The organism is Pseudoclavibacter terrae, from assembly GCF_008831075.1.
GTDB classification, from domain to species: Bacteria; Actinomycetota; Actinomycetes; order Actinomycetales; family Microbacteriaceae; genus Pseudoclavibacter; species Pseudoclavibacter terrae.
The window spans coordinates 1-54,705 of the sequence record NZ_WBJX01000007.1 but is presented as its reverse complement, the minus strand read 5'-3'; the positions used below and the strand labels follow the sequence as shown (position 1 = coordinate 54,705).

At 68.2% G+C, this 54,705-nt stretch carries 60 protein-coding genes (1 of these 60 only partly in view); 30 read left to right on the top strand and 30 right to left on the bottom strand.

The features are described from left to right. Both F8O03_RS16960 and F8O03_RS16955 read left to right on the top strand, forming a co-directional pair. On the top strand, positions 1-292 hold the 3' end of the coding sequence (locus F8O03_RS16960; RefSeq protein WP_151424921.1) for a rhamnulokinase. It extends 1,190 nt beyond the left edge of the window; only the last 292 of its 1,482 coding nucleotides appear in the window; its start codon lies off the left edge, out of view; its stop codon occupies positions 290-292. Between the two features lie 19 nt (positions 293-311). After that, positions 312-1,571, top strand: a complete 1,260-nt coding sequence (locus tag F8O03_RS16955; RefSeq protein ID WP_151424920.1) for an alpha-hydroxy acid oxidase — start codon at positions 312-314, stop codon at positions 1,569-1,571. A 413-nt stretch (positions 1,572-1,984) separates the two neighbouring features. On the opposite strand, the gene F8O03_RS16950 is transcribed toward F8O03_RS16955, so the two are convergent. From F8O03_RS16950 to F8O03_RS16920, 7 genes are all read right to left on the bottom strand, one after another. Beyond that, entirely contained in the window at positions 1,985-2,845 is an 861-nt protein-coding gene (locus F8O03_RS16950) for a Cof-type HAD-IIB family hydrolase (protein ID WP_151424919.1), read from the bottom strand. A gap of 10 nt (positions 2,846-2,855) precedes the next feature. Continuing rightward, positions 2,856-3,068, bottom strand: a complete 213-nt coding sequence (locus F8O03_RS16945) for a hypervirulence associated TUDOR domain-containing protein (RefSeq protein WP_151424918.1) — start codon at positions 3,066-3,068, stop codon at positions 2,856-2,858. Further along, positions 3,065-3,286 (bottom strand): hypothetical protein, encoded by a 222-nt coding sequence (locus F8O03_RS16940; protein ID WP_151424917.1) that lies wholly within the window; start codon positions 3,284-3,286, stop codon positions 3,065-3,067. Before F8O03_RS16940 ends, F8O03_RS16945 begins: the two co-directional genes overlap by 4 nt. A gap of 66 nt (positions 3,287-3,352) precedes the next feature. Further along, positions 3,353-3,550 carry a DUF2795 domain-containing protein gene (locus F8O03_RS16935; protein ID WP_151424916.1) on the bottom strand — a complete coding sequence of 66 codons (198 nt, stop codon included), beginning with the start codon at positions 3,548-3,550 and terminating at the stop codon, positions 3,353-3,355. Continuing rightward, on the bottom strand, positions 3,547-4,479 hold the full coding sequence (locus tag F8O03_RS16930) for a glycosyltransferase family 2 protein (protein ID WP_208851899.1): 933 nt from the start codon (positions 4,477-4,479) through the stop codon (positions 3,547-3,549). The genes F8O03_RS16935 and F8O03_RS16930 overlap by 4 nt, the downstream gene beginning before the upstream one ends. Beyond that, positions 4,476-5,969: a D-glycero-beta-D-manno-heptose 1-phosphate adenylyltransferase gene (rfaE2, locus tag F8O03_RS16925; RefSeq protein WP_151424915.1), complete on the bottom strand. Its 1,494-nt coding sequence runs from the start codon at positions 5,967-5,969 to the stop codon at positions 4,476-4,478. The genes F8O03_RS16930 and rfaE2 overlap by 4 nt, the downstream gene beginning before the upstream one ends. After that, entirely contained in the window at positions 5,966-7,369 is a 1,404-nt protein-coding gene (locus F8O03_RS16920; RefSeq protein ID WP_244296351.1) for an aldehyde dehydrogenase family protein, read from the bottom strand. The genes rfaE2 and F8O03_RS16920 overlap by 4 nt, the downstream gene beginning before the upstream one ends. A 115-nt stretch (positions 7,370-7,484) precedes the next feature. Between F8O03_RS16920 and F8O03_RS16915 the strand changes: the two genes are divergently transcribed. From F8O03_RS16915 to F8O03_RS16905, 3 genes are read left to right on the top strand one after another with little or no spacing between them, the layout of a single operon-like run. Continuing rightward, complete coding sequence (locus tag F8O03_RS16915; RefSeq protein WP_151424913.1) at positions 7,485-8,618, top strand: glycosyltransferase family 9 protein; 1,134 nt, start codon at positions 7,485-7,487, stop codon at positions 8,616-8,618. A gap of 11 nt (positions 8,619-8,629) precedes the next feature. Next, positions 8,630-8,830 carry a hypothetical protein gene (locus F8O03_RS16910; protein ID WP_151424912.1) on the top strand — a complete coding sequence of 67 codons (201 nt, stop codon included), beginning with the start codon at positions 8,630-8,632 and terminating at the stop codon, positions 8,828-8,830. A gap of 18 nt (positions 8,831-8,848) precedes the next feature. Next, positions 8,849-9,097, top strand: a complete 249-nt coding sequence (locus F8O03_RS16905) for a hypothetical protein (RefSeq protein WP_151424911.1) — start codon at positions 8,849-8,851, stop codon at positions 9,095-9,097. A gap of 33 nt (positions 9,098-9,130) precedes the next feature. On the opposite strand, the gene F8O03_RS16900 is transcribed toward F8O03_RS16905, so the two are convergent. The 6 genes from F8O03_RS16900 to F8O03_RS16875 all read right to left on the bottom strand — a co-directional run bounded on the left by F8O03_RS16900 (position 9,131) and on the right by F8O03_RS16875 (position 12,521). Next, complete coding sequence (locus F8O03_RS16900) at positions 9,131-9,406, bottom strand: hypothetical protein (RefSeq protein ID WP_151424910.1); 276 nt, start codon at positions 9,404-9,406, stop codon at positions 9,131-9,133. Between the two features lie 127 nt (positions 9,407-9,533). After that, positions 9,534-10,286: an ABC transporter gene (locus F8O03_RS16895; protein ID WP_151424909.1), complete on the bottom strand. Its 753-nt coding sequence runs from the start codon at positions 10,284-10,286 to the stop codon at positions 9,534-9,536. Next, a complete protein-coding gene (locus F8O03_RS16890) occupies positions 10,283-11,203 on the bottom strand; it encodes an ABC transporter ATP-binding protein (RefSeq protein ID WP_151424908.1) in 921 nt (306 codons plus the stop codon). The genes F8O03_RS16895 and F8O03_RS16890 overlap by 4 nt, the downstream gene beginning before the upstream one ends. Next, the gene (locus F8O03_RS16885) at positions 11,200-11,427 is read right to left on the bottom strand and encodes a PLDc N-terminal domain-containing protein (RefSeq protein ID WP_151424907.1); all 228 of its coding nucleotides are present in this window, start codon (positions 11,425-11,427) and stop codon (positions 11,200-11,202) included. Before F8O03_RS16885 ends, F8O03_RS16890 begins: the two co-directional genes overlap by 4 nt. 113 nt (positions 11,428-11,540) lie before the next feature. After that, positions 11,541-12,080 (bottom strand): helix-turn-helix domain-containing protein, encoded by a 540-nt coding sequence (locus tag F8O03_RS16880; RefSeq protein WP_151424906.1) that lies wholly within the window; start codon positions 12,078-12,080, stop codon positions 11,541-11,543. Between the two features lie 69 nt (positions 12,081-12,149). Continuing rightward, positions 12,150-12,521 carry a MerR family transcriptional regulator gene (locus F8O03_RS16875; RefSeq protein WP_151424905.1) on the bottom strand — a complete coding sequence of 124 codons (372 nt, stop codon included), beginning with the start codon at positions 12,519-12,521 and terminating at the stop codon, positions 12,150-12,152. 159 nt (positions 12,522-12,680) lie between these two features. On the opposite strand from F8O03_RS16875, the gene F8O03_RS16870 reads away from it, so the two are divergent. Continuing rightward, the gene (locus F8O03_RS16870; protein WP_151424904.1) at positions 12,681-14,192 is read left to right on the top strand and encodes a SulP family inorganic anion transporter; all 1,512 of its coding nucleotides are present in this window, start codon (positions 12,681-12,683) and stop codon (positions 14,190-14,192) included. Positions 14,193-14,208: 16 nt separating this feature from the next. Here the strand turns inward: F8O03_RS16870 and F8O03_RS16865 are convergent, their stop codons facing one another. Next, complete coding sequence (locus F8O03_RS16865; RefSeq protein WP_151424903.1) at positions 14,209-15,609, bottom strand: TrkH family potassium uptake protein; 1,401 nt, start codon at positions 15,607-15,609, stop codon at positions 14,209-14,211. Between the two features lie 138 nt (positions 15,610-15,747). On the opposite strand from F8O03_RS16865, the gene nhaA reads away from it, so the two are divergent. Beyond that, the gene (gene nhaA, locus F8O03_RS16860) at positions 15,748-17,109 is read left to right on the top strand and encodes a Na+/H+ antiporter NhaA (protein WP_416375812.1); all 1,362 of its coding nucleotides are present in this window, start codon (positions 15,748-15,750) and stop codon (positions 17,107-17,109) included. Here the strand turns inward: nhaA and F8O03_RS16855 are convergent. From F8O03_RS16855 to F8O03_RS16840, 4 genes are all read right to left on the bottom strand, one after another. Continuing rightward, positions 17,100-17,618, bottom strand: a complete 519-nt coding sequence (locus F8O03_RS16855) for a hypothetical protein (RefSeq protein ID WP_151424901.1) — start codon at positions 17,616-17,618, stop codon at positions 17,100-17,102. The genes nhaA and F8O03_RS16855 overlap by 10 nt on opposite strands. A 169-nt stretch (positions 17,619-17,787) precedes the next feature. Further along, positions 17,788-18,615 (bottom strand): PRD domain-containing protein, encoded by an 828-nt coding sequence (locus F8O03_RS16850; protein ID WP_151424900.1) that lies wholly within the window; start codon positions 18,613-18,615, stop codon positions 17,788-17,790. 94 nt (positions 18,616-18,709) lie between these two features. Further along, on the bottom strand, positions 18,710-20,164 hold the full coding sequence (locus F8O03_RS16845; protein ID WP_151424899.1) for a glycoside hydrolase family 1 protein: 1,455 nt from the start codon (positions 20,162-20,164) through the stop codon (positions 18,710-18,712). Then, on the bottom strand, positions 20,151-22,052 hold the full coding sequence (locus F8O03_RS16840) for a beta-glucoside-specific PTS transporter subunit IIABC (protein WP_151424898.1): 1,902 nt from the start codon (positions 22,050-22,052) through the stop codon (positions 20,151-20,153). Before F8O03_RS16840 ends, F8O03_RS16845 begins: the two co-directional genes overlap by 14 nt. A 264-nt stretch (positions 22,053-22,316) precedes the next feature. Between F8O03_RS16840 and F8O03_RS16835 the strand changes: the two genes are divergently transcribed. Beyond that, positions 22,317-23,495: an MFS transporter gene (locus F8O03_RS16835; RefSeq protein WP_151424897.1), complete on the top strand. Its 1,179-nt coding sequence runs from the start codon at positions 22,317-22,319 to the stop codon at positions 23,493-23,495. 104 nt (positions 23,496-23,599) lie between these two features. On the opposite strand, the gene F8O03_RS16830 is transcribed toward F8O03_RS16835, so the two are convergent. Then, complete coding sequence (locus F8O03_RS16830; RefSeq protein ID WP_167516622.1) at positions 23,600-24,094, bottom strand: GAF domain-containing protein; 495 nt, start codon at positions 24,092-24,094, stop codon at positions 23,600-23,602. A gap of 205 nt (positions 24,095-24,299) precedes the next feature. Beyond that, the gene (locus F8O03_RS16825; protein WP_208851898.1) at positions 24,300-25,217 is read right to left on the bottom strand and encodes an AEC family transporter; all 918 of its coding nucleotides are present in this window, start codon (positions 25,215-25,217) and stop codon (positions 24,300-24,302) included. A 38-nt stretch (positions 25,218-25,255) separates the two neighbouring features. Between F8O03_RS16825 and F8O03_RS16820 the strand changes: the two genes are divergently transcribed. After that, positions 25,256-25,777, top strand: a complete 522-nt coding sequence (locus F8O03_RS16820) for a CGNR zinc finger domain-containing protein (RefSeq protein WP_151424894.1) — start codon at positions 25,256-25,258, stop codon at positions 25,775-25,777. A gap of 45 nt (positions 25,778-25,822) precedes the next feature. Here F8O03_RS16820 and F8O03_RS16815 read toward each other — a convergent pair whose 3' ends face one another. Then, on the bottom strand, positions 25,823-26,155 hold the full coding sequence (locus F8O03_RS16815; RefSeq protein ID WP_151424893.1) for a winged helix-turn-helix transcriptional regulator: 333 nt from the start codon (positions 26,153-26,155) through the stop codon (positions 25,823-25,825). A gap of 64 nt (positions 26,156-26,219) precedes the next feature. Here F8O03_RS16815 and F8O03_RS16810 point away from each other — a divergent pair, with 64 nt between their 5' ends. The 3 genes from F8O03_RS16810 (at position 26,220) to F8O03_RS16800 (ending at position 30,451) form a co-directional block, all read left to right on the top strand. Continuing rightward, entirely contained in the window at positions 26,220-27,056 is an 837-nt protein-coding gene (locus F8O03_RS16810) for an NmrA family NAD(P)-binding protein (RefSeq protein WP_151424892.1), read from the top strand. A 139-nt stretch (positions 27,057-27,195) separates the two neighbouring features. Next, a complete protein-coding gene (locus F8O03_RS16805; RefSeq protein ID WP_151424891.1) occupies positions 27,196-29,724 on the top strand; it encodes an excinuclease ABC subunit UvrA in 2,529 nt (842 codons plus the stop codon). 10 nt (positions 29,725-29,734) lie between these two features. Continuing rightward, positions 29,735-30,451 carry a GNAT family N-acetyltransferase gene (locus F8O03_RS16800; RefSeq protein ID WP_244296350.1) on the top strand — a complete coding sequence of 239 codons (717 nt, stop codon included), beginning with the start codon at positions 29,735-29,737 and terminating at the stop codon, positions 30,449-30,451. Positions 30,452-30,483: 32 nt separating this feature from the next. On the opposite strand, the gene F8O03_RS16795 is transcribed toward F8O03_RS16800, so the two are convergent. Continuing rightward, entirely contained in the window at positions 30,484-30,627 is a 144-nt protein-coding gene (locus F8O03_RS16795; protein WP_151424889.1) for a LuxR C-terminal-related transcriptional regulator, read from the bottom strand. A 221-nt stretch (positions 30,628-30,848) separates the two neighbouring features. On the opposite strand from F8O03_RS16795, the gene F8O03_RS16790 reads away from it, so the two are divergent. From F8O03_RS16790 to F8O03_RS16780, 3 genes are all read left to right on the top strand, one after another. Then, complete coding sequence (locus tag F8O03_RS16790) at positions 30,849-31,955, top strand: tyrosine-type recombinase/integrase (RefSeq protein WP_244296349.1); 1,107 nt, start codon at positions 30,849-30,851, stop codon at positions 31,953-31,955. Next, the gene (locus F8O03_RS16785; protein WP_151424888.1) at positions 31,952-32,290 is read left to right on the top strand and encodes a helix-turn-helix domain-containing protein; all 339 of its coding nucleotides are present in this window, start codon (positions 31,952-31,954) and stop codon (positions 32,288-32,290) included. Before F8O03_RS16790 ends, F8O03_RS16785 begins: the two co-directional genes overlap by 4 nt. A gap of 148 nt (positions 32,291-32,438) precedes the next feature. Then, complete coding sequence (locus F8O03_RS16780; protein WP_151424887.1) at positions 32,439-33,362, top strand: hypothetical protein; 924 nt, start codon at positions 32,439-32,441, stop codon at positions 33,360-33,362. Between the two features lie 382 nt (positions 33,363-33,744). On the opposite strand, the gene F8O03_RS16775 is transcribed toward F8O03_RS16780, so the two are convergent. Together F8O03_RS16775 and F8O03_RS16770 are read right to left on the bottom strand one after the other, a co-directional pair. Beyond that, positions 33,745-34,152, bottom strand: a complete 408-nt coding sequence (locus F8O03_RS16775; RefSeq protein WP_151424886.1) for an arsenate-mycothiol transferase ArsC — start codon at positions 34,150-34,152, stop codon at positions 33,745-33,747. Then, positions 34,149-34,520 (bottom strand): ArsR/SmtB family transcription factor, encoded by a 372-nt coding sequence (locus F8O03_RS16770; RefSeq protein ID WP_151424885.1) that lies wholly within the window; start codon positions 34,518-34,520, stop codon positions 34,149-34,151. Before F8O03_RS16770 ends, F8O03_RS16775 begins: the two co-directional genes overlap by 4 nt. A gap of 100 nt (positions 34,521-34,620) precedes the next feature. Between F8O03_RS16770 and arsB the strand changes: the two genes are divergently transcribed. Genes arsB through F8O03_RS16745 form a run of 5 tightly spaced genes read left to right on the top strand, consistent with a single transcriptional unit; the run spans position 34,621 to position 39,251 of the window. Next, complete coding sequence (gene arsB, locus F8O03_RS16765) at positions 34,621-35,715, top strand: ACR3 family arsenite efflux transporter (protein WP_151424884.1); 1,095 nt, start codon at positions 34,621-34,623, stop codon at positions 35,713-35,715. A gap of 57 nt (positions 35,716-35,772) precedes the next feature. Beyond that, entirely contained in the window at positions 35,773-36,183 is a 411-nt protein-coding gene (locus F8O03_RS16760) for an arsenate reductase ArsC (RefSeq protein ID WP_151424883.1), read from the top strand. A 6-nt stretch (positions 36,184-36,189) separates the two neighbouring features. Then, positions 36,190-36,870: an arsenate reductase ArsC gene (locus tag F8O03_RS16755; protein ID WP_151424882.1), complete on the top strand. Its 681-nt coding sequence runs from the start codon at positions 36,190-36,192 to the stop codon at positions 36,868-36,870. Continuing rightward, on the top strand, positions 36,867-37,856 hold the full coding sequence (gene trxB, locus F8O03_RS16750) for a thioredoxin-disulfide reductase (protein ID WP_208851897.1): 990 nt from the start codon (positions 36,867-36,869) through the stop codon (positions 37,854-37,856). Before F8O03_RS16755 ends, trxB begins: the two co-directional genes overlap by 4 nt. Before the next feature lie 15 nt (positions 37,857-37,871). Beyond that, on the top strand, positions 37,872-39,251 hold the full coding sequence (locus F8O03_RS16745) for an FAD-dependent oxidoreductase (protein WP_208851896.1): 1,380 nt from the start codon (positions 37,872-37,874) through the stop codon (positions 39,249-39,251). Positions 39,252-39,321: 70 nt separating this feature from the next. On the opposite strand, the gene F8O03_RS16740 is transcribed toward F8O03_RS16745, so the two are convergent. Both F8O03_RS16740 and F8O03_RS16735 read right to left on the bottom strand, forming a co-directional pair. Beyond that, positions 39,322-39,834: a response regulator gene (locus F8O03_RS16740; protein WP_151424881.1), complete on the bottom strand. Its 513-nt coding sequence runs from the start codon at positions 39,832-39,834 to the stop codon at positions 39,322-39,324. Continuing rightward, positions 39,831-40,586, bottom strand: a complete 756-nt coding sequence (locus F8O03_RS16735) for a sensor histidine kinase (RefSeq protein WP_208851895.1) — start codon at positions 40,584-40,586, stop codon at positions 39,831-39,833. Before F8O03_RS16735 ends, F8O03_RS16740 begins: the two co-directional genes overlap by 4 nt. A 450-nt stretch (positions 40,587-41,036) precedes the next feature. Between F8O03_RS16735 and F8O03_RS16730 the strand changes: the two genes are divergently transcribed. Both F8O03_RS16730 and F8O03_RS16725 read left to right on the top strand, forming a co-directional pair. Next, a complete protein-coding gene (locus tag F8O03_RS16730) occupies positions 41,037-41,699 on the top strand; it encodes a stage II sporulation protein M (RefSeq protein ID WP_151424880.1) in 663 nt (220 codons plus the stop codon). A gap of 159 nt (positions 41,700-41,858) precedes the next feature. Next, positions 41,859-42,350 (top strand): hypothetical protein, encoded by a 492-nt coding sequence (locus F8O03_RS16725; RefSeq protein ID WP_151424879.1) that lies wholly within the window; start codon positions 41,859-41,861, stop codon positions 42,348-42,350. 100 nt (positions 42,351-42,450) lie between these two features. Here the strand turns inward: F8O03_RS16725 and F8O03_RS16720 are convergent, their stop codons facing one another. After that, entirely contained in the window at positions 42,451-43,200 is a 750-nt protein-coding gene (locus F8O03_RS16720; protein WP_244296348.1) for a GntR family transcriptional regulator, read from the bottom strand. A 205-nt stretch (positions 43,201-43,405) separates the two neighbouring features. On the opposite strand from F8O03_RS16720, the gene F8O03_RS16715 reads away from it, so the two are divergent. The 8 genes from F8O03_RS16715 (at position 43,406) to F8O03_RS16680 (ending at position 52,234) form a co-directional block, all read left to right on the top strand. After that, a complete protein-coding gene (locus F8O03_RS16715; RefSeq protein ID WP_151424878.1) occupies positions 43,406-44,326 on the top strand; it encodes a phosphate/phosphite/phosphonate ABC transporter substrate-binding protein in 921 nt (306 codons plus the stop codon). 49 nt (positions 44,327-44,375) lie between these two features. After that, positions 44,376-45,203 carry a phosphonate ABC transporter ATP-binding protein gene (gene phnC, locus F8O03_RS16710; RefSeq protein ID WP_151424877.1) on the top strand — a complete coding sequence of 276 codons (828 nt, stop codon included), beginning with the start codon at positions 44,376-44,378 and terminating at the stop codon, positions 45,201-45,203. After that, positions 45,200-46,945: a PhnE/PtxC family ABC transporter permease gene (locus tag F8O03_RS16705; protein WP_151424876.1), complete on the top strand. Its 1,746-nt coding sequence runs from the start codon at positions 45,200-45,202 to the stop codon at positions 46,943-46,945. The genes phnC and F8O03_RS16705 overlap by 4 nt, the downstream gene beginning before the upstream one ends. Next, on the top strand, positions 46,942-48,111 hold the full coding sequence (locus F8O03_RS16700) for a TIGR03364 family FAD-dependent oxidoreductase (protein WP_151424875.1): 1,170 nt from the start codon (positions 46,942-46,944) through the stop codon (positions 48,109-48,111). Before F8O03_RS16705 ends, F8O03_RS16700 begins: the two co-directional genes overlap by 4 nt. After that, positions 48,108-48,845 (top strand): phosphonatase-like hydrolase, encoded by a 738-nt coding sequence (locus F8O03_RS16695; protein WP_151424874.1) that lies wholly within the window; start codon positions 48,108-48,110, stop codon positions 48,843-48,845. Before F8O03_RS16700 ends, F8O03_RS16695 begins: the two co-directional genes overlap by 4 nt. Next, positions 48,842-50,062 carry a zinc-binding dehydrogenase gene (locus F8O03_RS16690; protein WP_244296347.1) on the top strand — a complete coding sequence of 407 codons (1,221 nt, stop codon included), beginning with the start codon at positions 48,842-48,844 and terminating at the stop codon, positions 50,060-50,062. Before F8O03_RS16695 ends, F8O03_RS16690 begins: the two co-directional genes overlap by 4 nt. Beyond that, a complete protein-coding gene (locus tag F8O03_RS16685) occupies positions 50,059-51,312 on the top strand; it encodes an MFS transporter (protein WP_151424873.1) in 1,254 nt (417 codons plus the stop codon). The genes F8O03_RS16690 and F8O03_RS16685 overlap by 4 nt, the downstream gene beginning before the upstream one ends. Before the next feature lie 130 nt (positions 51,313-51,442). Continuing rightward, entirely contained in the window at positions 51,443-52,234 is a 792-nt protein-coding gene (locus tag F8O03_RS16680) for a CPBP family intramembrane glutamic endopeptidase (RefSeq protein ID WP_151424872.1), read from the top strand. A 354-nt stretch (positions 52,235-52,588) separates the two neighbouring features. On the opposite strand, the gene F8O03_RS16675 is transcribed toward F8O03_RS16680, so the two are convergent. The 3 genes from F8O03_RS16675 to F8O03_RS16665 all read right to left on the bottom strand — a co-directional run. Further along, entirely contained in the window at positions 52,589-53,611 is a 1,023-nt protein-coding gene (locus F8O03_RS16675; protein ID WP_151424871.1) for an NAD(P)H-dependent flavin oxidoreductase, read from the bottom strand. A gap of 18 nt (positions 53,612-53,629) precedes the next feature. Continuing rightward, complete coding sequence (locus tag F8O03_RS16670) at positions 53,630-54,265, bottom strand: Type 1 glutamine amidotransferase-like domain-containing protein (RefSeq protein ID WP_151424870.1); 636 nt, start codon at positions 54,263-54,265, stop codon at positions 53,630-53,632. Between the two features lie 32 nt (positions 54,266-54,297). Continuing rightward, a partial coding sequence (locus F8O03_RS16665; protein WP_151424869.1) for a CPBP family intramembrane glutamic endopeptidase occupies positions 54,298-54,705 on the bottom strand: 408 nt, incomplete at its 5' end.

Genomic DNA, 54,705 nt, shown 5'->3' with positions numbered 1-54,705 from the left:
CCTCGCGCAGGCCTTCGCCGAAGCCGTCGCGACGGCATCGGCGCTGGCCGAGCACCCCGTCAGCGTCATCCACATCGTCGGCGGCGGCTCGCAGAACACGCTCCTCTGCCAGGCGACCGCCGACCGCTCGGGCCTGCCCGTGCTCGCCGGCCCCGTCGAGGCGACCGCGATGGGTAACCTGCTTGTGCAGGCACGCGCACACGGCTGGGTTCCCGACAGCCTCGCCGAGATCCGTTCCATCGTCGCGAGATCGACGCAGATCATCCGCTACGACCCGAAGCACACCCGATAGAAGCGAAGGCAGCTGCCCCATGGTGAAACGTCAAGCCCCCAAGCCCCTCGAGCTGCTCGAGCTCATGCAGTTCAAGAAGCCCGACCTCAACGGCCGTCGCCGCCGACTCAACTCGGCGCTGACGATCGAGGACCTGCGACGCATCGCGAAGCGACGCACCCCGAAGGCGGCCTTCGACTACACCGACGGCGCCGCCGAGGGTGAGCTGTCGCTGCGCCGCGCGCGCACCGCGTTCCGCGACGTCGAGTTCAACCCGTCGGTGCTGCGCGACGTCGCGAACGTCGACACGTCGAGCACCGTCCTCGGCGGGCCGATGGCGATGCCGTTCGCGATCGCCCCGACCGGCTTCACGCGCCTCATGCAGACCGAGGGCGAGACCGCCGGGGCCGGCGCCGCCGCCGCCGCGGGCATCCCCTTCACGCTGTCCACGCTCGGCACGACGACCATCGAAGAGGTTGCGAAGGTCAACCCCAACGGCCGCAACTGGTTCCAGCTGTACGTCATGAAGGACCGCTCGATCTCCTACGGGCTCGTGGAACGTGCCGCGAAGGCCGGCTTCGACACGCTGCACTTCACGGTCGACACCCCAGTCGCGGGTGCCCGCCTGCGCGACAAGCGCAACGGCTTCTCCATCCCGCCGCAGCTCACCGTCGGCACCATCATCAACGCCATCCCGCGCCCCTGGTGGTGGATCGACTTCCTCACCACCCCGAAGCTCGAGTTCGCGTCCCTCGCGACGACCGGCGGCACCGTCGGCGAGCTGCTCGACTCGGCCATGGACCCGACGATCAACTTCGAGGACCTCAAGGTCATCCGCGAGATGTGGCCGGGCAAGATCGTCATCAAGGGCGTGCAGAACCTCGAGGACTCGAAGACGTTCGCCGACCTCGGCGTCGACGGCATCGTCCTCTCCAACCACGGCGGGCGGCAGCTGGACCGGGCTCCGATCCCCTTCCACCTGCTCCCCGCCGTCGCACGCGAAGTCGGCAAGGACCTCGAGATCGGCGTCGACACCGGCATCATGAACGGCGCCGACATCGTCGCGTCGGTCGCGCTCGGCGCGAACTTCACGATGATCGGCCGCGCCTACCTGTACGGCCTCATGGCCGGCGGGCGCGAGGGCGTCGACCGCACCATCGCGATCCTCTCCGACGAGATCATCCGAACCATGAAGCTCCTCGGCGCGCATTCGCTGGAAGAGCTCACCCCGTCGCACGTCACGCAGCTCAAGCGCTACGTGCCGACGTCGTTCATCGAAGCGGCACCCGACCGCCTCTAGGACGTGCGTGCGGAGCGGCCTCCGCCCGCACGCACCCGCGAGGGTTCTGGCTGCTGAGGCCTCGCGCTGACCGGCGGATGCGCCCGCCGATCGCAAAATTGTGGCACTGTGCTGCTCCCGCTCCGGGGAACAGCACAGTGCCACAACTGCTTTGGGCTGTGCTGGCCGCTGCGCTGGCTCGGTTCCAGCCGGTCAGATTGATGGGTTTTCGCGACTGGTGATGGGAAAATTCCCACCACCAGTCGGCGAAACCCATCACGCTGGTCCGGCGGAATCCATCACCGGGTGGCGGAACCCATCACGGGGTGGCGAAACCCATCACGCTGGTCCGGCGGAATCCATCACCGGTTGGCAAAACCCATCAGAGCCAAAACTGCGTTGCGCGACGCTAGGTGGAGGTTCCTTCGACACCTCTACCGCGCGTCGAGGAGGGCGGTCACGACGGTGAGGACGCCCTGCTCCTGGTTGGAGGGCGCGAGGTACCGCGCGAGCTCCTTGACCTCCGGATGCGCGCCCGCCATCGCGTAGGAGCGGTCGGCCTCGCGGAACATCTCCACGTCGTTGAAGAAGTCGCCGAACACCGCAGTCTGCGCGGCGGTCACGCCGAGTCGCTCCTGCAGCTGCCGAACCGCGCGGCCCTTGTTGGCCTCGGGCGGCATGATGTCCATCCAGTGGTGGCCGGAGACGACGACTCGGTGGGATTCGCGGAGCTCGTCGACCTCGGTGGCGGCGCCCGTCTCGACCTCCGCGAAGTCGTACACGGCGATTTTCACGTACTCGTCGTCCGTGTCGAGCACGTCGTCGACGACGGTGAGCGCCTCGTAGTAGTTGCGGGCTTCGGCGATGAACTCGTCGTCGCCGCGTTCGATGTACGCGGACTTCTTGCCGCACAGCACGAACCCGAGGTCGTGGCCACCGGCGGCGAGGCCCCGCAGCAGCGCGATGGCGCGCGTGATGAATGCGGTCTCGAGGGTCAGCGAGCTGACCTCCGCTCCATCCCGCACCACGAAGGTGCCGTTCTCGGCGATGAACGACATGCCCTCCGAGTCGCGCTCGAAGAGCTTCGCGAGGGTGGCGTACTGGCGGCCGCTCGCCGGCGTGAACTCGACTCCGGCCTCGCGCATCCGGGTGAGCAGCGCCCAGAACTCGTCGGGAACGGTGTGGTCGTCGAGGAGCAGCGTGCCGTCCATGTCGGCGACCACCAGCCGCACGTCGTTGCCGTCGAGCGACGTCTCGTAGTGGCGGTCGTCGGTCTCGAGAACGGTGTCTGCCATGCGGGCAAGCCTACGAGAGCTTGCGGAGCGCTGATCCCTTGTGCGCGGCCTTCGCCCCAGTCTTCTCCGACTCGATGAGGTATGCGGGCTCGTCGGTCGAGGCGGTGAACTTCTGCCCGTCGAAGTGGAAGTCCTTCGTTTTCTTCTCGACGATCTTGCCCCGCGTGAGCCCCTGCGACGTGTTCCAGCTCACGCGGTCGCCCGTGCTGAAGTCTGTGGTCATGGAGTCTCCTCGCGGTCGTCGTTGCTGTCGTTCGAACCGTCGACGTGAGCGTCGGCCTGCCCGCTCGGTTTCGGCTTCCGGTAGGCGATGACGGTGAACACCATGCCGAGCGCGAACCAGACGATCCAGATGCCGCCGTCGCGCCCGAGGTCGATGAGGGCGACGACGTAGAAGGCGAGCGCCACCCACGCGTAGGTGTTCAGCATCAGCTTCTTCATGCGCGAATTCTGCCGCCCCGCGCTGGATGCGCGATGGATGCGCATCCGGCGCGGGAGGGCATGGCGTCAGTTCGCGTCGGAGATGGCCGAGCTGACGGCGGTGGGGGCGTCGTAGTCGCCGTCGGGGATGGCTTCGAGCGCCTGCAGCACGTTGTCGTCCGCGCCGGAGTCTCGCGCCGACTCGAGGATGGTCTCCTTGCTGGCCGGGTAGTCGATGCCGCCGAGGTACTTCTGCACCTGGATGGGGTTGGGGGTGTCGCTCATGATGCGTTCCTTTCTTGGTGGGGCGCCGGGCGGCGCCGTTCGGGTGCGAAGAGGATGTCCGTCGCCTCGACGCGCCGGTCGACGATGGTCGTGGGTGCCTCGAGGTGCACTGCACCGCTCGGGAGGAGGCCGGCGCCGCCGGCGAGTTCCATGACCCGCCACTGGGCGGCGACGTCCTCGCCCGCGTGGGTGGTGGGGAGCGATGGCCAGAAGGTGAATGCGCCGGCCTCGTCGAGTGTCGCGCGGTCGAAGAGGACGCACCCGCCGACCCAGGCCACGCGGTAGGTGAGCTGCTCGTCGTCGGTGAGTCCGAGCTCGGCGGCGTGATGCAGGAGGTTGGCGGCGTTGTGCAGCGTCCAGCGTTCGAACTCGGGGGTATCGGGACGTACCCGTTCCGGCTGCACGCCCTCGTCGCCCCAGGCCGCGAACGGGGCTCGTTCCGATGGTCGGTGGTCGTCCAGGTAGGAGAGCCCTTGGACGGCGCATCCGATGAAGCCGCAGCGTTGCCGGATGAGGGCGGCGCTCATGCGCGCGAGTGTCCCCGGTTCGAGCCAGACGTCGTCGTCGAGGTAGAGCACCTGGGGCGACGAGGCGCGTTCGAACAGGAACTGGCGCTGCTCGGCCATGCCGCGCCTCGGCAGGTGGCGGTGCACGACCACGTCGCGTCCTTGTGCTTCGAGCACGCGCAGCATCGCGGAGACGGCAGGGGCTGCGGTGGCGGGGAGGGCTTCCGACTGGTCGCTGATGATGACGCGGAACGGCGGGTCGTCCTGCGCGGCGAGCCCCGCGAGCGTCGTGGCGAGCTCCGCGGTGCGGCCGGCGGTGGGGATGAGCACGTCCACGGTCGGGCTGGTCGGGTCCGGCGCGCGCTGCGCGGCCCAGCGCGCGGAGCCGCGCCTGCTGCCGTGCGCTGACGTGGTCGTGGTCACGCGGTCCTGCCCTTCGTCGGGGACGGATGCTGCTCGCTGGCCCGAATGCGTCCGAAGAGCTGCGTGGTGGAGTGCGTCTCGATGTAGTCGAGGATCTCGATCTCGCCGCCGACGGCCGTGATGGCCGCGGTCTCGGTGAGCATCTCGGGCGTGTAGTCGCCGCCTTTGACGTACACGTCGGGGCGGAGCCGCGTGATGAGGGTGTCGGCGGTGTCGTCGTCGAAGACGAGCACGTAGTCGACGCAGGAGAGCTCGGCGAGGAGCGTGGCGCGGTCGGCGGCCGAGTTGATGGGTCGGTCTGCGCCTTTGAGGCGCCGCACGGAGTCGTCGCTGTTGACGGCGACGACGAGCACGTCACCGAGGCGTCGAGCCTGTCGCAGGTGGGTGGTGTGTCCGCGGTGCAGCACGTCGAAGCATCCGTTGGTGAAGACGATGCGCTCGCCCGCCGCGCGGTGGCCCTCGAGGAGGGTTGCGAGGTCGTCGAGCGCGGTGGTCGCGTCACTGGCCTCGTTCACCGAGCTGTGGAGCTCGTCGAGGGTGCACACGCAGGTGCCGGACTTGCGGACGGCGATGTCCGCGGCCTGCTGTCCGAGTTCGGCGGCGATCTCGAGGGGGAGGCCTGCGGCGCTGGCGATCGTGACGGCTGCGACGAAGACGTCACCGGCCCCTGACGCCTGCTTCTCGGAGACGGGGTGCGCGTGGGTCCGGTGCGGTTCGGTCCCTTGCCGGAGCAGGAGGGTGCCGCTGCGGTCGAGCGTGACGATGATGCCGGATGCGCCGGTTCGTTGGAAGAGGGTCGTGGCGTTGGCGAGGACCTGGGCGACGCGGGCCTCCCCATCGCCGAAGGTGGCGTCGACGACGGCGGCCGCTTCGGCCGCGTTCGGGGTGACGATGTCCGGGGTCAGCGCTCGCCACCGGGTGGGGTCGTGGGCGTCGACGACTCGGAGTGTCGGTCGAGGGTGGCGGGCGAGCTGCTCGAGCGTGCCGGTGGTGAAGATGGCGGAGCCGTAGTCGCAGAAGAGCTGAGCGTCGGCGAGGGCGGTCGCGTCGAGTGCCTCGTCGAGGAGGGCGTCGAGCTCGCGTTGTGGCCACGCGTCGATCTGGCCGTCGTCGAGGCGCACGAGGAGCTGGTCATCGACCGAGACGCGGACCTTCGTGGTGGTGCGGGCCGCGTCGACGGGGCGCAGGCGGGACACGTCGACGCCGGCTTCCGCGAGGCGCTCCCGCAGCAGGCTCCCAGCGTCGTCGTCGCCGACGAGTCCCACGGCGAGGACCTTCGCGCCGAGGGACGCGAGGTTGAGGGCCGTGTTCGCGGCGCCACCGGGGGTGTGCGTGCGGGTGTCGACGTCCACGACGGGCGCTGGCGCTTCGCGTGCGATGCGCTGCGTGTGCCCGCTCCACCATCCGTCGAGCAGGTAGTCGCCGATGACGGCGACCGTTGGTCTGCGGTTCGAGATGTCCCGCACGGCCGATGCGAGCCTCACGGTCATCGACGGACCGCCGATTCGACGTGCACGACCTTCACGGTCGTCATCTCGTCGAGCAGCTCCGGCCCGTAGCCGAAGCCCGAGCCGCTGCGCCCCCGTGGTTCGGCGGAACCGCCCGGTGCTCCGCCGAAGACCGCGTTCACCTTGACGGTGCCGACGGGGAGGGCGTCGACGGCGAGTGCGGCGTGCGCCATGCTGTCCGTGAGCACGGTCGCCTGCAGTCCGTAGCTGTCGTCGGCGGCTCGCCGCAGCCCCTCCTCGAAGCTATCGACGACCATGACCGGGGCGACCGGCCCGAAGGTCTCCTCGCTGAACAGCGGCATGGAGGGGTGGAGGTCGGTGAGCACCGTCGCCGGGTAGTGCGCGCCGGGGCTGTCGGGGATGTCACCGCCTTCGAGGATCCGTGCGCCCTCGTTCGCGGATGCGAGCACCTGCTCGTGCACGTCCGCTCGCATCCGCTCGTCGACGAGAGGGGCGAGCGCGCCCTCCTCGTTGCGCTTGCGGGCTTCCGCGGTGAGGGCTGTGAGGAACTCGTCGGCGAGGTCCCGGTGCACGAAGATGCGCTCGACGGCCGTGCAGATCTGGCCGCTGTTGGTGAACGCGCCGATGGCGGCCTGGGATGCGGCCCAGCGGGGGTCGACGTCGGCGTCGACGACGAGGGCGTCGTTGCCGCCGTTCTCGCGGATGAGGTGCGCCCCGGTGAGCGCCGTGACCCTCGCGATGCGCTCACCGGCGGCGGTCGAGCCGACGTGCGCGACGATCTCGACTCCCGGGGCGGCGATGAGTGTCTCGCCGACCTCCGCCGCGCCCGTCAGCACCTGCAGCACATGCAGTGGGAAGCAGTCGCTCAGGATCTCCCCGAGGCGCAGCCCGAGATGGGGGCAGCGCTCGCTCGGCTTGGAGATGACGACGTTCCCGGTGACGAGGGCGGCGCCGATGAGGCCCGCGGTGACCGCGACGGGGTCGTTCCAGGGGGTGATGACGGCTGCGATCCCGCGAGGCTCGGCACGGGTCAGGTCGATCGAGCCGAGGGCTCCCCGCAGGCTCCTGCCTCGGTGGAGGGGGCCGAGCTCCGCGTACTGGCGCAGCGTGTCGACTGCTGCGCGGATGCCGCCCAGGGACGCTTCGCGGTGGCGGCCGTTCTCGCGCTGCTCCAGTTCGGCGAGCTCGTCGGCGTGCTCATCGAGGGTCGAGGCCGCAGCACGGAGCGCGGCTCCGCGTTCCTCGGCGGGGGTCGCTCGCCAGCGGGGGAAGGCGGTCGCGGCGCGGGTGACGACGGCGCGCACCTGGTCGGCGCCGTCGGCGTCGAGACTCCCGACGGTGCTGCCGTCCCGTGGGTCGGTGATCGTGAGCTGCGCCTGGTCCGTGCGGAATCGGCGGGGTGCTGCTGTTGAGGGGTTCACTGCGTTCTCCGTGGCTCGTGGTCTCGTGCTGGTGAGGTCGCGTCCATTCCCTTCTACGTCAGTCACCTTGGGAAAATTGCCCCCTTGACACGATCGGCCGGGGGAGCATTGAGGCATGTCTGCGATCGCCCCTCCAGCCCCCAGGTTCGATGACGTCCGGAAGATCGCCGTGCTGCGTGCCGGCGGTCTCGGGGATGTGCTGTTCGCTCTGCCCGCCATGCAGGCGCTGGCCTCTGCATATCCGGACGCGGAGGTCACGCTGCTGGGCACACGGCTCGCGAAGGAGCTCCTCGAGGATCGTCCGGGTGCCCCGCATCGTGTGGTGGTGCTCCCACCGGTTCCGGGCGTCGGCGTCGACCCGGACACGGCTGTCGACGTGGGGGAGGTGGAGCGCTTCCTGGAGGCGCAGCGCGCCGAGCGGTATGACCTGGCGGTGCAGGTGCATGGCGGCGGCCGCTACTCGAACCCGTTCCTGCTCGCGCTGGGAGCGAGGCACACGATCGGCACCCGCACGTCGGATGCCGCGCCGTTGGAGCGTGACCTCGAGTACGTCTACTACCAGCACGAGATGCTGCGGGCCCTCGAGGTGGTGGGTCTCGCCGGTGCGCCGGCTGTCGCCCTGGAGCCCGAGCTGGGGGTCTCCGAGGATGAGCTGGCGCGGGGTCGGGCGGTCTGCGGCGCCGACGCGCCGACCGTCGTCGTGCATCCCGGGGCCACGGATCCGCGCCGGCGGTGGCCGACGGAGCACTTCGGGGAGGTGGCTGCTCTCCTCGCGGGCCGCGGCGTCAGGGTCGTGCTCGTCGGCGAGGGAGAGGATGCGGCGCTCGCCGCGGACATCATCCGCCTGACGGGTCAGGATCTCGATGACGCCGCCCGTCGTCTGCTGGTGGACTGCTCCGCGCAGCTCACCCTTTCGGAGCTGGCTGGGGTCTTCGCCTCCTGCGATGTGGTGCTCGGCAACGACAGTGGGCCGCGGCATCTCGCGCTCGCGGTCGGCGCGCGGACCGTCGGCATCTTCTGGTTCGGGAATCTCATAAACGCCGGACCGCTGGGTCGGGGCAGGCACCGGGCGCTGCTGTCCTGGGTGACCGCCTGCCCGGTGTGCGGGCGGGACGCGACGCAGGTCGGCTGGACGGCGCCGCGCTGCGAGCACGACGTGTCGTTCGTCGCCGACGTGGCGGTCGAGGAGGTGCTCGCCGAGGTGCTGTCGCTGCTGGGGGCCGCTCGCTCCGGACGACGCTCCGACTAGAGGAGCGAGAGATGAGCAGTGGACGATTGGACGACTACGGCGATCAACTGACCGACGAGTTGGAACTCCGTGATGTGCCGATCGACGCCATCGAGCGCATCGGGTCGCGCCGTCGCTCCGCGATGTGGCGGGTGCAGGAGACCGCCGGACGTCCCTTCGGCGAGCGACTCCGCTGGCAGTTCCGGGTGCAGGCTCACATTCGGTTCGGGTGAGGGTGGGAGACTGCCGCCATGACTGAGCAGACTCCCCACCTCGTGACCCTCGATCTGACGGATGAGGACCGCCACGCGGTCCTCGTCAGCGCGCTCCAGGACTACGCCGATGCAGCCCTCGACACCGTCGAGCGCGACGAGAGCACCACCGCCGAACGCGACCACTTCCAGATCGTCGCGACCACCGCGCAGGGGCTGGTCGACGAGATCATGGCCGCCGGAGGGCATGCCGCCCCGGTCGCGGCCCCTGACCTGTCCTCGAGCTGACGCCCCGGTCGCCCTGTCGGCACCGGCATCCGATCACAGCTCAGTGGCACCTGAGCCGTAGCCGGCCTCGCGCTCACGGTCCTCGCGGGCGTCGTTGTCCAATTCCTGCTGGCGCCTCTCCTTCCGGCCGCTGGAGTAGCTGGAGAACCCGACGGCCGTGAGGCCGACGCCGGTGACGATATTCAGCCAGCTGGCGTTGCCTGTCACCAGGAGCAGGGCCGAGACGATCGTGAACGCCACGCCCGTTATGAACAGGACCAGCCCGAAGGTTCCGGCGTTCCGCTTGCTCTCGTTGCGCATGGACTGCATGGGTGGCACTGTAGCGCCCTTCTGGTCCGTGGCCGTGGGCGATGGCAGTCTCGAGCAGAGCTGACCCGCCGCATCCTCCGCGAGTTCGGGCAGAGCCGCCTCGTGCCAGCGTCGTGACGCTGTCCCGTCACGCGTCTCGACGAAGCGCCTGGTGTCTCGCGATGCTCCCCGCTGCCAGGACGCAGCCGACAGTCAGGGCGCCTGCCGCGAGGAGCGGCGGTGCTGTGAGGTCTGTCTGCGCGAGGAGTGAGGTCGGAGACCAAGCCGCCACAGCATCCACCTGGCTCAGGAGAGGAAGAGCCAGCAGGAGGACTGCGGAGATCGCGAGGGCTGCGGCGGTGCGGCGGATCACCGTCATGACGAGGTAGCCGATGCTCGTCGACATCAGGAGGTAGGCGGTGGATGCGGCCCAGGTCGTGGCGATGAACGTCGCGGTCAGCGGCCCGATCGCGGCCACACTGATGGCGCCCGCGCACGCCAGGCCGAGGGTGTAGCTCGTGACTGCTGCCAGCCAGTCCACGCCCAGTCGGGGCGCGGTGAGGGCCGCGATCGTTCGCACCCGGGTGCGGTAGAAGATCGACGAGCCGGGTCTCGTGTCCCAGGTCAGCGACGTGACCGCGGTGGCGACGGACAGGATGAGGCCGAGCTGCATCGCGCTCTGGTTGTAGAGGGCGATCCCGTCGGCGGGCGTCGGAGCGGCGGCGGTCATGCTGATCTGCTCGGCGCTCGCCGCTGCGTCGAAGATCTCCTGCATGTGGGTTGCGAGAACGGGCGCCGAGAGGCCGAAGAACGTGAAGGCCACGATCATGCCGAGCAGGAGACCTGTCCGAAGGAGTCGGAGGCTCTCCACGCGAGCGGATGAGCGGATGACGTGTCTCATGGGTGGGGGTCTCCGATGAGTCGCGCGAATGCGGCGTCGAGGTCTCGACCTTCGAGGGTGACTTCGATGAGCGGGGCGGGCAGCGCGGCGATCAGCCGAGGAAGCTCTGTGTGGGCCTGCTCGAAGCTCGAGAAGCGCGCCTGGCAGATCGCGTCAGTGGGGAAGCGGATGCGCGTCTCCGGGAAGCGCGCGCGGAGCATGTGCTCGGACATGCGTGCCCCTTCCGGGGTGAGCGGGGTGCTGAGGCGGATGTTCCAGGTGGGGTCCGCGGCGCGTGTGAGGAGCTGCGACGTCGTTCCGGACGAGATCAGGCGCCCTTCGTTCATGACCACGACGTGGTCGGCGAGCTGTTCCACCTCGCTGAGGAGGTGGCTGGAGAGGAGGATGCACCTGTGCTGTCGTTGCTCCTCGAGCACAGCTCGGATGTCTGCTCGACCGATCGGGTCGAGCGCGCTGTTGGGTTCGTCGAGGATGAGCACGTCGGGATCCAGGACCAGCGCGGCTGCCAGCCCGAGGCGTTGCAGCATGCCTCTCGAGAAGTTCGCGACACCGCGGTTCTCGACCTTGCTCAGCCCGCAGAGGGCGAGCGCTTCTCGTGGTGCGGTGCGGCTGGGGGTGCCGCCGCACATCGCGGCGGAGTTCTCGACCACCTCGCGCGCCGTGAGCCAGGACTCGAACTCGGGAACGTCGGGGCAGTACGCCGTCCGTGCGCCGGGCTGGGCCACGACGTGTCCGGAGTCGGCTGATGCCAGCCCCGCGATGATGGTGAAGAGGACGGTCTTGCCTGCTCCGTTCGGTCCGATGACGGCGGTGATGCCCCGATTCGCGGCCTCGAACGTGATGTCGCGGATGCCGGTGTCGTTGGCGAAGGTGCGCGTGACTCGGTCGACCCGGAGCGCGGTGTCGCTGGCGCTCACCGCAGGTCGCTGTCGTGCAAGGGGGCTGCCGGGGCTCGGCCGAGGATGAGGTAGGCGATGGCGCCGAACGGGATCGTGGCGATCGTGATCACGGCCCAGGCCATCTTGGGCAGGTATCGCACCTCGGGGCGTCGGGCGAGATCGACGAGGCACCAAGCGACGAGCACGAGGACGAGGACGAGGACAGGGAGGAGCGGGGCCAGCAGGTCGAAGTTGCCATTCATGGGGTGTCCATCCGGTGGAGTGGGGTCAGGTGCCGAGGAAGCGAGTGCTTCGGAAGTCGTGCGGTGTCAGCTGGGCCGCGAGGCGACTGGCCGCCCAAGCGCCGCGGAGGGCGTCAGGCGCCGTCCATCTCGGGGCGGGGGAGCGCGATCGTCGTCAGCGCGCGGCGGCGGCGGCCTTCGCCGGAAGGGTTCGCCATGACCGTGCCCAGCGCTTCCATGACGGAGGTGAAGAAGGCATCGAGTTCCTCATCGGTCGCCCAGAAGTCCGCCTGTGCGAAGCTCACGCGGTCGCGGACAAGATCGCGCCCCTCTGAGTCCACGTAGGTCTCGAAGTCGCGGATCAACCCGGAGACGAAGACCGTGAACACGGTCATCAGCTCCTCGGATGACAGCGACAGCAGTTCCTTCGAGCTCGGGTTCGCCAGACTCGCCCCGACGCGGTAGGAGCGCTCACTTGCGCCGCGCACGCGCCGTTCGCCCGCGACCTCGATGAGCTCGTGCTCGAGCAGGTGCTTGATGTGGCGGTACAGGGTCGCGATCGGCACGTCGCCGAGTCGCTCGTGCAGTTCGTGCGAAGTCAGTTCGTCCTTCGCGAGCAACGACTGGACGATGCGAAGCCGGATCGGGTGCAGGAGCGAGGACGAGGAGACCATGCTCGAACCATATCGGTATTGATACTGATGCAGGTTCGAACGGCTTTGTGGCGACTCCAGGGGGCGGGGTCAGTTGAGGGTGGCGAGGCGCGCGACGAACTCGTCGGCAGCGGCTACCTGCTTGCGGAGCTTCGCCTGGCGTTCAAGCGCTTCAGCGCGAATCTCATCCAGTCGGGTCCGGTTTTCGGTGTTCTCCGGATGCGCCTCGAGCTCGTCGACGACGTCGAGCAGCTCTCGCATCTGCTCCAGGCTGTAGCCGAGCGGCTTCATGCGCCGGATGAGCAGCAGGCGCTCCTCGTCCTCTGCGGTGTACAGGCGGAACCCGCCGTCGGTGCGAGCAGACGGCACGAGGAGCCCGATCTCGTCGTAATGGCGCAGCGATCGAATGGACATGCCCGTGCGGTCGGCGAGCTTGCCGATCTGCATCGTCTCCTCGGTCATGCGGGCACTCCTCTTGGCTTAACTCTCACGTTACGGTAGGTTTGCGTGAGGTTGCGGTTCTCCGCGATCCTCTCACTCTTTACGAGACGCCTCAGGCACTCGTGGTGCGCAACGGCGCGTGCTCCCTCGTCCTATTCCTGCACCCACCGAGGAGCTCCCGTGACCACAGTCACCCCTACTTCCGACTCATCAGCCCGCTACCGCATCGAGCCGACCGTGCTGCAGGCGCTGCGCAGCCCCCGCATCCTGACTCGCGAGGTGCTCGCTGGTCTGGTCGTGGCGATCGCGCTCATCCCCGAAGCCATCGCGTTCTCGATCATCGCCGGCGTCGACCCACGGGTCGGCCTCTTCTCTTCGTTCGTGATGGCCGTCGCCATCTCGTTCCTCGGCGGTCGACCCGCGATGATCACGGCTGCAACAGGCGCCATCGCGCTTGTCATCGCGCCCGTCGCCCGCGACTACGGCATGGACTACTTCATCGCCACCGTCATCCTCGGCGGCCTCATCCAGATCGTCCTCGCCCTGCTCGGGGTCGCGAAGCTCATGCGCTTCATCCCGCGCAGCGTCATGGTCGGGTTCGTGAACGCCCTCGCCATCCTCATCTTCATCTCGCAGGTGCCGCAGCTGCTCGGCGTGCCCTGGCTCGTCTACCCGCTCGTGGTCGCAGGCCTCCTCATCATGTACCTGCTGCCGCGGCTCACGAAGGTCGTGCCGGCGCCGCTCATCGCGATCGTGCTCCTGACCGGCGCCGCTGTGGCCTTCGGCCTGAACGTGCCCACCGTCGGCGATCAGGGAGAGCTGCCGCGCAGCCTGCCCGAGCTCCTCATCCCGAACGTGCCACTCAGCCTGGAAACGCTGCAGATCATCGCCCCGTTCGCCATCGCGATGGCCGTGGTGGGCATCCTCGAGTCGCTCATGACCGCGAAGCTCGTGGACGAGATCACCGACACCCACTCCCGCAAGACCCGCGAGACCTGGGCGCAGGGCGTCGCCAACATGCTCTCCGGCATCTTCGGCGGCATGGGCGGCTGCGCGATGATCGGCCAGACCATGATCAACGTGAAAGCATCCGGCGCTCGCACCCGCATCTCGACGTTCCTCGCCGGCGTCTTCCTGCTGGTTCTCGTCCTCGCGCTCGGAGACGTGGTCGCGGTCATCCCCATGGCAGCCCTCGTCGCCGTGATGATCGTCGTCTCCATCGCGACCTTCGACTGGCACAGCATCACCCCCGCCACGCTGAAGCGCATGCCCAAGAGCGAACTCGCAGTCATGCTCGTCACCGTCATCGCGACCGTCTGGACCCACAACCTCGCCATCGGCGTCGTCCTCGGCGTCCTCGTCGCCATGGTCCTCTTCGCCCGCCGCGTCGCGCACTTCACCAACGTCACCCGTCGCATCGACGGCGACACTGCCCACTACGACGTGGAGGGAGAGCTGTTCTTCGCCTCCAGCAACGACCTCACCACGCAGTTCGAGTACACGTCAGACCCGGACCGCATCGTCATCGACATGGCCCGCTCACACATCTGGGACGCCTCCACCGTCGCCGCGCTGGACGCCATCGTCACGAAGTATGAGGCCCAGGGCAAGCGCGTGCACATCAAGGGTATGAACGACGCGACCGCCGCCTTCCACCAACGGCTCAGCGGCGGAGTGGCATCGAGCCACTGACCCCGTGGCCGCGCGGCTACCCGATGACCGGGCGCTCCTCCGGCAGGGTGAAGAGCACGTTGCGCTGACGCACGGCGAGCGCCGTCGCGAGCGCGATCGGGCCGACTCGACCCATGAGCATGAGCACGGAGAGCACGTACTTGCCAAAGGGATTGAGCTCTTCGGAGAGGCCGATGGAGAGCCCGCAGGTCGCGAATGCCGAGATGACCTCGAAGAGCGCTCGGTCGAGCCCGACCGGATTCGTCAGCATGATCATGGACGTGGAGACGAGCACGAGCGTGGCCCCGAGGAAGGTGACGCTGATCGCGAGGCGCTGCGTGCTGACCGGGATGCGGCGGCCCGCCACGTTCACGTGCTTGGTGCCTCGGGCTTCGGCGACGATCGCGAGGAACAGGACGGCGAGCGTGGTGACCTTGATGCCGCCGGCGGTCGAGGCGGACCCGCCGCCCACGAACATGAGCGCATCCGTGAACAGCCAGGCTGTCGGCGACGACATGGCGGGGTCGACGATCGAGAAGCCGCCGGAGCGCATCATGACCGACGCGAAGAGCCCGTGGAAGATGCTGTCCGGTACCGAGCGCTCGCCGATGGTGGCGGGGTTGTTCCACTCTGCGACGCACCAGCCGGCGGCGCCGAGAGCGAAGAGGATGAGTGTCGTCGCCAACGTGAGCTTCGTGTGCAGCGTCCACTGCTTCCGCACCCAACGCGCTCGAATCAGGTTGAGGAAGACGGGGAAGCCGAGGCTGCCGACGAACACGCCGACCATGATCGGGATGAGGATCGCGAAGTTCCCGTCGAAGGTGGCGAGCCCCTCCGCGTGCAGGGTGAAGCCGGCGTTGCCAAACGCGGACACTGCGTAGAACAGACCGTGCCAGAGGCCGAGGCCGAACGACCCCTCGGTTGCGGTGAACGCCGGAACGAGCACCACCATGAGGGCGGCCTCGATCGTGAACGTGGTCAGCAGCACCACGCGGAGCAGTCGCCACACATCCCCGAGTCCGGACGCGCCGATGACCTCCTGCGCGAACACCTTCCCTCCGACCCCGAGCCGCCGTGTCACGATCCGCGCCAGCAGCAGCGCCAGCGTCACCACTCCGAGACCACCGGTTTGCACGGCGAAGAGGATGACGATCTCACCGAAGAGCGACCAGTGCTCCGCCGTGTTCACGGTCGTCAGCCCGGTCACGGTGACCGCGGAGACGGCAGTGAAGAGCGCGTCGTGGAAGGCGGTCGGGGTTCCGTCTGCCGTCGCGATCGGTAGGGAAAGAAGGCCCGCGAAGACGAGCGCGGCGATGACGAACACCAGCACTGCCGCTCGGGCGGGCCAGCGGGTGACGAATCGGTTGAGCGCTCGGGAGAACCGCGATCCGGTCGTCGGTGCTGCCCCAGCAACGGGGGCGGGCTCACTGCCGAACATCGTTCTCCTCCGTCGCCTGCTCGTTGCCACGAGCTGCTGATTCTGGTCGATGCATCAGGTTCACGACGGTAAACTGTGCCGCGGTGTGTCGGGAAGCCTGGTCGACGATGTCCTGTCGTCGAACCCGTCTGGAGCACCATCGTGTCCGAAACGCCGTCCCCGACCACCGAGCAGACCCCGGTCGCCGTTCCCGCTCGAGGAAGCTACCGCGAATCCCGCCGCATCGGCGACATCCTCCGCAAGGAGACCGTCGGGGGAGTGCTCCTCGCCGTCATGGCCGTCGTCGCCGTCGTGTGGGCCAACTCGCCCGCCGCTGACAGCTACTTCGCGCTGCGCGACTTCCGCATCGGATACGAGCCCTGGCACCTGGAGCTGAGCCTGGGCGCCTGGGCCGCCGACGGCCTGCTGGCGATCTTCTTCTTCATGGTCGGTCTCGAGCTCAAGCGCGAGTTCGTCTCCGGGGACCTGCGCAGCTTCCGGACGGCCGCAGTGCCGATCGCGGCAGCCGTCGGAGGCGTCGCGGTGCCGGCCGGCATCTACGCGCTCGTCGTCGCGCGCTCGCCTGAGCTGCTCGGCGGCTGGGCCATCCCCACCGCCACCGACATCGCCTTCGCGGTCGCCGTCCTCGCGCTCATCGGCTCGCATCTGCCGAGCCCGCTCCGGATCTTCCTCCTCACACTGGCCGTCGTGGACGACCTGCTCGCGATCAGCATCATCGCGATCTTCTACACGGACACCATCGACCTGGTGCCGCTGCTGGTCGCCTTGGGGGTCATCGCCGTGTACGGCGTCATCGCGCAGCGCTACCGGAGCCTCTTCGACCGTCACGCGTTCGCCGCGTGGCTCGTGCTGCTGCCCATCGGCGTCGTCGCCTGGGCGTTCCTGCACGCCTCCGGCATCCACGCCACCATCGCAGGAGTCCTGCTGGCCTTCACGATCCCCGTCTTGCAGGGGAAGGGGTCGGAGACGCCCGACCGTGCTGGTCTCGCGGAGGAGTTCGAGCACCGCTTCCGTCCGATCTCGGCGGGCATCGCCGTCCCGATCTTCGCGTTCTTCTCGGCAGGGGTCGCCGTGGGAGGCGCCGACGGCTTCCTGTCCGCGCTCACGGACCCGGTCACGATCGGCGTCGTCGCGGCGCTCGTGCTCGGCAAGCCCATCGGGATCGTCAGCACGACGTGGCTCGTCACCCGGTCGAAGCGATTCACGCTCGACCCGCAGCTGCGGTGGGTCGACATCACGGGGGTGGCGCTGCTGGCGGGAATCGGCTTCACCGTCTCCCTCCTGATCGCCGAGCTGAGCTTCCCGGCAGGGTCCCCGGAACAGGATCACGCGAAGGTCGCGATCCTGCTTGCCTCCGTCATCGCGGCGGCCGCGGCAGCGGTCATCCTGGGTGCGCGGAACCGCAAGTACCGGCGGCTGAGCGAAGCGGAGCGCGTCGACGCGGATGGCGACGGCATCCCGGACGTGTTCCAGACGGCCACGGATCAGACTCAGAAGTAGTCGCTCATCGCGGCTGCTGCGATGCTGCGCTCTTCCACGTCCCGCCATCGCAGCGCACTGTCGGACGCTGTTCCGGCGGGGCGCTGGATGTGCGCGGCGAGCCGGCGGCTCAGCCCCTCGGGCGACTCGCAGCCGGTGACGTCGAGCAGGACCACGTCGACGGATTCGCCGAGCTCGCGCTCAAGTGACGCGTGCACGCGCATCGCCAGGCCGGCGGCCGCCGAGTCGAGCCGACGGTCCGTCGCATCCGCCGCGTACACCACGATGAAGTGCGCGAACTGCCCGTAGCGTCGCGCTTCGACGACCGCATCCTTCAGGACGGCCTTCAGCTGCCGACGCGCGGTCTGCGGTGTCGATGACGTTCGGAGGTCGATGGCCACCACGAACGCTCGCGCGCTCATGGTGAGGGATGCGGGCCGTTCGGCTCGGCAGTCGACCACCCCTGACGAGGCGGCGAACGCCTGCAGATGGGGGAGCTGGTCGCCGAAGAGGAGCGAGGGGCGGGGCATAGGTGGGGTCCGTTCTTCTGCGAAACGATCGTTCGATCGCTGCCGACCAGACTTCCCGGCACACCAAGCCCGCAAGGGCAGGAGGCCAACACTAGTCCGAGTCCGGCGAGAACGGGGGAGCATCGGCGGAGGGCCCGCGGGGCGCTCGCCCTGCCCGCCCCCGGAGGCATCACTCAGGGGACGCGCGGGCGATGTGCACCGCGAGGAAGGCCACTTCCTCGTTGGGCAGCTCGACCCCGTGCGCTTCGCGGATGAACGTCCGAACCCGCTCCGCGGTGGCGATGGCGCGCGGGGCGCGCTCGCTGAGGTTCCTGAACAGGAAGTCGTCGCCGGCGAGCAGCTGGCCGGCGAAGAACCGTTCGGCGAAGAACTGCAGGTGCGTCAGGAAGCGGGATGCGTGGAGGTCTTTGCGTGAGACGCGCACCGCCGACGTCATGGTCACGATGCTGGTGACCTTCGCGACGAGATCGACGACCCGCATGGAGTCGACCCCGGGCTTCCCTGTGTCGGCGTTGACGAGGTGGAAGGCCACATTGGCCGCTTCCTCCTCGCCGAGTCGCACTCCGAGCCGCCGCTCGACATGTTCGAGGGCGCTCACGCCGACCGCGTGATGGTCTGGGTAGACCGTTCGCACTTCCCACGCGAGCCTGTTGGTGAGCGTCAATCCCTGTCGGTGTCGCTCCACGGCGAAGTGCAGGTGGTCGGTGAGGGTGAGGTACACGTGTGGATCGAGGGTCAGTCCCGCCCGAGCCGCATCTGCGGCGATCTCCCTCGTCAGCTCCACGTACTCGGCCGGTATCTGCGCGAGCAGCTCGACGAGGTTCCGGTGGTCCGCATCCGGGAGCGAGATGAACTCCTGGTCGGTGATGGCCGGTGAGACCTCGTCGCCCGGCTTCTGCCCGTACCCGATCCCCTTGCCCAGGAGGACACGCTCGACGCCGCGGTCGTCGACGACGAGGACCACACTGGAGTTGAGGACTTTCTTGATGGCGGGCACGGGGGTCTCCTTTGACGCCGCTAGTTGTTTCTGCTCTCGAGCTGAGAGGGCTGAGCTGAGCTGAGCCGTGCTGCGCTCAGCTCAGCCGATCGACTCAGTTGAGATTCGAGCCGTTGGACTCGATGACCTGTCGGTACCAGTGGAACGAGTCCTTGCGTCGGCGCTCCAAGGTGCCGTTGCCGAGGTCGTCCAGGTCCACGTGAATGAAGCCGTACCGCTTGCTCATCTGCGACGTCGACGAGCTTACGAGGTCGATCGGGCCCCAACTCGTGTACCCCATCAGGTCCACGCCCTCGTCGACGGCCTGGATCATCTGCTCGAAGTGCGCTCGGAAGTACTCGACGCGGTAGTCGTCGCGGATGCGGCCATCCGCATCGACCGTGTCGCGCATCCCGAGCCCGTTCTCGACGATGAAGAGCGGCTTGCGGTAGCGGTCGTAGAGGTCGAGCAGTGAGATGCGCAGCCCGATGGGGTCGATCTGCCACCCCCACTCAGAAGAACCCAGGTAGGGGTTCTTCACGCCGAGCACCGTGTTGCCCGGAGTGCGCTCTGCATCGGGATCGACGGATTCGGTCATCGACATGTAGTAGCTGAACGAGACGAAGTCCGCGGTGTTCTCGCGGAGGAGCTCGGCATCGCCCTCCTCGAACGGAACCGTGACGCCCATCTCTGCGAGCTGGCGCAGCACGATCGGCGAGTACGAACCGCCGGCCTGCACGTCCGAGCACATGTAGAGGAGGCGCTCCTTGGCGCGCGTCGCTGCGACATCGTCGGGGTGGCAGGTGCGGGGATAGGTGGTGAGCATCGTGATCATGCACCCCATCTGGGCGTCCGGGTGCAGCTCCCGCAGCAGGCGGGTGACCGAGGCCCCGGCGACGAACTGGTGGTGCAGCGCCGTGTAGCAGGCCTGCGAGATCGAGGTCTCCGTCACTGTCTCCTCGATGATCCCACCGGAGGTGAAGGGGTGGCGCTCCATGCCGTCGATCTCGTTGAAGGAGATCCACATCTTCACGAGGTGCCCGAACTTCTCGAAGCAGGTGCGGGCGAAGCGCTCGAACAGGCCGATGGTGGCTCGATCGAGCCAGCCGTTGCGCGTCACGGCCAGTTCGAGGGGGGCATCGAAGTGCGAGAGGGTGACGAGCGGCTGGATGCCGAGGCGCTGCATCTCCTCGAACAGGTCCAGGTAGTAGGCGACGCCGGCTTCGTTGGGTTCCAGCTCCTCGCCGGTCGGGTAGAGGCGCGACCAGAGGATCGAGACACGGAGGACGGAGAAGCCCATCTCGGCGAACAGTGCGAGGTCTTCCCGGTAGCGGTGCACGAAGTCGATGCCTCGCCGCTTTGGGAAGTACGTGGGGTCGGGGTCGGCTTTGGCTTCGGCGATGCTCTCCAGCGTGACCGCGTGGAGTGCCGCGAAGTCGTCGTTGTCGGCGTTCGGGTGCCGGCGGAGCACGTCGGTGACGACCCAGCCTCGCCCGTCTTCTCCCCAGCCGCCTTCGGCTTGGTTCGCGGCGAGTGCGCCGCCCCAGAGGAAGGTGTCAGACAGTGCCATTTGCGGTCTCCTTGATGGTGGTGAGTTCGATGAGCTGTGCTGCACGCTCGGTGTGCTGACCCGTCGTGAATCGCACGTCTCTTCCTGCCGAGTTCACGACGACGACGGGTGTGATGGTGTCGAGTCCGGCTGCTCTGATCGCGTCGAGGTCGGCGTCGATGACGGGCTGTCCCGCTTCGACGCGGTCGCCCTGCGCGACGTGCGTCGTGAAGGGTGCACCGTCGAGCGCGACGGTGTCCATGCCCACGTGGACGAGGACTTCGACGCCGTCGTCGGTGCGGATGCCGATGGCGTGCCGTGAGTCCAGCATGGAGGTGACGGTTCCCGTGACGGGTGCCACGACGCGTCCGTCGGCGGGGCGTATCGCGACGCCTTCTCCGAGGACGCCGGATGAGAAGACCCCGTCCTCGAGGGATGAGAGCTCGACGACCTCGCCCTTCATGGGGGCCACGATGGCGAGCGACACCGTGTCGTCCGCTGCGTTCAGCGGCTGGCTCTCGGCTTGGCCGAGCACTCGCAGGGTGCCGGAGTCCGAGTCCTTCCAGAGGACCACCCCGACCACGAAGGAGACGACGAGCCCGATGACGAGACCGATCAGCGCGTGGATGAGGTTCCACGGGTCGAGCGAGTCGATGAACATGGAGATGCTGGCCAGGCCGGGGCTGACGATCGCGAACGTGTCGACGAAGGTGATACCGAGGTAGGCGCCGGAGGTGATGGCGCCGGCGAGGACGGCGATGAGGGCTCGACGGTTCTGCAGCGTCACGCCGTAGAGGGCGGGCTCGGTGACGCCGAACAGCGCTGAGAAGCCAGCTGAGACGGCGATCGCCCGGAGTCCCTGGTTGCGGGTGCGGAGAGCCACGGCGAAGCTCGCCCCCGCCTCGGAGATGTTGTGGGCGAGCGACGCGGTCAGGTAGAAGCTCTCCTTGCCGTAGGTCGCCATCGTCGTGATCGTCGGGGGCAGCAGCGGCTTGTGCATGCCGACCGAGATGAGGAACGGCAGGATGGCGGCGAGGAGCGCGACGGCGATCCACCCGAAGGTGTTGTGGAAGTTGAAGAGGAGGCCGGCGAAGAGGTCGCCGATCTCGAAGCCGAGCGGGCCGATGAGGAAGACGGTCGCGGGGGCCACGACGAGGTAGCACATCAGGGGCACGAAGAACGTTCGGATGGGCGGCCAGGAGAACTTCGTGAAGAAGCGCTCGGTGCCCCAGAGCAGCAGCACGGCGAGGATTGCGGGGAACACCTGCGAGTTGTAGTTGACGACGGGGACGGGGATCCCGAACAGCGCTGTGCCGCCTTCCTGGGTCACGAGGGCCGTGAAGGCGGGGAAGAGCAGGAGCGCCACCGTGCCGAGCGCCACCGGGCGATTGACGTCGAGCTTCTTGGCCGTGGTGTAGGCGACGAGGAGCGGCAGGAAGGCGAACACCGCGTCGGGGACGGCGGAGATGAGCGCGTACGAGTCCGTCTCGCGGTCGATCCAGCCAAGGGCCGCTGCCAGGACGAGCAGCGACTTGAAGATGCCGGCGCCCGCGATCGCGGGGATGATGGGCACGAAGACGCTGACGACGAAGTCCAGCACCTTCGAGCCGACCCGCTTGACGGTCCACGGGGTTCGGGTCTTCTCGGCTGCGGCGGCGGTCGGTGACCCGGAGCGGAGCTTCTCGACCGCTCGGTAGTACTCGAGAACTCGTCCTCCCACGATGACCTGCGTCTGCGGGCCTCGGACGACGCCGAGTACGCCCGGGATGGACTTGAGTGCCGACTCGTCGACGGTTCTGTCGTCGGCGAGGGTAAACCTCAGACGGGTCGAGCAGTGCTGCAGGGCAGACACGTTGCTGCTCCCGCCGACGTGCTCGAGGATCTCGGCTGCCTCTGAGCTGATGTTCATGTTGTGCTCCTCCATTGGAACTCCGGGGGACCGCATCCGGGCAACAAAAAAGGACCCGACCGTTAGCTCTGAAGAGCAACAATCGGATCCTGCCTGCATGACCAGTCACATGTCCGTTGCATGAACATACACGGATCCCGGATCGGTGTCCACCGTCGGTTCGGAGGTACACTCGGCCTCAGCAGGGTGCGTGCGTGGCACCTTCACGCCAGGTGACCTACGGGGCCTTCGCGATCCGATCGGAGAGCGACGACTGGAGTCCCCTTGACGAATCCCAGCACCAGGGAGCGTGCCCTGGCGGCGCTTGCGGCTCTCGCATTCGGCTTCATGATCGCGGGTGCCAACAGCATCAACCCGCTGCTTCCGATGCTCCGGGTCGAGGTTCCGCTGGGCCCGCTCGGAGTCTCGCTGACATTCGTGGCCTACGTGTCCGCGGCGGTCCTGACCCTCTTGGTGGTCGGCTTCTCCCGCGTGCGCGTGTCACCGGGTGCGGCCTTGATCGTGGCGCTGCTGGTCGCGGCCTGCGCGAATGCGCTTCTCGCGTCGCCCGTGGACTGGCAGATCCTCGCGGGGCGGGCTGCAACAGGTATCGCGGTCGGGCTCGCCACCGGTGGCGCGGCAGGTCTGGTCGTCGAGGTGCTGCAGGGGCGCGGGCGGGGCTTGGCCGCTACGGGGAACCTCGTCGGCGCGGTCGTCGGCACTGCCATCGCGCAGGGCGTGGCGGCGGTCGAGAGCACCGCCGGCGTGACGCTCATGTACGTCACGGGTGCCGGAGTCTCGCTGCTGCTCGCCGTTGCGCTTCTCCTCCTGCTCCGGGCACGGGCGGGGGCACGGGTGCCGCAGGGTGAACCGCCGAGGAGCACGACCGATGCCGCGCCATCTCATCGACTGACGCGCGCAGACGTGGGGACGATCCTGCGTGCCGCCATCGTGTGGACAGGGCTCAGCGCCGGCGTCGTGTACGCGCCGACGATCTTCGCTGACGCCGCCATGCCAGCGGCGCAGTTCGCGGGAAGTGTCACGATGCTCGTGGCCGCGGCCATCGCCCAGCTCGGGAGCGCGCCGCTCGGGCGCTTGCTTCCCAGGGCGAGCGGTCACCTCGCCTTCGCCGTCGGCGCTGCGCTGGCGGTGGCATCGGTGCTGACCACGAGCAATGCGCTTGCCTTCATCGCGCTGGCGCTCGTCGGCAGGGGAGGGGCCGTGGCGTACCGGACGTCGCTCGTGCACCTGACGCGGGGAGCTGCGCCAAAGCTGCAGAGCGTGCTCGCATCGAAGTTCGCCGTCGCCACCTATGCCGCGTCGGCCTCAGCAGTGCTCACGATCGGGCTGCTCGGCGGTGTCCTGCCGACGGAGATCGTGCTCGCCGTGTTCGCGACGCTCCTGAGCCTCGCCGCGCTTCTCATGCACTGGCGTGCGCCGAGGCTCCGGGACCTGTCCGGGTGAGTCCGCACCGAGCTGGCGGGCGAGTTCTGCAGCAGCTCGTGCACCGTGCCCGCCTGCCCGATATCACTGGCCAGGAGGATGCCGACTGCCGCGTGGGTCGTGACTCACGGGCGCTCCTCGATGCGACGAGATCTCCAACGGGCCTCCTTCGGCGCGTCGGTGGCGGAGGCCAGGGACAGGCGAAGGACCTGCTTCGCGAGCAGGTCTGCGAGCACGACCGCCTGACGCACCTGCATCGGGGTGAACCCTGCTGGCGTGCTCGCGTACATGTCCACCGCCCCGATCGGCGTGGGCCCGACGAACATCGGGAACGCGAACAGCGCACCGACTTGCTCTCGCGAGACCGCATCCTTGAACGCCGACCACCGGTGTGCAGGGAGCGCCGTCACGTTCTCGGTCAGCACCGGCTTCCTCGTCGCGAGCGCGTCCCAGCATGGCCCCTCACGGAGGTCGAGCTGGATCTCGTCGATCCGAGCCGCCACCTCGTTCGAGGTCGACAACGTCGCGCTGCCGAGGACGTCGCCCATGGTGGACACTGATGCGCCCGTCACTCGGAACGTCTGCAGGAACAGGTCAGCGGTGCAGTCCAGGGAGTCCACTGGCGCCGCCAATGTCTCCAATGCCCGTTCGAAGCGCTCTCGTCGCATGGAGGGACCTCCTCGGCTCCACAACCCTGGTCCCGCCCGAGCGTAGGGTGGCTGGGCGTCGGGATGCACCCGGTAGCCAGGGAGCTCGAAGAGTGGTAGGAACCGGCAGCGCGGGACCGACGGAGCCCGAACCGGTCGAGGAACTCGCTCTCGAGCTCTACTGCGCCAGTCGCCCCGCCCAGTCGAGCATCAGCGGCATCGATGCGGTCGACAGCAGCGTCTGCACGCCGATGATGGTCGCCATGAGTCGCGTGTCACCGCCGAGCTTCGCGGAGAGGATGGCGGCGGACGGGGCGGTGGGGACGGCCGTCAGGATGACGACGGCGTGGAGCGTCAGCTCGTCAGCGCCGAGTGCGATAGCCAGGGCGGCCGCGGCGAGCGGCAGCGCGGCGAGCTTGATGAGGGTCGGGACGGTCACCTCGATGAGGTCGCGCCTCCTCCAGGCGAAGCTGATGCTGGCACCGGCGATGAGGGTGCCGCAGAGCAGGGCCGATGATGCTGCGAGGTCGAGGGTGCTCGCGATCGCTGTCGGCAGCGCGATGCCCGTGATGCTCAACCCCAGGCCGGCGAGGCAGCTGAGGATGAGCGGGTTCGTGGCGATCTCCCGGAGGAGCTTCGGCCGCGGGGCGTCGTCGTCGTGGGCACCGTACAGGGTGAGCGTCGAGACGCAGAGGAGGTTGACGACCGGCACCGAGATGGCGCAGGCGATCGCGAACGTGGCGATTCCGAGCTCGCCGTGCAGGGCGCTGATGAAGACCAGGCCGATATAGGTGTTGATGCGGATCGCCCCCTGCACCATGGAGCCGAGTGCGGGGCCGGTCGACCTCAGCAGGGGCCTCGACGCGATGAGTACGCCCGTGGCGGTGATGATCGGAACCGTCGTCGTCAGCAGGAGCGGGCCGATGTCGATGGCTCCGAGGTCGGCGTTCCCGATCGAGGTGACGAACAGCGCGGGACCGAGCACGTAGTACGTGAGGCGTTCGAGGCCGCTCCAGAACTGGCCGGACCTCAGCATGGCGCGCCGCAGGACCGCACCGCCGATGAGCGTCAGCAGCACGGGCACGATCGCAGTCATGATGATTCCCACGCCCCCCACCGTGGTGCAATAGGTCAATGCAGTTCAACCATGACAACATGACGGGTGCGCTGCTCGCCGCCGAGCTCGTCAACGCCGAGGCCAGCAATGGTCCAGAAGCACGCGTCGGTGCGGCGCTCGAGCTGCACGGGATCCGCGGTCGAGCTGCACTGTCCACCTTCGTCGATGGCGTGCTCGAGTGGGCTCGATTGCTCCGTCGGGTCTTCGAGGGCCAGGATGCGCGGGCGCGCTGCGACGAGGTCAACGCGCTTCTCGCGCTCGGGGCCAGCAAGGGCGTCTACCTGAGCACGCACGACGGTCTCGACCCTCACCTGCATTTCGCCCCGGACAGCGACGACCTCCTGGCCAGGGTCCGGGCCGTCACGGCGGGTGGTCTGGCGATCTTCCTGACCGAGTCGCGCGGCAGGCGTCTCGGCGTCTGCTCCCGGCGCGGTTGCGAGCAGGTGTTCGTCGACGTCGGTAGGAACGCGACTCGTCGGTACTGCTCGACGCGGTGCGGGAACAACGACGCCGTCGACCGCTACCGTCAGCGCGGCTGACGACCGGCGCATCCGCCGGAGGGGGCGACGAAAGCCCCGACGGGCTCAGTCGGCGTCGACGACCTCGGGAACCGACAGCGCCCATGCGTTCATCGCGTCGAGCACGGTCCGCAGCTGCTCGCCGACTTCGGTCAGCTCGTAGACGACTCGCGGTGGGATCTCCGGGTAGGCCGTCCGGGTGACGAGCCCGCTCGCCTCGAAGCGCCGCAGTCGGTTCGTGAGTGTATGCGCGCTGATGCCGGGGAGGCGGTCCTTGATCTCGGTGAATCGGAGGGGGCCGTGGAGCAGCTCCCGCACGATCAAGGTGGCCCATGGGCCTTCGAGGAGGATGAGGAAGCGTGCCACACCGCACTCTGGGAGATCGTCGCATCGGGACATGGGTGAGAGCATAGGCCTTTAGTGCAGTTGACGTAACCGATGCATCGTATGCACTAATAGACGCATGACCTATCTGATCCACGGCGCCACTGGCGCCCAGGGTGCCCCCGTCGCCGCTGCTCTCACCGCTGCCGGCCTCGACGTCACCGCCGCTGTCCGCACGCCGAGCACCTACGAGGGGCCGGGAGCGGCCGTGGCCGTCGACTTCACCGACACCGCCTCGCTGACCAGCGCCTACCGCGACGTCGGCGGGGTCTTCGTCCACCTGCCCATCGGGTCGCCTGCACAGCAGCTCGCGGCGGCGACCGCCGTGGCCGACGCCGCGGAGGCATCCCGTCCCGCCCGAGTCGTGGTCTCCACGAGCGGGTACACGCTCGAGGACCCGGAGAGCGCGCTCGCTGTGCTGGTGCGCAGGCTCGACGAGGCTGGGATCTCCACCGCCGTCGTGCAGCCCCGCCTGTACCTCGAGAACCTCCTGCTGCCGTTCGTCGCGGGACCGGCGAAGGAGCGCGGCGTGCTCAGCTACCCCATACGGGAGGACTACGCGGTCTCCTGGAGCTCTCACCTCGATGTCGCGGACGTCGTCGTCGGCCTCCTGCGAGACAGCTCGATAACCGGGATCGTCGGTGTCGGCGCCTTGCCGGGTCTGCTCGGCAAGGACCTCGCGGCGACTTTCGAAGCACGCCTCGGTCAGCCCGTGAGCTTCGAGAGCCGCGACCCGGACGACTTCGGGACGGACCTCGCCAGGCTCATCGGCCCGGGGGCGGCGCCCGTCGTCGACTCCTACAAGTGGCGAGCCACGCAGCCTGACGAGGTCATCGACGAGGCGACGAGCGCGCAGCAGCGCCTCGGCATCAGCCCCCGCTCCGTCACCGACTGGCTGGGTCAGATGGGCGTCTGACCCAGGACGTTCAGCACGCGAGCGAAGCCGGGAGCCTTCGGGCTCGGCTTCCCTGCTTCGCTCTCGGACGACAGACAATCCGCTGTTTCCGTCGACCACCGCCGCCTACTGTGTGGTGTACAAGACCCGGGAGGTCGCTATGGAGAGCCGCACGCAGCCGACTTCCATCAAGGTGCGAGGTGCACGAGTCCATAACCTGAAGAACGTCGACGTGGACGTCCCGCTCGGTCGCCTCGTGGCGATAGCGGGAGTGTCCGGGTCGGGGAAGTCGTCGCTGGCGCTCGGTGTCCTGTACGCGGAGGGCTCGCGGCGCTACGTCGAGGCGCTCTCGACGTACACGCGGCGACGCATGACCCACGCGACCCGCGCGACGGTGGACTCCGTTCAGCATGTCCCTGCGGCGCTGGCGCTCCGTCAGCGCCCCGGCATCCCTGGCGTGCGATCGACCTTCGGCACGTCGACGGAGCTGCTGAACGTGCTCCGCGTGATGTTCTCGCGCCTCGGGTCCCATCTGTGTCCGAACGGGCATCGACTCGCGCCCACGATCGATGTCGCCGCGAACAAGGATCTCGTCTGCCCCGAGTGCGGCGTGAGCTTCTCTCCGCCGGGCGCGGAGTCGCTCGCATTCAACTCCGACGGCGCCTGTCCTGAGTGCAGCGGCACCGGATTCGTGCGCGACGTGGATGACGATGCGCTTGTCCCCGACCCGTCGAAGACGATCGCAGATGGAGCGGTGGCTCCGTGGAGGATGTTCGGCCTCACCGTCATGCCCCAGGTCGCCGCGGAGCTCGGGGTCCGCATCGAGGTGCCCTACGGTGAGCTGACCGAGCAGGAACGGCTCATCGTCATGGACGGGGCTCCGGTCAAGCGCGAGATCAGAGTGCCGTCCCGATCCGGCAAGCTCTTCGACCTCAACTTCACCTATCGGAGTGCACGGCAGGCGGTTCGCGAGGCGATCGACAACGCGAGCAGCGAAGCGGGGGTCGCGCGTGTGAACCGCTTCATCACGACGCATCAGTGCACGGTCTGCCACGGAACTCGACTCTCGGAGCAGGCGCTCGGCAGCGAGGTCTGCGGCATCGATCTCGCGCAGGCTGCGAGGAAGGACCTCGACGGGATTCTCGCGTGGGTGGCGGCGGTCCCGGAGTTGATGGATGACACCCTGCAGCCGATGGCGGCGCTCATCGCCGGGCAGTTCGCCGAGATGGGGCAGCGGCTGCTGCAGCTCGGGCTGGGGTATCTGACGCTCGACCGGGCGAGCTCGACGCTTTCCACCGGTGAGCGACAACGAGTGCAGCTGGCGCGAGCCGTGCGCAACGAGACGACCGGTGTGCTCTACGTCCTCGACGAGCCTTCGATCGGACTGCATCCGGCGAACATCGACGGCCTGATCGGGGTGATGCGCGACCTCCTCGCCGACGGCAACTCCGTCGTGCTCGTCGACCACGACGTGCAGGTGCTCCGCGAGGCGGACTGGCTGATCGAGATCGGCCCGGGGTCCGGCGGGGCGGGAGGCACCGTGCTCGCGGAGGGAACCGTCCCCGAGATCGGCGCCCATCCGGCATCGTTGATCGGCGAGTTCCTGGATGGGCGAGCTGAGACCCTCACCAGGGCGCGGAGCGACGCGGTGGACGTCTTCACGCAGGGCACCGTGCGACTCGAGACCTCTGCGGTCCACACCGTGCACCCGCTGCAGGTCAGCATCCCGAAGGGGCGCCTCACCGCGGTGACCGGCATGTCGGGGTCCGGGAAGACGACGCTCGTCCTCGAGAGCTTGGTGCCGGCGATCGCCGCGGCCCGTCAGGGCACGGTGCCGCCGAGTCACGTGCGAAGGCTGGAACCTGCGGGCCTCAACGAAGCCAACGTCGTCGACGCGTCTCCCATCGGCACGAACGTCCGTTCGACCGTGGCGACGTACAGCGGGGTCCTGGATGATCTGCGTCGATCGTTCGCGGCGACTCCTGAATCACGTGAGCGCGGGCTCAAGGCGGGTGACTTCTCGTACAACACGGGCTCCCTCCGTTGCCCGCGATGCGAGGGCACCGGTCAGGTGGTGCTGGATGTGCAGTTCCTGCCGGACGTCGACATCCCCTGTCCCGACTGCGGCGGCAGTCGGTACCGGCCTGACGCGCAGGCGATCCGGATCGCCACGGAGGGAGGTGAGCGCAGCATGCCGGATCTGCTCGCGGCCTCGGTCTCGGAGGCCGCCGAGATGCTCGCCGGCCTTCCCAGACTCGCGGGGAAGCTGCGGACCCTGGTCGAACTGGGTCTCGGCTACCTGAGGCTGGGCGAGGACACCCCTGCGCTGTCGGGAGGCGAAGCACAGCGCCTCAAACTCGCCACCGAGCTTGGTCGCAAGCACGACGGCAGCCTCTTCATCCTCGACGAGCCGTCTGTCGGCCTGCATCCCCTCGACACGAGAGTGCTGCTCGACGTCATCGATCGGCTCCTGGCGACCGGCGCCACGGTGATCATCATCGAGCACGACCTCGACATGATCGCCAATGCCGACTACGTCATCGACATGGGGCCCGGTGGCGGCACCGCGGGAGGCCGCGTCGTCGCGACCGGCACGCCGGAGGATGTGTCCATCAGTCTCGAGAGCGTGACGGGGCGATATCTGGCCCCGATGCTTCGCGACGTGCGGCGCAAGCCGTCGCACTCCTAGCATGGAGCGTGTGAGCAATGAGCACTCGAAGGTCGAGAGGGTCCTCCAGAACAGCCAGCCAGTCGGCGCGCCCTTGCCTGACTGGGCGCCCCGGCGCCTGCCAGACGCGGAGCGCCTGCAGGGCCGGTGGTGCACGCTCGAGCGCCTGGACGCGGACCGTCACGCGGACGAGCTCTCCGCTGCGTACGCCGCTTCTGAGGACAGCGACTGGACGTACCTGCCCGTCGGGCCGTTCGAGTCTGCTGACTCGTACCGAAGCTGGGTGCAGGCTCAGGCTCAGACCGGGGACCCGCGCCACTACGCCGTCATCGACGCAGCCAGCGGTCGCGCGGTGGGCACACTCTCGCTCATGCGGCATGACCCGGCCAACGGCGTGATCGAGGTGGGGTGGGTGGTCTTCTCGCGCGCGATGCAGCGCACCCCCATCTCGACGGAGGCGCACTTCCTGCTCATGGGCTACGTCTTCGACGAGCTGGGCTACCGCCGATACGAGTGGAAGTGCGACAGCCTCAACGCCCCATCCCGCCGGGCCGCCGAACGCCTCGGCTTCGAGTTCGAGGGCACGTTCCGGCAGTCGACGGTCTACAAGGGGCGCAGCCGCGACACGTCATGGTTCTCGATCATCGACCGCGAGTGGCCGCAGCGCCGACGCGCATTCGAGGCGTGGCTGGCGCCGGAGAACTTCGATGACGACGGGAAGCAGCGCACCGCACTCCGGGGGCGATAGCCCGATTCCGAACTCGCACACGGGCGACGGCGTCACAGCCAGTCCCGCTCGTGGGCCGTCCTGGCGGCGTCGTGGCGCGTGGCCGTGTTCATCTTCTGCATCGCGCTGGAGAGGTAGTTGCGGACTGTGCCAGGGGCAAGATGCAGCCGCTTCGCGATGTCACGGAGACTGAGCATTATTCGATTCGTGTGATCCGCGTAACTCCGGGCTTTCAACCTGAGTTTGGTACAACTCGAGCGGATTCTCGGCAGGGATGCGTCGTGAACTGAGTCGCCCGCCCTGAGATGACGGCACGTCGGCGCGCGTTGGTGCGAATCGGGAGTTTTCGCCCGGGAATTTGGGTCGCCAACAGCTCACATGCTTGCATCATTGTTGTATCAGATGCAACACTTGGTGGGTGAGCGAGCAACGCACTCCTCGAGGGTTCCCAGCGAGACTGGATGCCAACGTCGTGCCTCTGAACCAGGAACGATTCGTGTTTGACGGCATGCTGGCGGGGTGGGTCGATCAGCAAGTGAGTCGTGGGCTCGCTCCATCAACGATCACCTCCCGCGTTGCGATGATCCGTCGCTTGCGTGAGTTCGTGGATGCGTACCCGTGGGCGTGGACCCCTGAGAATCTCGAAGCGCTCAGCGTGGAGCTCGCTTCAGGCGCTCGGCCGGTGACGAAATCAACCTTGCGCGGCTATCAAGTTGTCGTGCGTGCGTTCTGCGACTTCATCACCGACGCCCGCTACCCATGGGCTGCCGAGTGTTTGGAGAGGTTCGGGGAGCCTCCCCTTCAGATTTGCCATGATTGGAACACGCTCGCGCATATCGTCGAATATGAGGGGCGACCGCAGCGGCGAGCGTTGACCTACGACGAGTTGGAGCTGTTCTTCGCTGCCGCGGATGAGCGAGTGCTGGCGATCCAGCGCGCTGGGCGTAAGGGGGCGCTTTCCGCGTTGCGTGATGCTGTCCTGTTCAAGACTGTCTATGCCTTCGGGTTGCGCCGCCGCGAAGCGGCCGGCTTGGATCTCGCAGACGTCAGGTTCAGTCCTAGTGCTCCGAGATTCGGACGATGTGGTGCCGTGTACGTGAGGTGGGGCAAAGCGTCTCGCGGCTCCGGGCCGAAGCGGCGCACGGTGTTGGCGGTCCCGGAGTTCGATTGGGCGGTCGAGGGGCTTCGGCAGTGGATTGAGGAGGATAGAGCGCTGTATGGCGCTTCGCGCTCTGAAGCTCTCTGGCTGACCGAGCGCGGAACGCGGGTGTCGTTGCGGTATCTCGATTTCCGGTTCGCCGAACTTCGAGACCATCTCGGGTTGCCCCCAGAGCTGACCGTGCACGCGTTGCGACACTCGTACGTGACGAATCTGATCGAGTGGGGGTACGCCGAACGCTTCGTGCAGGACCAGGTCGGACACGCCTACGCGTCGACGACGGCGATCTACACCTCGGTCGGCGATGACTTCAAGAACCGCGTCCTCGCGGCCGCCCTTCAACGAATCTACGGAGACGAGTCATGACCAGCCCCACCATCCAGTGGAACCTGCGCACCCTCATGGCGGCCAACGGCATGTTCCAAACGACGGACCTTATCGAGCCGTTGCGCGAGCACGGCGTCAACCTGTCGCGCGAGCAGGTGTACCGCCTGGTGACAAGAGCCCCGGAACGGCTGAACATGACTGTTTTTGTCGCGCTGTGTCACATCTTCGGCTGCGGGCCAAACGATCTCATTGAGATCCCAGACGTCGCGGCGGCGCGAGAGCGAAGGGTAGTCAACGAGTCGGCTTCCTCGCCTGTGGTCCAGCGTGAGCTGAAACCGGTGCCGGCTCGGATTCAGCGCCCGCCTAAGGCGTAGAACCTTGGCGACGTGGGGGGAACGTTGCGACAACTGTCACCGAGACGTGATCAGCCGATACCAGCTGCTCGGAGGGCGGATCTGCAACGCCTGCTACAGCAGGTTGCGCCGGAGCCCAGCCGTATGTCCCGGATGCGCTGAGACTCGCGTGCTCGCGTATCTCGACGCTGTTAGCGCGCGCGTCTGTGCCGCCTGTGTGGGGTGGGTCGATCGCATCGGTTGCAGAGATTGTGGTAGCCACGAGCAGCTCATCGGCTCGCAGTGCGGGAGCTGTCGACTCTCCGAACGCCTCGCGGAGCTTCTCGACGACGGAACCGGTACCGTGCATGACCGTCTGCAGCCGCTGCGTGACTACCTACTCTCGGTCAAAGATCCACGAACCGCGGTGCGGTGGTTGAAGCGTGACCCGATCGCGCCGACGCTGCGCAGCATGGCGAGGGGCCAGCTCCCGATTGCACACACGACGCTCGACGAGCTCCCGTTGAGCATGAGAACCCGCCACTTCCGTCGACTCCTCATCAGCGCAAACGTGCTTCCCGAAATCGATGTCTTCCTGAACGAGCTCGAGCTCGCATTGGCGCAGGTTCTGACCACGATTCCCGAAGAGCATGCGCGCCTGATCCGTCGCTACCACCAGTGGCACACGCTGCCTCGTCTCCGGAATCGACCCAAGCCCATGACGACGGGCGTCTTCGCAAACCGCATGCGAAACGTTCGCCTGATTGCGGCGTTCTTGGCATGGCTGCAGGAGCAGCACCTGCAGCTCCCCATGGTGGATCAGGCAGTCATCGATCGCTACTCCGCCTCGACGTCCGGACGCGATGAGCTGAGGCAATTCCTCACCTGGGCAGCGCGGTCTGGGCTGTGCGTGAAAGTCGAGGTGCCGCGGGTGCGCAACGGGCCACCTCAGGCGGCCATGTCAGATGAAGCGCTGGCGGAGCTCACTGGGCGAGTGCTGGCGGACGTGGCGTTGTCTCCTGTCGGGCGTCTCCTCGCGTTGTTCGCGATCGTCTACGCGCAACCCATCCGATCAAGCGTCGAACTCCGGGCTCGAGGCGGTGGAACAGCTTGAGGAACGAGTGTCGATCAGGTTCGTCGCGACCCGAGTCCACTTGCCAGCAAGCATCGCCAAGCTCCTCCAGGAGCACCTCGAGCAGCTCGAGACACGCGAAAGCTACCACCCGATTGTGAATGAGTGGCTCTTCCCCGGGATCGTGCCAGGACAGCATCTCGCCGCAGCTACGGGCATTGGGTTGCTCACGCGCGCGGGCCTGCGAGTGCGAGTACTTCGCACATCCAGGCTCGCCCTGCTGTCACAGACCGTGCCGGCAAGGGTGCTCGCTGATGTAATTGGGATCAGCACGCAGACCGCGCATGCCCGGAGCATCGCATCGGGCGGTGCTTGGCAGAGCTACCCCGAGCTGCGGCGCAACTGAACCGCTCGGACTGCGGCGTCAGAGGCGGTGGTTGAGGACTTCGACGCGGGCGCGGATGTCGTCACGAACGAGGCGCATGCGGTCCATGCCCTCGATGCCGCGCTCGGAGGGTTCGTCGGTGATCCACGTCTCGAGCCCAACACCGGCAGTTTCCGGTACGCGCGCTTCTGCGCCGAGGACGACGATGAGGTCGGCCGCGTCGATCATCTCCGGGGTGAGCTGCTTCGGGTGCTCATCTCCGACGCTCACGCCGATCTCGGCGAGCGAATCCACGGACTGCTGGTTGAGGGCGGTGCCAGGCTTCGTGCCCGCGGACGTGACCTGCACCTCGGGGCCGGCGACGGAGCGCATGAGCGCTGCGGCCATCTGCGACTTGCCGCCGTTCTTCTGGCAGACAAAGACGATGTTGCGGGGACTCGTGGTCATCGGGTCGCTCCGGTGAGTTCGTTGCTGGTGAGGAGGGCGGCGAGTGAGTCGAGCGCGCCGGGGACGAGGCTGAAGTACGCCCACGAGCCGCGCTTCTCGCGGGAGAGGATGCCCGCCTCGACCAGGATCTTCAGGTGGTGGGAGACGGTGGGCTGCCCGAGTCCGAGCGGCTCCGTGAGGTCGCAGGCGCACGCCTCTGCCTTTTCCTGTGCCGCGATCATCGAGATGAGCCGCAGGCGGGCCGGATCAGCGATGACCTTGAGGGTGCGGGCCAGTATCTCGGCGTTCTCCGCGGAGATCGCCTCGTCGGTGAGAGGCTCGCAGCACGCGGTCACGTCGGTGAGCGGCAGGAGTTGCGTGAACGACATCTGAACGTCCTCCAAGGAAATTGACAGTCATCGATACCCTAGCCATACTCGTATCGATCCGCATCAATATCGACCGAGATCAATATTCCTCTGGAGCTTCATGACTGCTGTCACCCCGCCCGCCAAGCTCGGCACCACGGACCGGTTCCTGCCGGTCTGGATCATCGGGGCCATGGCCCTCGGCCTCGCTCTCGCGGTGTTCGTCCCTGCGGTCGGGGAAGCGCTGCACGCGTTCGAGATCGGCTCGGTGAGTGTCCCGATTGCTGTCGGGCTGCTGGTGATGATGTATCCGGTGCTCGCGAAGGTCCGCTACTCGGATGCCCGCGCGGTCGCGGGGGATCGGAAGCTGCTGATCTCCTCGCTCGTCATGAACTGGCTCGTGGGGCCCGCGCTCATGTTCGCCCTCGCGTGGCTGCTGCTGCCGGATCTGCCGGAGTACCGAACCGGGCTCATCATCGTGGGCCTGGCGCGCTGCATCGCGATGGTGCTGATCTGGAACGACCTCGCCTGCGGAGACCGGGAGGCGGCCGCGTTCCTCGTGGCGCTGAACTCCGTGTTCCAGGTCATCATGTTCGGCGCGCTCGGCTGGTTCTACCTCCAGCTGCTCCCGTCCTGGCTGGGCCTGCCCACGACGAGCGCGGACTTCTCCTTCTGGGCCATCACGATCAGCGTGCTCGTGTTCCTCGGCATCCCGCTGCTCGCCGGCTACCTCTCCCGCCGCATCGGGGAGTCAACGAAGGGCCGCGACTGGTACGAGTCCAGGTTTCTCCCAAAGGTGGGCCCATTCGCGCTCTACGGGCTGCTGTTCACCATCGTCATGCTCTTCGCCCTCCAGGGGCAGCAGGTCATCGACCGCCCCTGGGACGTCGCACGCATCGCTCTGCCGCTGCTCATCTACTTCGCCGTCACCTTCCTCCTCGGCTTCGGGCTCGGGAAGCTCGTGGGGCTCGGTTACGAGCGCACCACGACGCTCGCGTTCACCGCGGCGGGCAACAACTTCGAGCTCGCGATCGCCGTCGCCATCGGCACCTTCGGCGTGACCAGCGGGCAGGCCCTCGCGGGCATCGTCGGCCCACTGATCGAGGTGCCCGTACTCGTCGCCCTCGTCTACGTCGCCCTCTGGCTGCGCCCCCGGCTCTTCCCCGCCGCAGCAGCCAGCCCGGCACCCGCTGCGTCGACGTCCACTCTCGTCTGACCCCGCTCCACGCACCTCTCTCTGACCCGCTTCACCCACCTCTGTGAAAGGCCCCTGATGTCCACGAAACCTTCCGTGCTCTTCGTCTGCGTCCACAACGCTGGCCGCTCCCAGATGGCCGCCGGCTACCTCACCGCCCTCGCAGGCGGGCGTATCGAGGTGCTCTCCGCGGGGAGCGAGCCGAAAGACCAGATCAACCCCGTCGCCGTCGAGGCCATGGCCGAAGAGGGCATCGACATCGCCGGCAACACCCCGAAAGTGCTCACCACGGAAGCCGTCCAGGCCTCCGACGTCGTGATCACCATGGGCTGCGGCGACGCCTGCCCCTTCTTCCCCGGCAAGCGGTACGAGGACTGGAAGCTCGACGATCCCGCAGGCCAGGGCATCGAGGCCGTGCGTCCCATCCGCGACGACATCAAGCAGCACGTCGAGGCACTCATCGCTGACCTGCTTCCCGTGAAGGCGTAGCCGACCATGACCGATCTCAGCCAGCGCCGCGGCCTGCCCGGCCTCACCTACCCCGAAGCCTCCCTCCAGCGCCTCGCTGGCGAGCTGGCCGAGCAGTTCACCGGCATCTTCACTCCAGAAACCGTCGAGCGGTACGTGCTCGAGTCCTACGCGGCCCTGCTGCGCACCTCCACCGTCAAAGCGCACCTGGTCACCAACACGACGAGGTTCGCGAAAGACCGCCTCACCGCGCTCGCGCAAGCCAAGGGCGACATCGCCCGCCCCGTGCCGGAAATCCTGTTCCTGTGCGAGCAGAATGCAGGCCGCTCGCAGATGGCCGCGGTCCTCACCCAGGCACTCGCCGGCAACCAGGTGCACGTACGCTCCGCTGGCTCCGCACCCGCGAAGGCGCTCCACCCGGAAGCGGTCGACGCGATGGCAGAACTCGGCCTCGACCTCGGCCAAGAATTCCCCAAGCCCCTCACCGACGACGTCGTGCAAGCCGCGGACGTCGTCATCACGATGGGCTGCGGCGACGCCTGCCCGGTCTACCCCGGCAAGCAGTACCAGGACTGGAACCTCACCGATCCGTCCGGACTGGGTGCCGACGAGGTGCGGGCGATCCGCGACCAGCTGCACACGCACGTGACCGAGCTGCTCGCGAGCCTCGGTGTCACCCCCATGGCGCTCGAAGGCTCCCGCGCGTGAGCGTCGAGAACGTCATCGTCGTCGGCTCCGGCCCTGCCGGGTACACGGCCGCGATCTACCTGGCCCGCGCCGGCCTCTCCCCGGTGCTGCTCACCAGCGCCGTCGAAGCGGGCGGCGCGCTCGTGAACACCACGGAGGTCGAGAAATTTCCGGGATTCCCGGCCGGCATCCTCGGCCCCGACCTGATGGAGAACATGCGCCAGCAGGCCGAGCGGTTCGGGACGCGCATCGTCATCGACGACGCCACCGCCCTGCGGCTCGACGGCCCGATCAAGACCGTCGAAACCGGTTACTCGGGCACGTTCGAGGCGCACGCCATCGTCCTGGCCATGGGGTCCGCGTACCGGAAACTCGGCGTTCCGGGTGAAGAGCGACTGACCGGGCACGGGGTGTCCTGGTGTGCGACGTGTGACGGGTTCTTCTTCAAGGGCCAGGACATCGCGGTCGTGGGCGGTGGGGACTCCGCCCTGGAGGAGGCGATGTTCCTTACTCGCTTCGCGAACAGCGTCACCCTCATCCACCGCCGCGATTCGCTGCGCGCCTCGAAGATCATGCAGGACCGTGCATTCGCGAACCCGCGCATCACCGTGCGCTGGAACTCGGAAGTGCTCGAAGCGGTCGGCATCGATCACCTCGAATCGCTGCGTCTGCGCGACAGCGTCACGGGCGAGCTCGATGAGCTGCCCGCGACGGGCCTGTTCATCGCCGTTGGGCACGACCCCCGCAGCGAGCTCGTCGACGGGCAGGTCGACGTCGATGAGAACCGGTACGTGCGCGTGAGCGCACCCACCACCCACACCTCCCTCCCCGGGGTGTTCGCCGCAGGCGACCTGGTCGACTTCCGGTATCGGCAGGCGATCACCGCCGCGGGCACCGGCTGCGCCGCAGCCCAAGACGCGGAGCACTACCTCGCCTCCGCCGGCCTCGCCACCTACCCGCAGGCCGTCACCGCGGAACTCGACGCGGCCGCCACCCCCGTCCGCTAATCCAAGGAGCCAGTCATGACCACCTCCCCAGCCCCCACCCCAGCATCGACCATGGGGCTCGACGCGTTGCCGGTCGCGATCATCGGCGCGGGGCCAATCGGCCTCGCCGCCGCCGCGCAGCTGCTGGAGCGAGGGCAGGAAGTGGTCGTGTTCGAAGCGGGAGACCAGGCTGGAGCCTCTGTCTCAGCGTGGGGGCACACGCGCTTGTTCTCGCCGTGGGAGTACCTCGTCGACGAGGCTGCTGCGCGTCTCCTAGATGAGGCCGATTGGGAAGCGCCGCCTGCCAAGACCCTCCCCACCGGGCAGCAGCTCGTCGACGACTATCTCCTGCCGCTCGCCGCAGTCCCCGCCCTCGCGGACCGCATCCGCTACGGACACCGGGTGCTCGCCGTCACCCGCCGCGGCATGGACCGCACCCGCACGCTCGGACGCGAACACGCCCCCTTCGTGCTCCGCACCGAATCCACTGCCGGGGTCACCGAAACGCTCGCGCGTGCCGTGATCGACGCGTCCGGCACGTACGAGACCAGCAACGCCATCGGCTCCAGCGGCCTCGAGCCCATCGGCGCAGACCAGGTGCGCGAGCACCTCAGCCACGCCCTGCCCGACGTGCTCGGACACGACCGTGCTCAATTCGCGGGGAAACGCGTCCTCGTCGTCGGTGCCGGCCACTCCGCCGCGAACACCCTGCTGAAACTCGCCTCCCTCGCCAAGCGGGAACCTGCCACACAGATCTTCTGGGCCATTCGAGGCACGCAGCCAACCCGCGTGTACGGGTCCGCCAACGACGAGCTCGCGGCGCGAGGCGAACTCGGCGGGGCCACCCGGGCGCTCGTGACCTCCGGCCAGGTGCAGCTCCTCGACCAGTTCGAGATCGACGCCCTCAGCCCCGCAAAGGACGGCGTTCGAGTTACCGGACTCCGCGCGGGAGTCGCCGCCTCCGTAGACGTCGACGTGATCGTGAACGCGACCGGGTTCCGCCCCAACCTTGACCTGCTGCGCGAACTCCGACTCGACCTCGACACCGTCGTGGAAGCACCCCGAGCACTCGCACCCCTGATCGACCCGAACGCGCACTCCTGCGGCACCGTCTACCCGCACGGCGTGGACGAGCTCACGCACCCAGAGCCCGGCTTCTACGTCGCCGGCATGAAGAGCTACGGCCGCGCCCCCACGTTCCTGCTCCTCACGGGGTACGAGCAAGTGCGATCCATCGCGGACGAGCTCGCCGGACGCCACGAACAGGCGCGCCTCGTCACGCTCGTGCTCCCGGAAACCGGAGTGTGCTCGACCAGCACACCCGAGGAGAGCGCCGGCGTGACTTGTGGTGCCCCAGAACCGGTGAACGCTGGCGGGAAGACGGCGGCAGCGGCAGCGTCGGCCTGCTGCGCCTAGCCGGGAACCTTGTGCGACGTGCAGCAGGCGCAGAATCCACTGATTTGGTCCTCGTGAGCGGGAGTAATACTCACCGAACATTGCTCGGTACCAGTACGGAGTACCCGTCGCGCGTCTCACGCAGGACGTCGACCTCTCGGTGCGTGAGCGGCGAGTCATCGGCCATGGCGGCTTCGAGGATGTGGTGGGCGATCCACCGCTGTCCCGAGTGGACGCGTTCGATCGCCTCCACGAGGTCATCCGGGTCGGAGGCCTTGCTGATGAAGCCGAGCACCCCGAGGTCGAGGGCGCGTCGGAGGACGCCGGGTCGTGCATGCCGGGTGAGCATGAGGACCCGTTGGGTCGGCTGTTCGACCAGGATCTGAGCGACGGCCTGCAGGCCGTCCTTGCCGGGCATCTCGAGGTCGATGACCAGCACGTCGGGTTCGTGGTCGATCGTGACGGCGACGGCTTCGTTCCCGTCGCTCGCGAGGCCGACGATCTGGATGGTGCCGTCGAGGGGCAGGAGGGTGGAGAGTGCTGCGCGGATGAGGAGTTCGTCGTCCGCGAGCACGACACGGACAGGGGTGCCGCCGTTGCTCATTGCTCGGTTCCTGCCGGAGTGCTGGCGAGCGGCGGGTGGATGCGGGCCGCGACGGTGAAGGTGGGCGGTGCGTGCCGCACCGACAGCGTTCCGCCGCTCGCTTCAAGCCGTTCGCGGAGGCGTGCGAGACCACGCAGCGGCGCACGCTCGCCGCTCACGCCGTCGTTCGTGATCTCGAGGCGGTCTGGTCCAGCGGTGATGGTGACGTGCGCGGGGCTGGCGTGGCGCAGCAGGTTCGTCGTCGCTTCACGCAGGACCTGCGCGAGCAGCTCGTGCGGATTCGTGCCCGACCCGTCCGCGACCTCGGTGGTGACGTCGATGCCCGCCGCCTGGCACAGCCTCTTGGCGTTCTCGAGCTCGGCCGGCAGATTGAGTCGGCGCCGAGCGTAGGCGAGCGTCCGCGTCTCCTCGATGGTGTGGCTGGTGAGCTGGCGGATGTCCTCCAGTTCGCTGACGGCCTGGTCGGGGTCCGTGCGAACGAGGCGGTGCGCGAGAGCCGCTTTGAGCTTGATGACGTGCAGCGTGTGGCCCTGGATGTCATGCAGGTCGCCGGCGAAGCGCATCCGCTCGTTGGCAACGGCCAGCTCGGCCTCCGTCCTGGCCGCCTGCTTGAGGCGTCGAACGACGAGCCAGACGTGCTCGCTGAAGACGATGACCCCGCTGATGAACAGCGTTCCGACGGCGGGGGAGGCCAGGTAGAGGGCGGCGAGCTCCCACGTCGCCGGGTGGAAAAGGAGCGCAGTCGCACCCACTCCGGCAACCCCGGCGGCGAACAGCAGGAACCAGAGCGTTCGCCTCCTCGTCCGGCGAGGAGCATGGCCCCGACGAGCGACAGCGGGCCGTCGCGCCCTCCCACCACGACGCGGCGGTGACCGCGACGCCGAGCAGGCTGAGCGGGGCGATGGCCGCCACCGCCGTGATCATCGCAAGCTGCCGCATCCGCTGCTCGGACGGAACCTCACCTCGCTCCACCATGTCGACGCTCACCTCCGTGTCTCGGCGTCCCGATTCCTGATCGTGCGTCCGACGGGCACCTTCGCGATCAGCGCAGCAACAAGCATGCCGAGCGCAACGTACTGCAGGGCCTTCATGGTTCACCAACTCTGGTCAGGTCCGAGCCGTCCCGGTAGTGACGCAGTGTCACGACAATGCGTGACACCGCGTCACTACCGCTGGCTCTCGTCGTCCGGTGGGGTGGGAGCATGACCTCAGCACCCGTTCGAACGAAGCAGCACTCACACCTTCCGCGGTGGCGGCATCCGGTTCGCCTCATCCGAGACAACGCGCGCGCCTACATCTTGCTCAACATCGCCGCGTACGGACTCACCGCCGTCGGCTTCGTGCTCGGAATCGTCTTCCCGGGACTCCAGGCGGCGCGAGTCGACGCCCTCGAGGGCGACGGCACAGCGGGACTCGTGCAGGACCTCGTGCTCACGCCACCGCTGTTCGCGCTCGTAATCCTCGCCGTCAACATCGGCAAGGTCGGGCTGGGCTTCATCATCCTGCCGTCGCTCGTCGTGCCGTTCGCCGGGCTCGGCCTGTTCGCCTACTTCGCAGTGGAGACCGGCATCACCCTCGCCCCCACCTCGCCGATCGCCTGGGTGCAGCTCATCCCGCACTCTCTGACGCTCATCATCGAGCTGCAGGCCTACATCCTCCTGCTGCTCGGCGCGTGGCTCCTCGGGCGATGCTGGATCCTCCCTCGGACAGTCGGCGCCCCCAACCGCCGACGCGGATACCTGCGGGGGCTGCGGAGCATGGCGGTGCTGGCCGTGCCAGCGCTTGCCCTGCTCATCGTCGGGGCGATATGGGAGGCCTACTCGCTCCGCTACCTCATCCACCCGCTCGCCGAGTGGCTGCTGTGATCGCGAAGCGCCGACAAAGACGCATCCTCTGCACGGATCGCAGCCACCGTCAAGGCCCACGCGGCACTCGACCCGGATGGACATGCTTGTCATGCGCGGAGTCGACCGCGCCCAGCCGAGGCCAGGACGACACACACCTCAATCCCTCTTGGAGAGATCATGTCCGCCACGCACACCCCTTCCAACCCAAGCCGCCGACACGTGCTCAACTCGCTCGCCTGGTCAGCGCCAGTGCTCACGCTCGCTGTGGCCGGCCCGCTCGCGGCGGCGAGTACCGCCACCAGCGGCGGTACCCTCACCCTCAGCGGCAGAGCAGTCGCCCGGGAAGGAATTTTCTTCACCGGATCGAGCTACAACGGTTCTGGCGCGAGCGGCCCCTACGCGGCCCAACAGTTGCAGATCCTCATCACCCTCCCCGAGGGGGTGCCCTTCACAACCAGTGCGCCGCCCGCGGGGTTCTCGGTGAGTGCGGACGCCAACGTCGTCACCCTCACGAACACCTCCCCCTTGTCAGCCGACCAGCAGACCACGGTCCTCAACGGCTTTTTCATCACCGGCAACTTCCTTCCAGGCACCGCCTACACCGTGCGCGTCGGGCCGCCCACCCTGGCCATCGTCTACAGCGGCCTTGTCGCGGACGGCACCTTCTGAGCGACCTGACCAGAAACGCACGACTGGCCATCTAGCTCGCGCGGCCCGGCGGCTGGGATGGCTACGGGGCGGGCCCGACGCCGCGCACCGGTGACCACGGTCAGAACGCGATGGGTCGCACGTAATGACTCCCACGCTGCGACCTGCCCGACGCTGACACGGTGAAGCGCACGATGTCGCTCCGGTAGCGGTCGTCGGAGACTTCGAAGACGCGACCCGCATCGTCACGCGTCACGCGTCGCAGGCGCAGGACGGGGGACCCTTCCTCGATCTCGAGAAGCCTGGCGTCGAGACTGTCGGCCGCCTTCGCGTCGATCTCGTGATCGATGTCGGTGTAGCCGTAACCGCGACTGTCGAGAAACTCGGTGATGGACACGGTGTCGAGATCGGCGTCGAAGAGGTGACGTCCGACCTCCTCCGTGAAGGTGAGCCGCTCCAGCATCGTCGGTCGTCCATCGAGGCTGCGAAGCCTGAGGACGTGCACGACGAGCTGCGTGGGCTCGATGCCGAAGATCTCAGCTTGCGCCAGGTCGGGCCGCCGCAAGCTCACCTCCTGCGTCTCGGCCCCCGGTACGGTGCCGATCTCCCTGGCCCATTTCGTGAACGGGATGGACACATCCACTGCCTGGTGCGCCTTGCGCTCCACGACGCGTGCTGGCCGGCCGCGTCCAGTCTCGATGAGGCCCTCGCCGCGCAGCGCAGCGAGGGCGTTCCGGATCGGCCCGCGGGAGGTGCTCCAGCGTTCAGCGAGCTCCCCCTCTGACGGCACATCGTCACCCGGCGCCAGCTGTCCGCTCGCGATGCGGCGGCGGAGGTCGTCGGCGATCTGCTTGTACATAACGTCGGTCACGTAGGAATACTACTTCGCGACCGCGTAGTCCTGAGGCTGTCGGGTGAAATTGAGACCGGAGGGGTTGACCGCGATCTCGAGAGACTGGTCTCGCCAACGTAGGTGAACAACTCGTGAATCTCTCCGAGTTAGGCATACATGTTGACTCGAGTTCTGGCAGTCTCTTCACGTCCCGCTCCGACACCCCGCCCGAAAGGCACAGCACATGACCCGCGCCCTCAAGCCCGCGATCGCCCTCGCAGGCGCCGGCATCCTCGCACTCAGCCTCGCCGCCTGCTCGACCCCCGCCGCAGACGCATCAGGCTCCTCCGACTCGTCGGGCTTCGCCGTCGACTCGAACACCCTCGTCTTCGGTGTCGTCCCCGACTCCGTCGACACCGAGACCAACTACCAGCCGCTCATGGACTACATCGCGCTCGAGACGGGCAAGACCGTCGAATACCACGAGTCCACCGACTACGCGGCGCTCATCGAAGCTGCCATCGCCGGCAAGGTCGACGTGGCCTCCTTCTCGGGGTTCACCTACGTCACAGCCACGAACAACGGCGCCGAGCTCACCCCGATCTCCTCCATCGTGACGTCCGAGGGCCAGGAGCCCGGCTACTACTCGCAGGCCATCGTGCCCGCCGACAGCGACATCTCGTCCATCGAGGAGTTCGCAGGCAAGAAGGTCTGCTTCGTCGACCCGTCCTCCACCTCCGGCTACCTCTTCCCCAGCTACAACCTCCTCGAAGCGGGCATCGATCCCGAGACCGACGTCACCCCGGTCATGGCGGGCAAGCACGACGTCAGCGTCCAGAAGGTCGGCGAAGGCGTCGAGTGCGAGGCCGGCTTCGCCGAGGACAGCGAGGTCGAGAAGTCCGACAAGGTCAAGGTCATCGCCGAGACCATGGTCCCCGGTGCCCCCATCGTCGAATCGGACGCGCTGCCGGACGACCTGAAGCAGCAGCTGCGCGACATCCTCTCCGAGGTCACGATCGACGACATCGTCGCCGCCGGCGTCGAGGGCGCCGACAGCGACGGCTTCCGCAGCGTCTTCTTCGAGACCAAGCCGGTCGACGACCAGTACTACGACACGGTCCGCGACATCTGCGAGGCGACCAACGCCACGCAGTGCCAGAGCTGACCCGCGCCCGACCCAGCTGAATCGGCCGAGACCAGAGATGAGCATCGACATGAGCACACCCCCTGACCAGACCGCACCGGTGATCTCGCTGCGCGACGTCACCAAGCGCTTCGGCGAGACCACTGCGCTCGACGAGGTGAGCCTCGAGGTCGCTCGCGGCGAGATGGTCGTGCTGCTCGGGCTCTCCGGTTCCGGCAAGTCCACTCTGCTGCGCCACCTGAACGCGCTCGAGCAGTCAACGTCGGGAGACGTGACGGTGCTCGGCGACGAGGTGTCGCGCCTGCGCGGCCGCCCACTCCGGCGGCTGCGCAGCAGGGTGGGCTTCATCTTCCAGCAGTTCGAGCTCGTGCCGTCACTCACGGTGCTCGAGAACGTCCTGACGGGCGGCCTCGCCAGCATCCGCGGCCCACGCCTCGGGCTGTTCGGCTACACCAAGGCGAACAAACTGGATGCGCTGGGACACCTCGACCGCGTCGGCCTGCTCGATCGCGCCTACCAGCGCGCCGACACGCTCTCCGGCGGGCAGCAGCAGCGCGTCGCCATCGCCCGCGCACTCATGCAACGCCCCGATATTCTCCTCGCCGACGAACCCGTCGCCTCTCTCGACCCCGAGTCGAGCGAGCAGGTCATGCGTCTCATCCGTGAGATCGCCGCGGCCGATGGCCTGACCGTGGTCTGCAGCCTCCACCAGGTCGACCTCGCCATCTCCTGGGCCGACCGCATCGTCGGGCTCCGCCACGGGGCAGTCGTGCTGGATACCCCCGTCGAGGGCCTCACGAAGGCCGAAGTCATGGAGATCTACGGTCGCGTCGCCACCAGCACCGCCGAGCTCGAGGCCGTGCAGAACGAACTCCTTCAGGCGGAGGCGGCACGATGACCGCCACCGTCGCACCTTCTCCTCCACGCGCGTCCACCCCGAACCAGTCCGGAATCGGAGCACGCGCACCCCGGCAGCGCCGAGCGCCTGAGCGCATCGCGGCCGCCCTCACGCTCCTCGCACTGGCCGGCATCGCCGTCGCCGCCCTCATCGAGATCGACATCTCGCTACCAGCCATGATCGAGAGCTGGTCGAACGCCGAGCGCTTCTTCACTCGCGTCGGCGGGTTGAGCTTCCCCGACTGGCCAGAGCTGCTCGAGCTCACGGGCCTCACGCTCGGCCTCGTCATCTGCGGCACCCTCTTCGCGGCCGTGGTCTCCGTGCCGATCGCCTACCTCGCGGCCGCGAACACGACGCCGGGCCACGCTTGGCGCGGTGCTGCGCGTTTCGTCGGCGTCCTGACCCGCGCCCTCCCCGACGTGGTGCTCGCCATGGTCTTCGTGCTCATGTTCTCCCTCGGCTCACTGCCCGGCATCCTCGCGATCGGCATCCACTCGATCGGCATGATCTCGAAGATGTTCGCCGACGCCATCGAGCAGATCGACGAGGGGCCACGCCTCGCGATCCGGGCCGCGGGCGGCTCGAAGCTGCAGGAGTTCACGTCCGGGGTGCTCCCGCAGGTCATGCCGTCGTGGGTTGCGACGGTGCTCCACCGCAACGACATCAACCTCCGCGGCTCCGTCATCCTCGGTTACGTGGGTGTCGCGGGCCTGGGCCTCGAGATGTCGTCCGCCTTCAAGTCACTCGACTACTCGCTCGGTCTCGGCATCGCACTGGTCATCTTCGTGCTGTGCGTCGCAATGGAGATCGTCTCCAGCCTTGTCCGAGCCGCGATGCTCGGCGGACACCACAGCAGCCGCAACCCCATCGACAAGCTCGTCGACCGGATGCGAGGCGCCCGCGGAACCGCGGCGAACCGCCAGGTCGTCAACGCGCGCCGCTTCAAGTCGCCGCGGGACGCGATCAGACGTCCCTGGAACGCAACCCGCGTCCGCAATCTCGTCTGGGCGTGGGGCGCGGCACTCGTCGTGGTCGCGGCGGTGGTCTTCGCTGAGATCAACTGGCTCGACTTCCTCACCTTCTGGGCACGCATCCCAGACATCGCCGTGCAGTTCTGGCCTCCGTCGTTCGGCGTCTACGACTTGGCGACCATGCTCGAGGCCATGCGCGACACGATCGCCATCGCGTTCGCGGCGACGCTCCTGACCTTCGTCGTATCCCTGGTCATCGGTTCGCTCGCTGCCCGCAACGTCGCCCCAACCCGCTCAGTGCACGGCGGCATGCGCCTGCTGCTCGTCGGCATCCGCGGTATCCCCGAGGTGATCCTCGCCATCGTGCTCATCATCATCACCGGCCTCGGCACCCAGGCAGGAACGATCGCCCTCGCCATCGGCGGCATCGGCCTGCTCGGCAAGCTCATCGCCGACTCCTTCGAGGAGGTCCGGCGAGGTCCGGAGACCGCCCTCCGCGCGACGGGCGCCACCAGGCTCCAGACCTACGCCAGCGCGACGCTCCCGCAGGGCACTCCCGCGCTCATCGGCCACACCTTCTACCTGCTGGACACGAACATCCGCGCGGCCACACTGCTCGGCATCGTCGGCGGCGGCGGCGTCGGCTACTACCTCCTCAACGCCGGACAAGGCTCGAACTACCCGCTCGTGACGGCCATCGTGCTCATGATCCTGGTCACCGTGCTCCTCGTCGAGGGCCTCGCGATGTGGATGCGCCGGGTGTTCCGATGAACCGCGGCTTCGACGTCACCGTCGTCGGCTCCGGCATCGTCGGTCTCGGCGCCGCCTACGCGGCCGCCAAGCGCGGTCTGTCGGTTGTCGTCGTCGACCGGACGAGCGAGCCGATCGGTGCGAGCATCCGCAACTTCGGGCACCTGTGCTTCACGCCGCAGACTGGCGACGCGCGACGGTACGGAGTGCTGGCCCGTGAGCTGTGGCTGCAGCTCGCGACCGACGCCGGGTTCTGGCTGCGCGAGACGGGCACCGTCGTCGTCGCCAGGCATGACGACGAGCTCGCGCTGCTCGACGCGGCCAGGTGCACCCAACTGGACGACGACGACAGGCTTCCCGTCCAAGAGGAGATCCGGATGCTCGAGGTGGCCGAGGTCGCCGAACGCCTCCCCGTCAGGCCGGGCGTCGCGACCGGCGGAGCGCTCCTCGCCGCCGACCTGCAGACCGACCCGCGCACAGCCGCCGCGGCCATCGTGCGCCACCTGCAGCGTATGGGTGTCGAGTTCCGGATGCGCACGGCCGTCGGACGAGTCCGCAGCGGACTCGTCGAGACGAGCCGCGGCGACATCGCCACGGGGCTCGTGGTCGTCGCCGTCAACCACGACATCGACCAGCTGCTCCCCGACACGGCGGAGAAGCACTCCGTCGAACGGTGCGCGCTCGACATGCTCCGGGTAGACGCTCCGCTCGCGAGGCCGCTCGGCGCCCCGCTCCTCACCGGCTGGTCGCTCATCCGCTACCGCGGCTTCGCGAGTCTTCCCGAGGCTTCGGCGGTGCGCGAGCGCCTCCACGGGGAGCGCCCGGACCTCGCCGCGATCGACCTCAACCAGATGTTCACGCAGCTGCCGGACGGCTCGCTGCTCGTTGGGGACACCCACTGGAAGGGCGTCACCGTCGCGCCGTTCCAGTCGGAGGCTGCAGTGAACCTCATGCTCACCGAGGCCGAGCGCCTCCTGCAGGCCGGGCCGATGCGTGTGCGCGAGCGCTGGCAGGGCATCTACGCGACTGCTCCCAACGAGTTCCTCGTCGAGCGCCCCGAACCTGGCGTTCTCGCGGTCGCGGCGACCACCGGGATCGGCATGACCACCGGGCTCGGCCTCGCCGAGCACCACCTCGCACTCGAGCTGGACGCCGTGTCCGCTCCAACCTCGAAAGGCCTGAGATGACTATCCTCACTGCACCTCCCCAGACAACGTCCGACGCCGCGACGACCGTTCCGATCGAGCTCGTCGTGCTGGACATGGCCGGCACCACGGTGCTCGACGACGGCGTCGTCGAGCACGCCTTCCAGCGCGCCGCTGAGCGCACCGGAGTTGCCGCGCACCTTCCGTGGGCCGACGCGCTCGCGTACGTGCGGGAAACCATGGGTCGGTCGAAGCTCGACGTGTTCACGCACCTCGCGAACGGCGACACCGAGGCGGCGTCCGCCGCGACCGCCGCGTTCGAGCGTGCCTACGCGGAGCTCGTCGAGGAGGAGGGGGTGCAGGAGATCCCTGGCGCCCGCGAGACCATCGAGTCGCTGCGGGCATCCGGACTCTCCGTCGCGCTGACGACCGGCTTCGCGCCGGTCACCCGCGACGCGATCCTCCGTGCCCTCGGCTGGGAGCAGCTCGTCGATCTCGCGCTGTCGCCCGTCGACGTCGGCCGCGGTCGCCCAGCCCCGGACCTCGTGCTCGGCGCTGTGCTGCGCACGGGGACGTCGAGCGTCGCGGCGGTCGCTGTCGTGGGAGACACCGCGAGCGACGTGCAGTCGGGGCTCCGGGCGGGGGCTGGCCTCGCGGTCGGCGTGCTGAGCGGCGCGCACGACCGCGCGACGCTCGAGGCGAGCGGAGCGCACGTCGTCATCGACAGCGTCGCCGCGCTCCGCGAGCTGCCCGCGTTCCAGCGGCCCGCGTCGTGAGGTCGGACGCCGCGGCGCGCGTCGAGAAGTCAACTGCGCGCCGCGTCCACCTGCAGCCCGCCGCGACGGCCATGGTGTGGCTCGGCGTCGAGAGGCCTCTGGAAGCGGTCGCCGTGCCGGACGTCGTGCTCGGGCCGGGGGAGGTGCTCGTGGCCGTCGAATTCGCGACGATCTGCGGCTCCGACGTGCACACCATGCTCGGCCACCGGCAGTCTCCCGCGCCGGGAGTGCTCGGCCACGAGTACGTGGGCAGGGTCGTCGCGACCGGCGACGGTGGCGCCCGCACCATCGACGGGAAGGCCGTCGAGCACGATGCTCGGATCGTCTGGTCGGTGATGGCCAGCTGCGGCGCATGCGACCGCTGCACGCGGGGGCTGACGCAGAAGTGCCGGACCCTGCTCAAGTACGGGCACGAGCGCCTCACCACCAGGTGGGAGCTCAGCGGCGGCTTCGCGACTCACATGCACCTGCGGTCGGGAACGGGCATCGTCGCCGTCGATGAGACGACACCGGCTGCTGCCCTCGCCCCCGTCACCTGCGGCACGGCGACCGCGGTCGCAGCGATGCGAGCGGCGCTCAGCGCTGTCGAGCTCGACTCGCCCGCGGTGCTCGTCTCCGGAGCAGGTCTCATCGGGCTCAGCGTCGCGGCCCTCGCCAGGGATCGCGGATGTACGGTCGTCGTTGCCGACCCTGACGAGAGGAGGCGAGACCTGGCCGCGCGCTTCGGCGCGCACGCGGCCATCGATCCGGGCGATCCCGACGCCGCGGCCGAGGTCTGGGCGGGGCTTGGCTTGCCTGGCCCGGACATCGTGATCGAGGCCTCCGGGTCTCGAACCGCAGTATCCGCAGCTCTCGACGCCGTCGAGGTCGGCGGTGCCGTCATCCTCGTCGGCAGTGTCTTCCCCACCGAGCCCGTCACCCTCGACCCCGAATCTCTCGTCCGAGGTCTCGTGACCGTCCGCGGTGTCCACAACTACGCCTCGGCCGACCTCGCGGCGGCCCTCGATTTCGTCGCGGGCAGCACCGACCGGTGGCCGTTCGCGGAACTGGTCGAGGCCACATTCCCGCTCGAGCGTCTCCGAGAGGGGGTCGCGCTGGCTGCCACCGGGGGGCCGGTACGCGTCGGCATAGAACTCTCCGCATCCTCCGGTGCGGCGACTGCACCGCGCGGTCAGCGTCGCAGCAGTGAGGTCGACGCAGTGACCACGCCCAGATGACTGCATCCGCTGCCACGCATCCTCAGCCGTCGGAAGTCCAGACGACGCGACGGCGTCCGGATCCGGTGCTGGTCACGCTCTGCGTGACGCAGCTCATCAGCTGGGGCACGCTCTACTACACGCTCCCCGCGGTCGCCGCCGAGGTCGTCGCCGACACCGGGTGGAGTCTCGTGAGCGTCATGGCTGCCTTCTCCGCAGGTCTGCTCGTCTCGGCCGGCGTCGGCCTCGGCTCCGGGGGTCTGCTCGACCGCTTCGGCGGTCGCGTCGTCATGGCGTGGTCATCGGCGCTCGCCGCTGCCGGCGTCCTGCTTGTCGCCACAGCCGATAGCTTCCCCGCGTTCGTCCTCGCCTGGGTGGTGATCGGCGTCGCGCAGGCTGGCGTGCTCTACCAGGCCGCGTTCACCGTGCTCGGGATCCGCTACGGCAGTTCTTCGGGCAGGCCACTGCTGGTCGTCACCCTGGTAGCAGGCCTGGCGTCCACGCTGTACGTGCCCGCCGCCACTCTGCTCTCGGAGCTCATCGGCTGGCGCGGCACCTACCTCGTGCTCGGCGCGTTCCTCGCCGCCGTCACCATCCCGCTGCACGCGCTCCTGCTGCCGAAACGCGCCCGAACGTCCAGACCGGAGCCCAACAACGAACAGGAGGGGAATCCGGTCGTTGTCAGGACTGGTCGCTTCATGAGGCTCTGCCTCGGTGTGACGCTGCTCTCCTTCAGCGTCTACGCCGTGACCTTGAACCTCATCCCGCTGCTCGCGGCGCGAGGCATCGACGCGAGAACAGCGGCCATGCTCCTCGGACTCGTCGGTGTGGGGCAGGTAGGCGGCCGCATCCTCTTCACGGCTCTCAACCGGATCATCCCGCTGACGCTGCGCGCACTGCTCGTCGGCGCCGTCGCGAGTCTCGCGCTCGGGGCGTTCGCCCTCACCTCTGGACCGTTTGCCGTGCTCGCCCTCCTCGCGCTGCTCGCCGGGGCCGCCCGCGGGGCGCTGACCCTCGTGCAGGCCACGGCCGTCGTCGAACGCTGGGGCACGGCTCGTCTCGGCACGCTCAACGGCGTGTTCGGCGCCCCGATCACCGCGTCCATCGCACTCGCCCCGGTCGCGGGCGTCGCTCTCGCGGCAGCCGTGGGATCGTTCCCGCTCGCAGTCGCACTGCTCGCCGGCGTCGCCGGGATCGGGGCACTCCTCGTCATCGAGGGGCCCGCTGGTCCCGCTGTGCAGCATGCCCGGGGCGAACGCGGGAGTCGGTGACCACATGCCACCTTGTCGACACTCGACACCACTCACAGCCTTCACCGGCCTCACGGCCAACGACCCCTTCCGAATCGAACTCACCGGGCACCTGCCGTCCCCAGGTATCCCGTGTCGCTAGCGTGACCGTATGACTTCCCCTCACCGCCCTCGGCTCGCTCCCCGCGTCTGGCTCGGGGTCGTTGCGTACCTGACGTACCTCGCCGTGTTCTACGGCGTGTGGATCGCGAACGGGATCGACTACCCCCGCATCGGCGACAACGCGGACACACTCTGGAAGTGGTACGTTGCCCCGACTCTCGCGGGCGCGGTGGTCATCAGCATCATCGTCACGGTCTACGGCTGGTGGAGGCCCGCGGTGTTCGAGGAACGCAAGCGGATGCCGAAGTGGGCGTGGGCGTTCCCGGTGATCCTCGTCGCCGTCGCTCTCGCGAACCTGCTGCTCGGTGACACCTCGCGCTTCACTCCCACGATGTGGTTGCTCCTCGCAGCCGGCAGCCTGCTGGTCGGCTTCAACGAGGAACTCCTCACACGCGGTCAGCTCATCGTCGCGCTGCGCAGCCGGTTCGGGGAGCTCGGAGTGTGGTTCTTCAGCACGCTCCTGTTCGGGCTCCTCCACCTCCCGAACACCATCTTCGGCACCGGCCCGCTCGGCGTCTCGCAGGTGTTCATCACCTTCGTCATCGGAAGCGCCTTGTACCTCCTGCGCCGCGTCAGCGGCACCCTCATCGCAGCGATGGCATTGCACGCCCTGTGGGACTTCTCCAGCTTCGCCGCGAACACCGGCCTGATCCCCGTGATCGGGCTCCCCATCTCAGCCGCAGCAATGATCGCGGTGATCATCTGGACACGAAAAGAGAGCAACGCCGACAAGATCCCAGCAGACACGGAATCGCCCAGGGAACCACGTCAAGAGCGCTGATCCCCGGGACCAACCGGCCCACGCTTTCGGCGACTGGGTCCTCTACCTCGCCGCGCCCGTCGCACTCACCCCGATCGTGGGTGTCGCTCTCGCAGCAGCCGTGGGGTCCTTCCCGCTCGCAGTCGCACTGCTCGCTGGCGTCGCCGGGATCGGGCACTCCTCGTCATCGAGAGGCCCGCACGTCCAGACGGTCAGCCGACCCCCGGCGCACACGGGAAGCGGTGAGCACGCCGAAGGGGCGACGAGGCCTTCGCCTCCTGCGAGAGGCTTGCCGGTGGCCGATGGCTCAACGAGGGCGCATGATGCCCCGCCCCGGTCAGGCGTCTGCGCGCTCGCGAGCCGAGAGGCGCCTTCTCACGGTTCCAGGGCGTCGAGGATCGTCACGATGGGGCCGTCTTTCGCTTCGCGCCAGCCCTCTCCTGCCCAGAGGTTGACGAGCGTGCTGTCGCCGGCGGCGGTGGCCTTCGCGCGCATCGCACGGGTCAGGTGGTGGAGGGCCGGATACCCGACGGGCGCATCCGTGTGGCTTGCGACGAAGGCGTTCACGAGCGCGCGTGCGGGGCGGCCGGTGAACGCACGCGTGAGGGTTGTCTCGCTGTAGCGCTCATCTGCGAGGGCCGCCTTGTGCGTCGCGGACGCTCCGCTCTCGTCGGACCGGAGTACCACGGTTCCGACCGCGACCAGGTCTGCGCCCGCGTCGAGCACTTCGCGCGCCTGGTCGCGACGAGTGATGCCACCCGATGCGATCAGCGGCAGGTCCGTCACCGTGCGAACGCGCTCGACGAGCGTCGCGAGCGGGACGTTCTCCGGGAGGGTGTCCGCATCCCATACGCCGCTGTGACCGCCGGCGTCGTGCCCCTGAACGGTGAGGGCATCTGCACCGGCCGCCGCGGCCCGTCGAGCCTCGTTGACGGACGTCACCGTCTGGATCGTGTGGACTCCAGCCGTCTTGAGCCTCCGGAACACGTCCGGTGAGGGGAGCCCGAACGTGAAGCTCACGGCCGGGACGCGGCCCAGGATGACGGCATCCAGCTTCTCGGCCCATTCGTCGTCGTCTTCCAGCCTGGGCGCCATGGTCGCGGTTTCATCGTGCGTGGAAGCGTCCTGCCGGATGCGCTCCCAGTACGCGGCGTACCCCGCTTCGTCGATGGGATGGGGGTTGGGGACGAAGAGGTTGACGCCGAACACCTGCACACCGGCCTCCGTCACCTCAGCGATCTGCGCCTCCAGGGCCGCCGCTGTCTTGTACCCGCCAGCGAGCTGCGCGAAGTGTCCTGCGTTCGCCGCGGCGATGACGAGGGCGGGCGTGCTCGGACCGCCAGCCATGGGCGCGACGGCGATGCGCTTGAACGTGTCCAGGGGCGGGGGGAGGGACATTGTCGAACCTTTCCGTGATCACCCAGTGCAGGGTGACTCGATCACTCTCGCACCAGTTCCAGTGGCGACGAGCGCCTGGTCGTCGGCGAGGAGAACCAGCGGGTAGTCGGGGCCGTAGGTGTCCACTGTCCTGCGGATCAGCTCCGGTGGGTAGGGCGGCAGGTGCCCGTCCGCGTGCGGGATGACTGTCTGCTCGACCAAGCCGAGGCCGGCGAGATCTGTGAGCGTCGGTGCGTCCGCGGGATCATCCATCAGTGACGCAGGAGTGATGTCGGGCCCCGCGATGATCGACCCAGCGCTGGAGCCGACGTAGGGGAGCCCCGCTCGCACGAACCTGACCAAGGGCACGTCGCAGCCAGACACACGCAGCGCCTCGAGGAGCGCGAAGGTGCTGCCGCTGGCGGCGTACACCGCGTCCAACCCTTCCAGTACACGTTCGAACTCGGCCGGGTCCAGGTTGCGAACGGTGATCCCGAGGATCTCGTGGCCGAGCTTCGCCACTGCATCGCGTTCCGCTCGGACGAACGGAGCCTCGGAGAACGCCGCCTGGGCGTCGTCGATGTAGCCGAGACGGAGCGGAGCTGCCGCGCCCGTCGACTCGGCGAGGAAGGGCGCCACAGCACCGGTGCAGCGAGAAAGGAGCAGGATCTTCACGCCGGGCACGGTACCAGCCACCCCCGACAGGGTCAGGAGACAGGTGATGGCGTCGATCTGGATCCGCGTCGACTCCGGTGATCTTGGCGGGCGAGGCTCACGACGAGTGCGAGGGCGAGCGCGGCGCCGATGATCAAGGTCAGGGAGGCGATCGTGTCGCCGGTCGACATCGCAGCGTGCGTGGCGCCGTTGCTGCCGGGCTGGAGGAATCGTCCGAAGTCGCCGAGGCCGTGGAGCAGGATCGGCACCCACAGTGTGCCCGTCGCGCGGTAGGCGCCGTAGAAGAGTGCGCCGTCCAGAGCTACGGCCAACGTGTTGAGGGCGATCGTGAAGATGCCCAGGTCTTCGAAGAGGTAGCTGACGACGTGGGCGAATCCGAAGGCGAAGGACGTGATGAGCAGCGCCGCCAGCTCCCGGTGATGGCCGAGGACTGTGACGCG

Coding starts and splice junctions, on each gene's coding strand:
- F8O03_RS16955 (WP_151424920.1), top strand. CDS start 312: ATGGTGAAACGTCAAGCCCCCAAGCCCCTCGAGCTGCTCGAGCTCATG.
- F8O03_RS16950 (WP_151424919.1), bottom strand. CDS start 2,845: ATGGCAGACACCGTTCTCGAGACCGACGACCGCCACTACGAGACGTCG.
- F8O03_RS16945 (WP_151424918.1), bottom strand. CDS start 3,068: ATGACCACAGACTTCAGCACGGGCGACCGCGTGAGCTGGAACACGTCG.
- F8O03_RS16940 (WP_151424917.1), bottom strand. CDS start 3,286: ATGAAGAAGCTGATGCTGAACACCTACGCGTGGGTGGCGCTCGCCTTC.
- F8O03_RS16935 (WP_151424916.1), bottom strand. CDS start 3,550: ATGAGCGACACCCCCAACCCCATCCAGGTGCAGAAGTACCTCGGCGGC.
- rfaE2 (WP_151424915.1), bottom strand. CDS start 5,969: ATGACCGTGAGGCTCGCATCGGCCGTGCGGGACATCTCGAACCGCAGA.
- F8O03_RS16915 (WP_151424913.1), top strand. CDS start 7,485: ATGTCTGCGATCGCCCCTCCAGCCCCCAGGTTCGATGACGTCCGGAAG.
- F8O03_RS16910 (WP_151424912.1), top strand. CDS start 8,630: ATGAGCAGTGGACGATTGGACGACTACGGCGATCAACTGACCGACGAG.
- F8O03_RS16905 (WP_151424911.1), top strand. CDS start 8,849: ATGACTGAGCAGACTCCCCACCTCGTGACCCTCGATCTGACGGATGAG.
- F8O03_RS16900 (WP_151424910.1), bottom strand. CDS start 9,406: ATGCAGTCCATGCGCAACGAGAGCAAGCGGAACGCCGGAACCTTCGGG.
- F8O03_RS16895 (WP_151424909.1), bottom strand. CDS start 10,286: ATGAGACACGTCATCCGCTCATCCGCTCGCGTGGAGAGCCTCCGACTC.
- F8O03_RS16885 (WP_151424907.1), bottom strand. CDS start 11,427: ATGAATGGCAACTTCGACCTGCTGGCCCCGCTCCTCCCTGTCCTCGTC.
- F8O03_RS16880 (WP_151424906.1), bottom strand. CDS start 12,080: ATGGTCTCCTCGTCCTCGCTCCTGCACCCGATCCGGCTTCGCATCGTC.
- F8O03_RS16875 (WP_151424905.1), bottom strand. CDS start 12,521: ATGACCGAGGAGACGATGCAGATCGGCAAGCTCGCCGACCGCACGGGC.
- F8O03_RS16865 (WP_151424903.1), bottom strand. CDS start 15,609: ATGTTCGGCAGTGAGCCCGCCCCCGTTGCTGGGGCAGCACCGACGACC.
- F8O03_RS16855 (WP_151424901.1), bottom strand. CDS start 17,618: ATGCCCCGCCCCTCGCTCCTCTTCGGCGACCAGCTCCCCCATCTGCAG.
- F8O03_RS16845 (WP_151424899.1), bottom strand. CDS start 20,164: ATGGCACTGTCTGACACCTTCCTCTGGGGCGGCGCACTCGCCGCGAAC.
- F8O03_RS16840 (WP_151424898.1), bottom strand. CDS start 22,052: ATGAACATCAGCTCAGAGGCAGCCGAGATCCTCGAGCACGTCGGCGGG.
- F8O03_RS16825 (WP_208851898.1), bottom strand. CDS start 25,217: ATGACTGCGATCGTGCCCGTGCTGCTGACGCTCATCGGCGGTGCGGTC.
- F8O03_RS16820 (WP_151424894.1), top strand. CDS start 25,256: ATGCAGTTCAACCATGACAACATGACGGGTGCGCTGCTCGCCGCCGAG.
- F8O03_RS16815 (WP_151424893.1), bottom strand. CDS start 26,155: ATGTCCCGATGCGACGATCTCCCAGAGTGCGGTGTGGCACGCTTCCTC.
- F8O03_RS16810 (WP_151424892.1), top strand. CDS start 26,220: ATGACCTATCTGATCCACGGCGCCACTGGCGCCCAGGGTGCCCCCGTC.
- F8O03_RS16805 (WP_151424891.1), top strand. CDS start 27,196: ATGGAGAGCCGCACGCAGCCGACTTCCATCAAGGTGCGAGGTGCACGA.
- F8O03_RS16795 (WP_151424889.1), bottom strand. CDS start 30,627: ATGCTCAGTCTCCGTGACATCGCGAAGCGGCTGCATCTTGCCCCTGGC.
- F8O03_RS16785 (WP_151424888.1), top strand. CDS start 31,952: ATGACCAGCCCCACCATCCAGTGGAACCTGCGCACCCTCATGGCGGCC.
- F8O03_RS16775 (WP_151424886.1), bottom strand. CDS start 34,152: ATGACCACGAGTCCCCGCAACATCGTCTTTGTCTGCCAGAAGAACGGC.
- F8O03_RS16770 (WP_151424885.1), bottom strand. CDS start 34,520: ATGTCGTTCACGCAACTCCTGCCGCTCACCGACGTGACCGCGTGCTGC.
- arsB (WP_151424884.1), top strand. CDS start 34,621: ATGACTGCTGTCACCCCGCCCGCCAAGCTCGGCACCACGGACCGGTTC.
- F8O03_RS16760 (WP_151424883.1), top strand. CDS start 35,773: ATGTCCACGAAACCTTCCGTGCTCTTCGTCTGCGTCCACAACGCTGGC.
- F8O03_RS16755 (WP_151424882.1), top strand. CDS start 36,190: ATGACCGATCTCAGCCAGCGCCGCGGCCTGCCCGGCCTCACCTACCCC.
- F8O03_RS16745 (WP_208851896.1), top strand. CDS start 37,872: ATGACCACCTCCCCAGCCCCCACCCCAGCATCGACCATGGGGCTCGAC.
- F8O03_RS16740 (WP_151424881.1), bottom strand. CDS start 39,834: ATGAGCAACGGCGGCACCCCTGTCCGTGTCGTGCTCGCGGACGACGAA.
- F8O03_RS16730 (WP_151424880.1), top strand. CDS start 41,037: ATGACCTCAGCACCCGTTCGAACGAAGCAGCACTCACACCTTCCGCGG.
- F8O03_RS16725 (WP_151424879.1), top strand. CDS start 41,859: ATGTCCGCCACGCACACCCCTTCCAACCCAAGCCGCCGACACGTGCTC.
- F8O03_RS16715 (WP_151424878.1), top strand. CDS start 43,406: ATGACCCGCGCCCTCAAGCCCGCGATCGCCCTCGCAGGCGCCGGCATC.
- phnC (WP_151424877.1), top strand. CDS start 44,376: ATGAGCACACCCCCTGACCAGACCGCACCGGTGATCTCGCTGCGCGAC.
- F8O03_RS16705 (WP_151424876.1), top strand. CDS start 45,200: ATGACCGCCACCGTCGCACCTTCTCCTCCACGCGCGTCCACCCCGAAC.
- F8O03_RS16700 (WP_151424875.1), top strand. CDS start 46,942: ATGAACCGCGGCTTCGACGTCACCGTCGTCGGCTCCGGCATCGTCGGT.
- F8O03_RS16695 (WP_151424874.1), top strand. CDS start 48,108: ATGACTATCCTCACTGCACCTCCCCAGACAACGTCCGACGCCGCGACG.
- F8O03_RS16685 (WP_151424873.1), top strand. CDS start 50,059: ATGACTGCATCCGCTGCCACGCATCCTCAGCCGTCGGAAGTCCAGACG.
- F8O03_RS16680 (WP_151424872.1), top strand. CDS start 51,443: ATGACTTCCCCTCACCGCCCTCGGCTCGCTCCCCGCGTCTGGCTCGGG.
- F8O03_RS16675 (WP_151424871.1), bottom strand. CDS start 53,611: ATGTCCCTCCCCCCGCCCCTGGACACGTTCAAGCGCATCGCCGTCGCG.